Raw genomic sequence first — 56,805 nt, forward strand, 5'->3', positions numbered from 1 at the left:
GCCGACCCCGGACTTCCAGGTGTGTTTGGCGTAGGCGAAGGTGCGGTCGTACTCGACCAGGGCGGGGAGCTGGGCGGGAATGCGGGGCGGGTGATGAGTTCGGTGCGTCCTTGCCCCGCGGTGGCGTGGAAGAGGCCGCGGAGTTCTTCCGACAGGACGGGGTAGCCGTCCGCGTACTGGCCCTTGGTCGGGATGGTGCGGGTCCACAGGTCACGGCCGGTCTGAGACGGTGAGCCCATCAGGACGGCGTCGGGCCAGTGGCGGCGCAGGGCTTTCCACAGCAGGACGAACGCGTCACGGATGACGGCGGGCTCGGTGCCTTCGGTATCGAACCACTCCCCCGCCGACCGGATCTCGACGTGCTGCTCGCCGTGTTCGCGCTGGTAGCGGCCGACGGGGTTGCGGGGGTGGACGAAGTGGCCGGCCATCCGGTCCCGGCCGCGGCCGGTGTCCGTGCGCCAGCCGGGTGTCGGGGCGTTCAGCCAGGCTCCGACGGTGTCCTTGAGGAAGGGGTGCTGGTCGGCCTGCCGGTGCCAGGGGGCTCCTGCGGTGATGTAGATCCGCTCGACGCCGCCGGGCAGGACGTGGAAGACGGTGTTCAGGATTTCCGCGGCGCTGGCGGTCGGCAGGTCGATGCGGAACGTCTGGTCGCGGTGGACCAGCACACCGGTATGCGTGTCGAGGAAGACAGTGCTGCGGGCCTGCTGGGTGAAGTTCGGGTGGGTGGAGGCGAGGTTCGCGGTGTGGGCGAACCAACGGTCCCCATCAGGGCCTTCGGGGATGCCGGGCAGGGCGCGCTGTGCTCCCTGGGCCGCGAGAGGAGCGGCGGCGACCGGCGCCGGCACAGAGGCGGCTGCGGGCAGTTCGGGTTCCGCTACCGGTTCAGGGGCGGGGCGGGTCATGGCCGGGGCGACCGTGCCCGCCCGGGACGGGACCTGCTCCTGTGCAGGTTCGGGACCGCTGGGCGGTGCTGTCTCTCTGGCAGGCTCAGGGGGTGCGACGGCTGCGCCGGTCGGGGCTGCTGGTGCGGGGGTGGTGAGCTGGTCGGGGGCGAGGATGGGAGCGATCGCCACGATGTCGGCGAGGCTGAGTCCGGCTGCGGGCGCGATGCGCTCCGCCTTCGCCTTCTCGTATCCGGCCAGCGCGGTGATCTGCCGGGCGCGGTCCGTCTCGAGTTTGGCGAGGGTGGCCTGGGTCTTCTTGATGTCGTCGCGCAGGGCCCGCAGCTCGGCCAGCTGTGCGTTGTAGGTCTTTGGGTCCATCACGATCCCTTGGGCCTGCAGGTCAGTTGGCGGTACTGCTACGGGTTGAGACGTACGCGATCGCGCCGCTCGACTGCGAGGGCAAGCGGGTTCCTAGGAGGAGATCCGCGACGTCCCGGTCGGTCTGGCGTGGTGCGGTCAGATGCTTTATCGGGGTGGCCAGGTCGCTGACATATCCAGTGAGGACTGCATCGGGGAATGCGTGCCGCCCGCCTTCGCCTTTCTCCCACCTGTCCAGGCCGGTCAGGACCGCCACCACGTAGCCCGACACCGTCACCGGCAATACTCCCCCGGCCGCCACGCTCGCGGCATCACAGCGCCACCAGCCTCTCAAGCCCTTGAGGAGGTCGTCGGGGCCAAGGTCTGGCGCGTAGCCTGCCCGTTTCCGCTGGGTGTCATGGACTTGTTGTGCCGCGTCGACACGCAGCACCCCGAGCAGATCGGCGTCCAGGCGGTCCACGGGCGCAGGGGCGCGTTTGTGCAGGGCCTGGACGACCCAAAGCGGCGTCATCACGCGAACACCGCGCCGGGAAAGACCGGGCAGTACGCCTGCTCTGATGAGACGCCGGTATGTGGTAATCGCACAGCCGAGTTCTTCTGCGGCCTGTCCGGTGGTCAGCAGCATGGCCTGCCTCCTCGGATCCGGGCGTTGCCGCGCTTGGACGCTATCGGCAGACCCACTATCCATGCAAGTCTGATCAGATATCTGATTTTAGTTGGTGTAGCCCTTGGACGGGACCGCAAGTTCCTTGGCCCGGCTGGTCGTACAGTCCGTCGCTGAGCGGCTGGAAGTGCCCGCCCGGCCCGGACGCTGGACAGGGCCGGCCGACCGTGGCTTCCGGGACGGCACCCCATCACCTCCGGACGCCGGGGTGGCGGTCAGGAGCAGGCGGCCCCGGCGCGCTGAGGCTGCGAGTACGCGCCTGCTGCGTTTCGCCAATGCGCCATGGCTGGACCGTCGGCATCACCGACCATCAAGTGTGCAGGTGGGAGGGCTTCACTGGGGTGCCGGGTGCCGGACCACCTGTGGGGTGAGGGCAGGGGTGGCAGGGAGCCGGGACGCAGGTCGCCCGAAGTGAAGCCGCCTGGAGCATGGAGAGCCGGGACGGCAGGGTTGGGAACCCTGTGGTGGCTTGATCGAAGCTTTGCCGGACTGTGCCTCGTAAGGATCCACCAGTTTTTGTCCGTGCCCTCTGCTGCACCAATTCCTTATAGGACGGGCCGCATTCCGCGGCCCGCCGGCGGGAGGGGAACAGCATGTCGAAGGTGCCGGACGGGTTCCATCGCGTACGCGGGCACATCCGCCGCAACCCGAAGCCGCGAAGCGGATGAGCGGCTGGATGATCGCGGGTCTGCGGCAGACGAGCACACGGCGGCGCCGTGAGGCAGAGCGGGTGGCAGCGCTTCGGATCACCCTCGTCGAGTTCGACGCGATGGACGACCGGCACTGCGAGCATGCCCTGCGGGACCTGCTGGTCCGCGACGGTTGTACGGCCCGCAGGGTCGGAGGTGCCGGGGACCAGGCCGCCGATGTCATAGGGGACCACCTGCGGCTCGGCCGGATCGTGGTACAGGCCAAACACACCCGCGTCGGCGGGAAGGTGGGCTCCTCGGTCATGTACGCGGTCAAGGGCACCGCCGGTCCGGTACGCAAAGCATCGGCCGGGCCGCCGCTCTGGCCTTCGCCGCGCAGGGCGACCGGGTCCTCGCGGCCGACCGCGACGCGGAGGGCGTCGAGGAGACCGTAGGGAGGGTCACGGCCGCCGGGGGCATCGCCCTGGCGGCCGTCGGGGACCTGGCCGAGCAGCGGGTGGTGGACTGCGTGGTGGCCCGTGCGGTGGCGGAGTTCGGCGGGGTCGATGTCCTGGTCAACAACGCGGGAATCATGGACCGCATGTCGGCGGCGCACGAGACCGACGACGCCGAGTGGGAGCGGGTGTTGCGCGCCGACCTGACGGCTCCCTTCCTCCTCACCCGCGCTGTACTCCCCCCCATGCTGACCGCCGGCGCCGGCTGCCTGGTCTTCACCGGCTCCGAGGCCGGCCTGCGCGGCGGCGCCGCCGGGGCCGCGTACACCGCCGCCAGGCACGGGATCACCGGGCCGGTGAGGAACCTGGCGGTGATGTACCGCGGGCAGGGCATCCGGGCCAATGTGATCGCGCCCGGACCCACCGCGACGGGCATCGGTGTCGACAGCCGCCCCGAAGCGCACGGCCCCGCCGTCCTCAGGAGCCTCATCGGCGCGAGCATCGGCCGCATCGGCTCGGCGGACGAACAGGCCGCCGCCATCGTCTGGCTGGCGTCCGATGCGGCTTCCTTCGTCAACGGCGCCGTCCTGCCCGTGGACGACGGCTGGTCAGCCGTCTGACACGGCCGGGCCGAGGTACACGCGGCGCGTCACGGACGGGCCGCGTCGGAGACCGGGACCTCGGTGCGGGCGGTCAGGGCAGGAGCTCCACGTACCCGTCGGTTGCGTGGACACGGATCCGCTGCCCGTCCCGGATCAGCCGGGTCGCCCGCTCCACGCCCACGACGGCCGGCAGGCCGTACTCCCGGGCGATCACCGCGCCGTGGGTCATCAGACCGCCGACCTCCGTCACCAGGCCCGCGATCCCGACGAACAGCGGCGACCAGCTGGGGTCCGTGAAGGTCGTGACCAGGATGTCGCCCGCTTCGAGGTCGGCCTGCGCCATGTCGAGGATGACGCGGGCTCTTCCCTCGACGGTCCCCGCGGACACCGGCAGTCCGGTCAGCGCGCCGGCCGGCACGTCGTCGCGCCGGTACGCGCCGGTGACGGCCTCACCGTCCGACGTGAGGACCCGGGGCGGGGTGAGCGCGTGGTACGAACGGAACGCCTCCTTGCGCCGCTGGATGAGCCGCGCGTCCGCCCGGTGGGACCGCACGGCCTCGTGGAGTTCCCGGAACGTCAGGTAGAAGGCGTCCTCCTTCTGGTTGAGCACCTTGTCCCGCACGAGTCGCCCGGCCTCCGCCAGCAGGGCCCGTTTGTAGACGAAGTAGCGGCTGACGATGCCGTACTTCGGGTACTCCCGGTATCCGATGAAGGTCCTGACCCGGTCGATCATCCGCTGGGTCTCGTCGGCCTTCCGGTCCCCGTCCGGCAGGGCCCGCAGCCGTGACAGCACGTCCTGTTCCTTGTGCCGGGCCTTGCGCCGGCCCTGTTCGAAGCGCTGCTCGGCGGCGCCCGGCCCGAAGTTCCGCACGTGGTCGAGGATCACGGGAACGAGCGTGGTGGGGCGCTCGCGCCATCGCGGCCGGGTGATGTCGATCTCGCCGCCGCAGCGCATGCCGTACCGGTCGAGGTACGCCTCGATGGCCTCCCGTGCCGCGCCTCCGCCCTCAATCTTCGCCAGTTCGTCCAGGAAGGTGGCGTCCTCAAGGTGCTCGGCGTCCCGCAGGAAGGCCAGCACCTTGGGCAGCGGGCGGATCACGTCCGCGACGTCGAGCAGCGCCAGTCCCATCTCCGACGTGACGTTGCCGGGGGCCGACAGCGTCAGGGTGTCCGCGGCGTTCCTCTCGCCCAGCCACTCCCGCAGCCTGTCGTTGAGCCACCAGGTGGCGTCCGTCCCCGCCATGAGCGCCCGCATGCTCAGCGGATCGGCCAGAACCCGCTTGTGCTCCTCGAAGGCCTCCAGCAGGAAGTCGAACAGCGCCGGACCCTCCTTCGTCCGGATGTCACGTTCCAGGGCGGCGATGGACGTCCGGCTGCGCTCGATCAGCTCGGTGACGACGGATGGATCGGTCTCGATCGGAGCGGGCGCACCGGTGGACGGCGCACCGGCGGGGGCCGCCGCGTCCGGGAGCGGGGGGACGAAGCCGTCGCGCTCCAGGACGGTCTCCAGCGCGTCCCTGACCAGCGGATCGCCCTTCCCCATGGCGTCCAGGAGGCCGTCGCGGCTCGTGGGCGACGCCAGGCGCGGGGTGACGTCGACGAACAGCCGCCCGCCGGCCTCGTGCATCGGCACCAGGGCCGTCAGCTGCCACATGGAGTACCCGAGGGGCTTCATGGGGTCGGTCATCATCTGCTGGTGGCCGACGGAGACGTAGACGCGATTGGCCCCGTCGTCCCCGTCGGCGTTCTCCCCGCCGTCGCCCTTGTCGCCGTTCTCGATGGCGGGGAGGGGGAAGAGGGTGGTGATCGGCCTGCTCTGCACGAACCGGAAGCCGTCGTCGACCAAGCACCATTCGATGTCCTGCGGGCGGCCGAAGTGCGCTTCGATACTGCGGCCGAACCCCACCAGGCGGACGGCCTGCTCGTCCGTCAGCGCCGGCCGCTCCCGCTGTCGTGCGTCGACCGGCGCTTTACGCGTACCGCCGGTGGGCAGGGCGTGGATGGCGCGCTCCTTGGCGGCGATGGTCCTGGTGACGACTTCGCCGTCCCGGACCGTGAAGACGTCCGGGTTCACCAGGCCGCAGACCAGGGCCTCGCCGAGGCCGAAGCCGGCGTCCACGGTGGCGGCCTTCCGGTTTCCGGTGACGGGGTCGGCCGTGAACAGGATGCCGGACGCGTGCGGGAAGACCATCCGCTGCACGACCACGGCCATGTGGACCGTACGGTGGTCGATGCCGTTTTGCTGTCGGTAGACGACGGCCCGCTCGGTGAACATCGAGGCCCAGCACCGGCTGATGTGGTGGAGGACCGCGATCGGCCCCAGGACGTTGAGATACGTGTCCTGCTGGCCGGCGAAGGAGGCCGTCGGCAGGTCCTCCGCCGTCGCGCTGGACCGGACGGCGTACGCGGCTTGCCCGCCGAACCGGGCGATCGAGCCGGTGATCGCCGCCGCGATGTCACCCGGGACGGCGATCTCCCCGATCATGCGGCGGATCCGTGCGCTGAGCGTGCGGATCGCCTCCAGGTCCTCCGGGTTCAGCCGCGACAGCTCATCGAGCCGTTCGTCGATCGACGGGACTTGCGCCATGGCCCGCCGGAAGGCGTCCGTCGTCACGCAGAAGCCGTCCGGCACGCGGATGCCTTCGATCCGCGACAACCCGCCCAGGTGTGCGCCCTTGCCGCCGACGGCCGCGACACGCGTCTCGTCGACCTCGCCGAGGTCCAGCACGTACGGGTCCGTCATCGCGACACCTTTCGGAGCGGTCGTATTCCGTTGCACTGCGGCGGCCGGCCGGATCACCCGGGCCTCGCCCTCTGTCGAACCCCGTGCCGGGCACGTACTCATTCCTGGTTGTCTTCCCTCCGACGAATGGACCGGCGGATCCTCCCGGCCGGCCGGCGCACGTCGTGTCACCGTTCCCGCCGGTGGTGGCATCGACCCGAGGATTCTGCGCCGTCACCGGGGTCTTGCCGCAAGCCCCCCGGTGAGCTATACGTTGAGAGTGGCAAGGAGAGGTCTCTCTCCTTGCCTTCGCTGTTGGGCTCCCCGAGCGCCGGGCCATTCCTCCGCGTTCACGGTGTCCTCGCCATCTTCGAACACGCAGATCGGAAGCTCCGGCGTGGCGCTCGACCGGGATGGTCATGCCGATCCCGGCGGGCCTCTGCGGTCATGGTCACCCGCCGTGTCATCGGTCGAGGCCGAACCGCTCGCGGCGACACGGCCGGAAGGACACTGCAGAACCCGCAGTCACCTCCCGGTGCGGTACGTCTCGCGGCCCACGGCCCGCGACGGCGTCCGCGAGGAGCACAGCCAGGTCTCCGTTGTAGGTAATGTGCGGAAATGACAGAAGCGAGCGACTCGCGGACCAGTTGGACTGGTACTGGAGCAGGAACCTGCGGCCACGGCTGGAAGGCCTTACCGACGAGGAGTACTTCTGGGAGCCGGTGCGCGGTTGCTGGAGCATCCGCCCCCGCGGCACGTCGGCCGCACCGATGCCGGAAGGTCCGGGGGAATGGACGACGGACCTCGCGTCCCCTGCCCCGGTGCCTGCGCCGGTGACCACGATCGCCTGGCGGCTGGCGCACATCATCGTCTCCTGCCTGGGCTGTCGGGCCGGGTGGTACTTCGGCGGCCAGGACCTCGAGTCCCGGGCAGTCGTCTACGCGGGGACCGCTGACAAGGCGCTGAAACAACTCGATGAGATGTACGGGAGATGGGACGCGGGGGTCCGCGGACTCTCGGACGCTGACCTGGACAATCCGCCTACGGCGGGCCCCGAGCGGTTTCCCATGGAGAACAGGGTCCTGCACGTCAACAGGGAGCTGATCCATCACGGCGCCGAGGTTTCCCTGCTGCGCGACCTCTACCGTTGGCAGGACGGAGCCGTACCGCGCCGAAATATGACCGGCCATCCGGAAACGTGAGAGCTCGAGGTTCGAGAGGACCAGGACATCGCGCGCACAAGGCCGGTCGCGCGGGCGGCCGTGCAGCCGGTGACGATCACCGGGTGGCCGCTGTCTTCGGTGAGACTGAGGAAGCCGAGGCCGGCCAGGGCGGAGAAGCCGGCCGCGCGCAGGTGGGTGAGGACGTGATCGCGGCGGGCGGCGGGCGGCGGGCGGCGGTGATGTCGTGAGTGCGGCCGGGACGGGCCGCGGAGATCCCGGTCGGGCGGGCCCTTCTCGTCGGTGAGGGCGAGAGAATACAGGCCGTGACGGCGGTGTTTGCCGTAGTAGTTGGGCCGGTTCGCGGCACCGGTGCGACGGGCGGTGGGGATCAGGGTGCCGTCGATGAGGACGATCTCGCCACCCTTCGCGATCTCCTTGCATGCGGTCCGAACGAGGTGCGCGGGCGGCGAGCACGGGTACCAGCTCGTCGCGCCAGCGGCGCACGGTGGTGCCGCCGACGGTGGTGTGGCCGACGGTGGTGTGGCCGACGGTGGCGCCGCCGACGGTGGTGTGGCCAGACATGTCCGCGGTGCGCTGGTCGTGGCGGAGCACGGCAAGCACGATGATCACGATCCGGCCGGGCGGCAGGGCTCGCCGGCGCGATCCGATCCCCTTCAGGTGACGGCTCAGCAGATCGGTGCTGTACTCGTCGGTTCTTCGGGACACCGGCAGGCGACGCCGGTAGACAGGGAAGCCGGTGGTCCCGGCGGGCTCGTTGACCCTCTTCACACACACGCCGAGCCAACGGCAGCCGGGGGCACGCCGGTTACGGGCGCGGTTCTCGTACCTACGGTGCGATCTGGAAGCGTGCGCCAGGCAGTTCACGCAGCCGGCCCCCGCCCGGCGAGCTTGCTCAACCTGCCGCACAGCGGCTCCAGCCGGCTCTTCGCCTCGGCCTCGACGCCAAGCCCGACGCCCCGACGCCCTTGACCCGGATGAGGCCACCGGAGAGAGTTCCGCTCGGTCTTCGTGAGCCGCTGGCAGTCCGGCGGCAGGACCTCCTCGCCCGCGCCCGCCTCCCGGTGCGGGACCAGCAGCACACCGCGCCCGCCCACCGTCGCTGCCTGCGCCGACGGTCTCCCGGCCTCCAGTCGGGCGTGCATCCGTTCCCGCACGCTATCGCCACCACGAGTTCCTCGCGCTCGGCACGGACCGCGTCGAGCCGCTCGGCCAGGGGCTTCCGCTCCTCGTCGAGGCTCCGCCCCGCGCCGCAACACGTTCGGCCACCCCGTTGATCTCCGCCATCCCGCGAGCCCACGAACCCGTACGACCCCGCTGGAGACGAACAGGCACGGGCTCACCACCGGGCAGCACCCTGCACGGGATCTGCCCTGCCCGGCGGAACCGGGCCAGCAGGCGTGGCAAAACGGTGTGCGCGCAGCGGCGGGGGCGACGAGGTGCGAGTGCGGCGGGCGCGGTGGAGAGGGCCCCGGAAGGAACCCATCGGCGGGCCGGCGGACGGCCGGCAGGGAAAGCCGGCAGGGCGTCCCGGGGCCCCGGGTGAACGGCGGATCGCCCGCATACCCGCCGACGACGGGGCGGCAGCACGGAAACGGGCCCGCCCGGAGGGGAGGCGGCCGCGCAGGGAACACTTCGGCGAACTCCCTCGTTCGACCTCCGGCCCCTACCGTGAACCGTGAACCCGAGGAACCGCCTTGCCCGATACTTCCACTGCCGACACCGTGCACCCGCTCCCGTCGCCCTCCGCCCAGGCGGAGCGCCTGATCCAGCTCGGGGTGCACGAGATCGCGGAGATTCCCGCCGAGGACATCCGCGCGTTCGCCCGGACGGCCGGGCAGGGCCGTGACGTCCTGCTCGCCGTCCATCCGGAGCGCGCCCCCGCCTCCGCCCTCGCGCCACTGCTCCTGCGCGACGGCAAGCCCGGCTTCGTCGTCGTCGACATGCCCGACGTCGACCTGTTCGCCCCCGACACGGTCGAACTTCCCCACGCGCCTCTCTATTTCGTCGCCGGACCCGACCGCGGCGACCACATGGCCAACTGGAGCCCCGAAGAGGCGTTGCCCGCCCTCACCGAGGAGGGCCGCACCCCCCTGGTACTCACCGAGGGCATCCACTGGGTCCTGCAGCAGCCGGCAGTACTTGAGCGGAACCTCTGCTTCATGACCATCGGGTCCCGGCTGCGCAAGGCGAACGGCGTCCTGGACGCACGTACCCCGGCACTCTGGATCAGCAACGGCACCGGACGGGACGGCAAGGAGCGGCGTAACGCCCCCAAGGTCGGCTGGTGCTGGTGGGGCAACCGCCATACGTGGCTGGGATTCGCCTCCGCCACGGGCCGCGAGGGCCAGTAGCGCCCGCTCGCCCTGCTGTTGACCCATCTGCGATGCGTCGCGGTCGGTCAGGGACGGCCTGCTTCCCTGCTCGGATATCGGGCCGCAGGCAGGCCCCCTGAGCCACCCGGCGTCACGGCACGCCCTCACCGTGACGCCCCGGCTGCACCCCGCGGACGGGCTACGTCATCAACTCGATGTGCGGATGCTCGGGCTCCGCCGGGCAGACGAACAGGTGCTGTCGGTAGCCACTGCCTATCTGGACCCCGGTCGCGTTGTAGCCGCGGTGGCCGGGGTACGGTCCAGCACCTGGGTGGGGGTGCGGAGACCAGCTGTTCCCGGCGTCGTCCCCTTCCTCGAACGTGGCGACGGTCATCAGGACCTCCATGCCGGTGCCGCACTCGGAGCAGGGCTGCGAGCTGGGGTCGGTGGAGTTCCAAGCGGGCCAGCCGCCGACTTTCCAGCCGGGTGCGTTGGACAGCACACAGTCGTAGTACGTTTCCGGGTCCATGTCCTCCTCTGCTGCCTGCGGCACACTCCATTGCCTGAGCTGCTCCCGCAGTTCTCCGCTCAGCTCCAGATGGTCGGGGTACTCGGTGATCTGCTCCGGTTCGAGGACGCACGGTTGCGGTAGATAGCCGTCGAACTGCACTGCGGGCGGCTCGGGGGGCGTGTCGAGGACGTCGGCGACGGCGGCTGCCGCACGCCACAAGAGCAGGGTCCTGGGCATGACCGGATGATCGAAGGGGCACCACAGAACCTGCAGCAGGTCCTTGCCCTCCGGCGGGCTCAGATCGGGGACATCCCGTGCGTACAGCTGCGCCACGGGCAGCATCGCTATGGGGCCGTCGTACGCCTGGACCGCCGGCCTCACCGGATACGTCAGAGGGGGCCGGATCCGCTCGAGAGTCTCCCGTTCCTCCAAAGTCAGCTCCCGGCCGTGCGAGGCCGCGAGGATCCGCCGTTCCAGCCGCAGATCCGCCGGGGGCCGGGCCCGGTTGACGCCATCCACCACATGCGGTTCCTCGCAGTGCGGCCACGGCTCCTCAGCAGGCCACAGCAGCGGCCCGCCGACCGAGCTGTCGTGCCGCGTCGGCCCCCCGGGGCGGGGGTGCAGACGGGTCGCCGTGCGCGCCAGCGGCACCAGTTGAGGAAAGACCGCGGCAACGTCGACCGGACGCGGCGGAGTGACAGGAGTGACATTCATGGCCGCAATCTTGCCCATCACCTCTGACAACAGCCCTCGTAACCGCCCCACGAAGAGTCCCGGCACAAACGCCACCCCGGGGGAACGCCACCGCCGATCCGTTACCGGCAGGCCCCTCCCGATCCCCCCCGGCAAGCCGTGGACCGACCCCGTGAAGTTGAGCATCTCACCGAAGGAAAACACGCAGACAGCCCTGGTGCCCCCGGCGAAACGGCAAGCCGGGCTGTTCCCGAGAAGCGGGGACACCGGGGACACCGGGGACGCAGACACGACGCCGGGCACCGGCCTGCCCGTGGGCTGCGTAACGACGATGACCCGTCCATCGTCCAGGCGAGCGGCGAACGCCTCGTACGGACCGTCCGGCACCGCCTGCCGGTAGGGCACCACACCCGGCAGCCGGACATCCGTTCGCCCGGGACGACGACGAGACCACGGACACCGATCAGACCTGGGTCCCCCGCACACCACCCCACCCCGGGCCTGCCCCACCGGGCAGGCCACCGCAAGAACGAGCGGACAACGACTACACGGCTCCCGACGCCTGACCGCGGCGCGTGACAGACGGCACACAAACACATCCCCTCCGCGTCAACGAACCCCCGGCACCCCCGCGGCCCCGGCACCCCGGCACCCCGCGGCCCCGGTTCCCTCAGGCCGCGCTCCTACGACAGGAAACAACCACCAAAAAGGGCCACATCCGCTCGATTCGGCCGACCGCGCCACCGGCACGCCGGAGCCCCGGCAGCGGTCGAGGCGTTCAGGCCCACAGCACGCGCGGGACCAGCGCGGCGGCGGCCGGCAGGACGAGCACCACGGGCGGCGCGATCCCGCAGTCTCGTACCAGGTCATGACACCGGGCAGATCCGCGTGCTCACCCATCGTTCCGGGCCTCCCCGGGGCCGTCGTCTTCGTGCTCCCCCGCCTCCGGCCAGTCCGCGTCGCGGTCCCGTGGGCCGCATGCGGAGTCCGTGCGGTCACGTCCGTGGGCCCGCGCGAACGGGGATCGCGGGCTCGTTCCCGGCCCGCCGAAAAGATTTCGAGAGGTTTTCGGGTGACGATGTCGAGAACCCGTATCCGGCTCCGTCCCTGGAGTGAAAGCGGCCACAATAGGCCGCACAGCACCGAGGAGTAACACCATGGCCAAGTATCTTCTGCTCAAGCACTACCGCGGAGCCCCGGCCTCGGTCAACGACGTACCGATGGACCGGTGGACGCCCGAGGAGATCTCGGCGCACGTGCAGTACATGCAGGATTTCGCGGACCGGCTGGAGAAGACCGGGGAGTTCGTCGACGGCTCGGCGCTCGCCCCCGAGGGCGCGTGGGTCCGGTACGACGGCGAGGGCCGCCCGCCGGTGACCGACGGGCCGTTCGCCGAGACCAAGGACCTCATCGCCGGCTGGATGATCATCGACGTCGACGGCTACGACCGCGCCGTCGAACTGGCCGGGGAGCTGTCCGCCGCTCCGGGGGCGGGCGGGAAGCCCATCCACGAGTGGCTGGAGGTCCGCCCGTTCCTGTCCGCGCCGCCCACCGTCACGGAGTGACGCCACGATGAACGAGGCCCTCCTGCGGAGCCTCACACCGAGCGTCCTCGGAGTCCTCGTCCGTCGCGGAGCAGATTTCGCGGCGGCCGAGGACGCCGTGCAGGACGCGCTGGTCGAGGCGGTGCGCGTATGGCCGGACGAGCGACCGCGCGACCCGAAGGGCTGGCTGGTCACCGTGGCCTGGCGGCGGTTCCTCGACGCCACCCGGGCGGAGGCCGCCCGGCGCCGGCGGGAGGACCTCGTCGACGAGGAGCCCGCGCCCGGCCCCGTGCCGGCGGTGGACGACACGCTCCAGCTCTACTTCCTGTGCGCCCACCCGTCGCTGACGGCGTCGTCCGCCGTCGCGCTCACCCTGCGCGCCGTCGGCGGGCTCACGACCCGCCAGATCGCTCGGGCCTATCTGGTGCCCGAGGCGACGATGGCACAGCGCATCAGCCGGGCGAAGCGCACCGTCTCCGGCGTGCCGTTCGATCAGCCCGGCGACGTCGCCACCGTGCTGCGCATCCTCTATCTCGTCTTCAACGAGGGCTACTCCGGCGATGTCGACCTCGCCGCCGAGGCGATCCGGCTCACCCGGCAGCTCGCGGCAGCGATCGACCACCCGGAGGTGGCGGGGCTGCTCGCCCTCATGCTGCTCCACCATGCCCGCCGCGCCACCCGGACCGCGCCCGACGGGAGCCTGGTGCCGCTCGCCGAGCAGGACCGGGGCCGCTGGGACACCGGAGCCATCGCCGAGGGCGTCGAGATCCTGCAAGAGGCCCTCGCCCGCGACCGGCTGGGCGAGTTCCAGGCCCAGGCCGCCATCGCGGCGCTCCACGCCGACGCGCCGACCGCCGGGGAGACCGACTGGGTGCAGATCGTCGAGTGGTACGACGAACTGGCCGCCCTGACGGACAGCCCGGTCGTCCGGCTCAACCGTGCGGTGGCCGTCGGCGAAGCCGACGGACCGCGCGCCGGGCTGGCCGAACTCGCCGCGTTGAGCGACACGTTGCCCCGTCACACGGCGGTGGCGGCGTATCTCCACGAACGCGACGGCGATCTGCCGAAGGCGGCCCGGCTGTACGCGGAGGCCGCTCACCGGGCCCCCACGCTCGCCGAGCGCGACCACCTCACGCGCCAGGCCGCCCGGCTGAACGCCGGTCTTCGGCGCTGACGGATCGACCGCGCCCACCACGTCCGGAGGTGCGCGGCCGGTCCGTCGTACGCCTCAGGCGCGGCAACGCGACGCGGCTCCGGCGGACAGTCTCGCGCGCGCCCGGCGCACCGCCGTACTGGCGGAAACCACAAGACCGCGGTCTCCTCCCCGTGTCACGACGGGTCGCTGACCTCCCGCGACTGCGGCGGCAGCAGCGACCGCGGCGGCAGCGGCAGCAGCGGCGGCAGCGGCAGCGGCAGCGGCAGCGGCAGCGGCAGCGGCAGCGGCAGCGGCAGCGGCGAACCGTACGGTCGAGCGAGTAGATCACTCGATCGTGACTTCCGCCCCTTCGGCACCCGGTGCGTCGCGATGCTGTGGGGCGGGCGCGCGACCCGCGCCGTCGGCAGTTGTGGGGTGGGGAGAGGCATGACGCGAGAAACGGGACGTGACGGGGACCTGGACGAGCGGGTGGTCCTGCTCGTGGCGGGGGCGGCCGATCTGGCGGTGAGCGCGGTGGGTTCGGCCCTGGGAGCGGTGCGCGGGCTGCTGCGCCGCTCGGACGCCGCGGAACTGGCGGCGGACGCCGAGCACGAGCTGATGGCGCGCGGGCGCCTGGTGCTGGGCCGGTACGCCGCCCCGCCGCCGGCCCATCTGGAGCTGCTCGCCCGGCAAGCCGTCGCCCGGCGGGCCGCCGATGACGCCTGACCGCTGGGACGCGGCCGCGTTCAAGCTCCGGGTCGACGAGGTGCTGCACCCGTTCGTCGCCCGGGAGGCCGAGCTGTTCGCGGCGATCGACCCGGCACTGGTCCCGGTGGCCGAGCAGATGGAGGCGGTCGTCGCGGACGGCAAACGGCTGCGGGCGGCGTTCTGCTATTGGGGCTGGCGGGCGGCGGGGCAGCCGGACAGCGACGCTCTGGTGCGGGCCGCGGCCTCCCTGGAGCTGATCCACGCCGCCGCTGTCGTGCACGACGATCTCATCGACGACAGCGCTCTGCGGCACGGCCGCCCCACCGCGCACATCGCTCTGCGCGGCGCCGTGCGCCGTCGCCCGCGCTCCGTCGCCGCCGCCCGATCGCTGGCGATGCTGGTGGGCGATCTGCTGATGGGGATGGCCGGGCAGCTGTTCACCACCAGCGGTCTGCCCGCCGCTTATCTGGGCCGGGCCCGCCCGTTGTGGACCGTGCTGGGCCGGGAGCTGATCGCGGGCGAGTGCCTGGAGATCCTGCGCACCGGGGCGGAGCCGGACACCGCGGCCTCGCTCAAGGTGATCCGGTACAAGACCGCCAAGTACACCGTCGAGCAGCCCCTGTTGATCGGCGGTGCGCTGGCCGGGGCCAGCGGTCGGCTGCGCGAGGGCTACTCCGCCTACGGGCTGCCGCTGGGCGAGGCCTTCCAGCTGAGGGACGATCTGCTCGGGCTGTTCGGAGACCCGGGACGGACCGGCAAGGCCAACGCCGACGACGTGTGCGGCCACCGGCCCACGGCCCTGCTGGCGGAGACCTGGCGGGTCGCCGGTGACGACGACCGTGGCCGGCTCCGGGCTCTTCTGGGCCGGCGCGACCTGGACGAGGACGGGCTCAACGCGGTGCGCGACGTCATGCGCAGGCTGAAGACCCCCGGCCTCGTCGAAGACATGATCACGGCGCGCGTCGAGGAAGCCCTCGACGCCCTCCATGAGCTGGACATGCCGTCACACGCGGCCGACGTCCTGACGGCGCTGGCGAAATCGGCGACCGTCCGACTGTCCTGACTCCTCTCCCGCCCGCCGCACACACGCACACACGCACACACGCACACACGCACACACACGCACCGCACCGCACCGCACCGCACCGAGAGCAAGGAAGTCCGTCTTGACCTACACCGAGGCTTCGATGAACGCCCTGCGGCAGGGCGGTGACGAACTGGCCGACGCCACCGTCGCCGCGCTCTTCGAACGCGGAGAGGTGGGCACGTTCAACACACTGATGCGTTACGTCTCCACCGCCGGCGCTCCCCTGCCGGACGGGTTGCCCGATGTAGCCCGGGACTACCTTCAGGCCACGAGCGCCCCGCCGGCCTGGGTCGACTGGGAGGAGATGGAGAAGGCCCGGCTGTTCTTCATCGACAACAACGTGCATATTTCCACCGCACTGTCGTTCGCCTCCATGCCGGCCTGCTATGTGGTCCCGCACGTGGCGAAGCTCCTCTCCGCCACCCACGGGCTGAAGTACCCCTCCAAACGGATGGCGGAGACGGGCCAGTTCACCGTCTATCTGATGCGGCCCGACGCCTTCGAGGCCGGGGGCCGCTTCCTCCCCGCCGCCCAGAAGGTCCGCCTTCTGCACGCGTCGATCCGCCATCACCTCCTGCGCGAGAAGCGGTGGGACACCGACGCGCTCGGGACGCCGATCTGCCAGGAGGACATGATCGGCGGGCAGATGTTCTTCTCGCTGCTCGTGCTCGACAGCCTCCACCGCCTCGGCATCCACATGTCGGAGGAGGGCGCGGCGGCCTACTACTACGCCTGGCGCGTGGTCGGCGCGATGCTGGGCGTCAGCCAGGAGGCCGTCCCCCGGACCCTGGACGAGGCACGCCGGTTCCTCGACCTCTACATGGTCCGGCACATGGGGCCTTCCGAGGAAGGCGCGCTGCTGACCCGGCAGCTCATCGACCTCTACGAGGAGGTCGTACCCGGGACCCTCTTCGACCCGATCGTCTCCGCGCTCATCCGGCACCTGGTCGGCTCCACCTGCGCCGACTGGCTCCAGGTGCCGCGCACCTCGTGGGACACCGTCGTCAAGGCCGTACCCCACCTCCTCGGCGTCCTGGAGACCGTCGAGGACCGGTCCCCCCTCGGCGCCTGGGCCCTGGACCGTCTCGGTCACCTCACCACCGTCCTTGAGCTGTCCTCCCTCACCCGTGGACGCGTGATGCACTACGCCATCCCCGAACAGCTCAAGGAGGAGTACGGCGTCTCCCCCGGGCCGTCCCGCGCCCGCCGCTGGAGTCCGCCCGCCGTCACCGTCCCCGGCCACACCCCATCGTGACAATTAGGTAAGCCTCACCTAATATGCGATGTGTCGTCTTCGGGTCCCCACACGCCGAGAAGCCGGTGTCCCCCCTTCTTCGTTCGCCTCCCGGGAACGGCTCCGTCCAGACGTGCGCCGTGCCCCTCCCCCGAAGGAGACATGCAGCGCATGTCCATGCCCCGCCGCGGCCGCCTGGCCGCTCTCGCCGCCCTGACCGTCGTATCCGTGGGCGCCGGCGTCCTCGGCGTTCCCGCCTCCGCCGCCACTCCGGGCATCCACGCAGCCGAGCGGGCCGAGGCCGGCGGTACCACGTCCGCGGCCTCCCCGATCCTGGTGTCCGGCCGGTCCTCCTGGGGCTTCAAGGACTCCTGGGTCCGCTACGTCACCGGCTCGGGCGGCTCGGTGAACGTGGCCGGCGGCGCGACCACGGACGCGACCGGACGGGTCGGCTATCCCGTCAAGCACGGATCGGTGGACCTTGCCAAGCGTTCCGCCGATGTGCGCTTCGGCGGCTCGGTCACCTACGCGGTCCCGAGTCACGGGATAACCGCCATCACGCTCGCCAACCCTCGTGTCGTCCTCAAGGACGGCAAGGGCACGCTCCACATGGACGTGACGACCGACGTCGCCGCCGGCAAGGCCCCGGTGACCACGCCCGGCGTGCCGCTCGCCGCGCTCACCGCCTCCGCCGACGCGCTCGACGGTGCCGTCCTGGACTGGACGGGCATCACGGCCACGCTCACCGACGAGGGCGCGGCGATCTTCGCGTACCAGGGCCGGCCCATGTACGCGGTCGGCACGGCGCTGGACCCCGTCGCCATCAGCGGCGGCGTCAGCGTCCCCACGCTGACGGTCAGCCAGGTCAGCGAGCTGGGCGTCGAGAACGAGGTCACCGTCAGCGGCAAGGGCTACCAGCCCGGGCGCGGCGTGTATCTGGCCCAGTCCATCGCCCTGCCCGGCACCACCTACCCCAGCGTCTTCGGCAACGCGGCGTACGTCCGTCAGGTCGGCGCGGACGGCACCTTCAGCGTCACGCTGAAGCTCACCGAGACCTTCGCCCCCTCCGGGGCCCCCGTCGTCGACTGCCGCGCCACCGCCTGTTTCGTGACGAGCTTCAACTCGCACGACGGCAGCGACTCCACCTGGATGCCCTCCCGGGCCCAGGACGTCGCCCAGCCGCTCAAGTTCGGCGTCGAGGCCCCTGCCGCCACCGTGACCCGGCATCCCGCGTCGCGCATTGTCCGCTCCGGCGCGACCGGCACGTTCACCGCCGCCGCGACCGGCGCGGACTCGGTCCGCTGGGAGCGCAGCACCGACCGTGGCGCGACCTGGAGCACCGTCGCCGGAGCCGCCACGACGACCCTGTCGGTCAAGGCGTCGGCCGCGCTCAACGGCCACCGCTACCGTGCCGTCTTCGTCAACGCGTCTGGTGGGACGGCCACTTCGGCCGCCGCTCTCACGGTGTCCGCGGTGCCCGCCCGGATCGTCTCCTTCAACGCCTCTCCCGAGCCGGTCGGCAAGGGCGGCAAGCTGAAGGTGGTCGCCACGCTCCAGACCGCCGGCGCCACGGACAACGTCTGGCGGCCGCTGGCCAAGGCGCCCGTCGTGATCGAGTTCCGGGCGAAGGGCGGCAAGACCTGGAGCCGGGCCGCCACGGTCGGCACCACCGGCAAGGGCGTCGCCTCGGCATCGGTCACCGCAGCCAAGGACGGTACCTGGCGCGCCCGTTACGCGGGGACCGCCGACCGCGCCGCGGCCGTCAGCACCTCCGACAACGTGGACGTCAAGCTGCGGACCGCCGTCTCCGGCTTCAACGCCTCCCCCGAGCCGGTCCGCAAGGGGCGCACCATCACCGTCAAGGGAACCCTGCGCAGCCTGGACGGGACCTGGAAGAACGCCTCCGGCCAGTTGGTGATCATCCTGTTCAAGGCCGACGGCTCCGGCAAGTGGAGCAAGTCGGCGACCGTACGCACGAACGGCAAGGGCGTTTTCTCGAAGGGGTTCACCGCCAAGAAGGACGGCACCTGGAAGGCGCAGTTCAAGGCCACGGCGTCCCGTCTGGGAACGATCGGCTCCGGCGACCGGGTCGACGTGCGCTGACCCGGTTCCTGCCCGTGCCGGCCTCCGCGCCGCTGCCCCTCTCCCGTCGTCCGGGGAGAGGGGCAGCGGCAGTGACGGGAGTCTTGCCGGTGGTGGAGCGGGTCAGGGGGCGGTGCCCCAGGCGAGCGTGGAGCCGGTGAAGACGCCGATCCTCGGGGCGTCGGCGAAGGCGGTGTTGGTGGAGCGGCTGTAGTCGTCGCTCTCCTGGAACGCCGACCAGTCGCTCTTGTTGACCCGCAGTTGGATCTCCCCGGTCGTGGCGCCCGCCGCGAGGCTGCCGGCGCCGAAGCCGACCTCCAGGTAGTGACCGGCGCCGGTGGCCGGTGTGCTCACCGGTCGGACGCCGTGCGTCACGCTGCCGCAGCCCAGCACCGCGTAGTCGCAGGCGGTGGCGAAGGTGCTCGCGCCGCCTTCGGAGGTGAACCAGTAGCGGGCGGTGACCGTGGACAGGTCGATCGCGGCCGAACCGGTGTTGACCAGGCGGAGGGACATCCGGATCTGGTTGTCGGTCGGAGAGCCGTCGGTGTTGCGGTATTCGGCTTTGAGCGCGCCCGTTCCGGTGCCGCCGCCCGCCTCGGTGGTGACCTGTGCGGCCGGGGTCCCGGCCGAGAGGTTGCCTGCGGCGTCCTTGGCCCTGACCGAGTAGCTGTAGGCGGTCGAAGCGCTCACGCCGGTGTCCGTGTAGGCCGTCGTGGCCGTCGTCCCCACCCGGGTGCCGTCGCGGAGGACGTCGTATCCCGTGACGCCGGTGTCGTCCGTGGACGCCGTCCAGGCGAGAGTGACGCTGCTGCTGGACTTGGCCGTCACCCTCAGGTTCGTGGGCACGGTCGGCGCCTGTGTGTCGTCCTCGCCTCCGCTGCCGCCGTCCAGCGGCGGGTGGGCGTTGCGGAGCAGTTCCTGGAACTGTCCGGAGAACCAGTGCCCGGCCACCGGGGAGTCGGGCAGCGCGCCCGTGAGGTTGAAGCCGTTGCGGCCGTTGCCGGTGTACGTCGGGTCGCACATCCGGTCGAAGCCCTTGCCCTCGTCGTTGTCCCTGGGCTCGCTGCTGCCGTCGGACTCACCCGGGGGCTTGGCCCAGACGTAGGCGTCGATCCCCGGCTCGGGGGCGGTCGTGGGGCGCTCGCCGATGCCCGCGCCGCTCTGGTTGCACCAGTTGCCCGCGTGGATGCGGCGGTCGGTCCGGCCACCGTCGACATAGGCGTCAGCACTGGTCAGCGGTCCGGGTCCGGCGGGCCGGGAGGAGCCGCCCCAGCCGTTGCGGGCGGTGTCGATGAGCATGCCGATATCGGAGGCGAAGCCCTGCCGGACCAGTTCCGTACGCAGGGCCTTGGCGAACGAGAGCTCGTCCACGTAGTAGTTCCAGTCCACCCAGCGCGACTGGCGCACCGTGGTCCCGTTCACGGAGTCGGTCACCGCGAAGTGCGGCTCCTGGAGCGCCGAGTAGTTGGCCGTGTTCACGATGAAGCCGTGCACGTCGGAGACGGTGGCGCCCTCCGTCGTCGCGGCCTTCTTGAACTGCTGTGCCGCGGGGACGAAGTTGGAGTCCCAGCCGAGCCAGCCATGGTGGGCGGCGTCGACGTAGTTGTAGACGTTGGGCAGCGCGCCCAGGGTATGCAGGGCGTATCCGATGCCCTTCTCGTAGTTGCCGTTGGCCTTCATCGTGGCGCACTCGGGGGTGGAGCCGGCGGTCCCTCCGGCGTTGGTGACCAGGTTGGGCAGCGAGTCCGGTTCGATGAGCGTGACGATGCGCAGGCTCGCGTAGGCGGGGTCGCCGAGGATGCCGGCGATGGGGTCGATGTAGTCGTCCTTGTAGCGGCTCAGCTCGGTGGGGCCGAGTTCACCGTTGGAGGCGAGGGCGGCGCAGTCCCGGCCGGGGAGGTTGTAGATGACGACCTGGAAGAGGTCGGCTCCCTGGCTCACGGCCCTGTCGAGGTGCGCGCGCAGGCCTCGCGCGCCGGGTGTGCCGCCGATCGCGGCGATGCGGTCCATCCAGACGAAGGACGGCTCGTCCGCGATGACGTCGCCGCCGGGCTCGGCGGCGGCCTTGGCGGACCAGTCGGGGTTCACGTACGCGGTGGCGCCCGCATAGGGGTTGTCGACGCGGTCGGCGGCCGACGCCTGTCCGGGTACGGCCACCGCGAGTGCGGCGCCCATGACCAGTGCGGACAGTGCGGCGGCCGCTCTTCTGCGGAGTGCTTGCGGTGCGTGCGGGGTGGTGCCTCTGCTTCTCATTGCGGCTCCGTGCTCCTCTCGTACGTCCGTCGGGGGTGGCGACAGACGGGTTCAGGGGTCCGTGACGCTCAGGAGGTAGGGGATTCGAGTGCGGAAGCGTGCGTGTGGGAGCGCTCCCAAACTGGCGTGGCATTCAATGACTGTCAAGCGATGCAGCGCAATTCCGTTGCACGAAGGCGTAGTTGGAGGAAATTGGAGCGCTCCCATCAGCGACCGAACAGGCAGGTACGTGTAGATCCCCGGCCGTGTTCGCGTCGACGATTGGCCGACTACCGACTTGCGGAGTGCGCGAGCGCCGCCGCGGGAGAAGACGCCGCAACGCTGGTCTAGGCCAGACCACGTCCGTCCCCCTATCCTCGTCTGTAGCCGGTGACACACCCACTCCCCCACCCAGGTTGCCTGCCGGCTCGTGCCCCCCACTCAACTCCGCTCGAGCAGCCGGGTGATCTCCCCCCTTCGCCGCCTCCAGGAGGCCACGGTGAAATTTCGCACCAGAAGCTCGGCGATCATCGGCACGCTCTGCCTCGTCACGTCACTGGCGTTGGCCACGGCGTCGGCCGACGAGCCCGCCTCCCCGGTTCAGCCGGTGAACGCGTCCCTGACCGAAGTGGCCAGGGCCCAGAGCCCGTCCGCCGGGGCGGCCGGACCCGATGACACCCTGTGGATCGCCGAACGCGCGGGCACCGTAAGGGTGCTGGACGATCAAGGCCTCGGCGCACCCGTGCTCGACATCTCCGACGAGACCACCACGGACGGCGAACGCGGCCTGCTGGGCGTCGCGTTCGACAAGACGTTCGCGCACTTCTACATCTCGTTCACCAACCTCGAAGGCACCAGCACGGTGGACGAGTTCGCCGTGGAGGACGGCCGGCTCCAGCCGGAGAGCCGGCGCACCGTCCTCACCCAGACGCAGCCGTACGCGAACCACAACGGCGGGGACATCAAGTTCGGCCCCGACGGCTATCTGTACATCGCCTTCGGTGACGGCGGCGCGGGCGGCGACCCGCACGGCAACGGTCAGAAGCTCGACACGCTGCTCGGCAAGCTGCTGCGGATCGACCCGAGCGGAGGCGAACCGTACGCGATCCCGGCGGACAACCCGTTCGTGGACGACGCGAACGCGAAGGACGAGATCTGGTCCTACGGGCTGCGCAATCCGTGGCGGTTCTCCTTCGACGCGGGCACGGGCGACCTGCTGATCGGCGATGTCGGCCAGAGCGACTGGGAGGAGATCGACTGGGCCCCGGCGGACAGCGAGGGCGGCGAGAACTACGGCTGGTCCTCCATGGAGGGCACCCACCCCTTCCGGGGCGGCACGGAGCCGGCGAACCACGTCCCGCCGGTCCACGAGTACGACCGTACGGGCCTCGGCTGCTCGGTGACCGGAGGCTTCGTCTACCGCGGCGACGCGCTCCCGGACCTTCGGGGGAGCTATGTGTTCAGCGACTACTGCGACGGCACGCTGCGTACGCTCCAGCTGGAGAACGGCGAGGTGACCGGCGTGGGCGACCTCGGAGTCAGCGGCGGCGAGGTCATCTCGTTCGTCGAGGGCGGTGACGGCGAGCTGTACGTCCTCGGCAGCGCCGGCGCCGTCTCACGCGTCGACCCCGCGTGAGTCGCTGAGACGCACGGGCTGTCAGCTGCGCGGACCGGTGCCCGGGGCCCGCCGGTCGTCATGCCCGGCGGGCCCCCGCCCCATGGGCCGGCCGTACGTCAGGGGCTGGGGCCCGGCCGTACGGCAGGCACTCCGACGCGCCGCCCCGCACGCGTCACGGGAGGCTCGGCCCGGGCGGGGCCGGGCGATTCGTCCTCTCCGCGCCTTCTCCGCGCTGATGGCCACGGCGGGCGTCCCGGTCGAAGATGCCCAGCAGCTCGCACGGCCCTCCCTCGGCGCCGATCGCGTGCGGGAGCATCGTGGGGAACTCCGCCGCCTGGTTCGTCTCGATCCGCAGGCGCCGGTTGCCCAGGAGCAGGATCGCGGTGCCGGAGAGGACGACGAGCCACTCGCGGCCCGGATGCGCGCGCAGCCGGGAGGGGTTGTCGGGCGGCGGCTCGGTCAGGCGCTGACGGATGACGGTCATGCCGGGTTCCGCCTTGATGGGCCACCGCAGCTGACCGTGGGCCCCGTCGGCCGTCGGGTTGGAGACGATGTCGTCGGAGGCCGTCTCGACCAGCTGGTCGAGGGAGGTGTCCAGGGCGCGGGCGAGCGTGACCAGCTGGTCCAGGGCCAGCCGGCGCCGGCCGTTCTCGATGCGGCTGAGCGTGGACTGGCTGACCTTCGCGCGGGCGGCGAGCTCTTCCAGGGACCAGCCCTGGGCCACGCGCAGGGCGCGGATGCGTTTGCGTACCAGGCTGTCCAGCTCACCATCTTCTTGCGTCATAGGCATGAGCCTATGACGCAAGGAAGCAAGGCGAGCCCGGCATCCGTCACTCCTGGGGCCTCGTCCCCTCGCCCGAGGCGCCCACGTCGCGGACGTTCGCCTGTTGCTACGCGGTGAACCGCAACCAGCGGTTGTGCGCACATAGGCTTCAGGGTGTGGACATCGAAGCCGTGCGCACGTTCGTCACCGTCGCGGACACCGGACAGTTCCGGGAGGCCGCCGTGGACCTGCGCATCAGTCAGCAGGCCGTCTCCAAGCGCGTGGCGGGCCTGGAACGCGTGCTCGGGGTGACGTTGTTCGTCCGCGGCGCCCGCGGAGCGCGCCCCACTCCGGACGGGCAGGCCTTCCTGCCGCACGCCCGCGAGGTGCTGCGGGCCGTGGAGCGAGCCGTCGCCTCGGTACGCCCCGGGGACGGGGTGCTGCGTGTGGACGTGCTCCATCGGCGCATCGCCCCGGCGCTGGCCGTACGCGGCTTCTACCAGGCCCACCCCGGCACGGACCTCGACGTGGTGACGCTCGCGGACGCGAACGTGGCCGGGGCTGCCGAGGCGGTACGGGCCGGCGAGATCGACGCGACCTTCCGCGCCGTGCCCAGGGGCGCGCTGCCCGACGGGGTCAGCGCCGAACGCGTCCTGGACGATCCGTTACAGCTCCTCGTCGGACCGCGCCACCCGCTGGCCTCCGCCCGGTCGTTGGCCCCGGCGGACCTGGCCGGGCACCGGATCTGGATCCCGGGCATCAAGCGGGGCACCGAGTGGGCCGCCTACTACGACCGGCTCGCGGAGGACTTCGGGCTGCGTATCGACGCCGTCGGGCCCGACTTCGGGACCGAGGCGCTGATGGACTCGATCGCCGACTCCGACGCGCTGGCCACCCTCGTCGGCTCCCGGGACCGATACCTGTGGCCTGCCTCGCACGATCTGCGGCGGATCCCGGTCGTGGGTCCGACTCCGGTCTATCCGCACGTGTTCCTGTACCGGACGGGCAATCCGCACCCGGTTCTGGCGGCGCTGCGCAGGTACCTCGCGCACGTACGGCCGACGCCGCCTGCCGACGCGTGGACCCCGGGCTGGGTCCGCTGACGCCGTGCGGCGAACCGCCTCGGTCAGGGGCGTCGCGCGGGGACGGGCCGGAGCCCGGGCCAGCGGGCGAGCATCCGCCGGCGCATGTCCGCGCAGAGGGTGCTCAGTCCGCTCGGACCATCGCGGACGGCGGTCATGCCGCCGACGACACCGAGCCGGTGCACGAGGCGTTGACGGGCCGTCACGGTGCCCCACTTCCAGTCGCGGACCGGGATCCGGGCCAGGTGATCGGCGCCTTCGCGGTGGGCCCGCTGGACCAGGGCGTCGCCCCGGATCAGCCAGCCGGCGCAGAAGTCGGTGAGGTCGCCGTGGAGTTCGTCGCCGGCCTCGGCGCGCCACGCCGTGCGGTAGGCGGTCTCCGCCCGTTCCAGCAGCGGGGCGGGGGCCGCGGTGACGCACCAGCAGGTCGGGAAGCCGATGCGCAGGTAAGCGAGCTCCACCAGCCCGCTGCCCAGTGAGGCCTGTTCGAAGTCGATGAACCGGGTCCCGCCGGTGGTGTGCAGGTCGTTGCCGGGGCACGGGTCGCCGTGGAGCAGGGCGTGCCCGGGCGCCCGGGCGAGCCGGTGCACGAGGCCGTCGAGCTCGCCGGGCACGCCGGGAGGGACGGGAGCGTCGAGAGCGGCGGCCAGCCGGAGGAAGGAGGCGGCGTCGGCGGCGTCCGGGCCCTGCCAGCGGGGCAGCACTCCGGCGTGCTCGGGACGGGCGACGGCATGCAGCCGGGCCAGTGCCGCCGCGTAGTCCACGATCCAGTCGCCGGAGGGTCGTCGGTGGTCCAGATGTTCCAGGACCAGCACCCGGTCGTCGGGGGCGGTGCCCAGGAGTGCGGGCACCACGGCCGGGTCGGCTCCGGCGGCGAGACGCAACGCGGCCAGTTCACGGGCGTACCGCTCGTCGGCGTCGGGACCGTCGACGATCTGCTTCACCACCACCGGCGCCCCGGCCGTCTCCACCCGCCACACCCGTGAGCGCGGGCTGCTGCTCAGCCGCCGGGAACGTCCGGGCGCGCCCAGTCCGGTCCGTAACGCGTCCCCCCAGGGCAGTCGCCGTCTCATCCACTCATCCTCGCACGGGGGGCCCTGTCCTGACCGGGGTATGCCGGGCCTCCGACCCGGCCGTGGAGCGGCGGCGGGTCGAAACGCTCTGCTCCGTGCCGCCCGCGGGTTCAGGCGCTCCTCCGGGCCGCGTCGCGCCGTATGGTACGACGTCGGCCCGCGCCCGAGTCCGGCATCGGGCCCCGCGTCGCGGCGGGGGCACGGCCGGCACGTACGGTACGGCAGGTGAACGAACCGCTCGAAGCCGTGACCGGCCCCCCTGCGGAGAGACGCGTCCGGGCCACGACGACCCGCGTGTTCCTGGCGCTCGCCCCGCCCGACGACGCGAAGAACGAGCTGGCGCAGGCGCTGCGCCCGGCCTACGACGCCCATCCCCGCATGCGGTGGAACCGCGTCGAGGACTGGCACATCACCCTGGCGTTCCTCGGTGAGCTGCCGGTCTCCGCCGTCCCGCCGCTGATGCCTCCGCTCGCCGGGCTCGCGGCGCGGCGACGTCCCCTGCGGCTGGCGCTGCACGGCGGCGGGCACTTCGACGAGCGGGTGCTGTGGGCCGGGGTCACGGGGGACCTCGCAGGGCTGCACCACCTCGCCACCGACGTACGCGCCCTCGTCAGGGAGTGCGGTGTCTCCTTTCCTGAGCGGCCCCTGCGGCCCCATCTGACGCTGGCCCGGTCCCGCCGGGGTGACCACACGGCCACGGTGGAGGCCGCGGCGGGGCTCGCCGCGTTCACCGGCCGGAGTTGGGAGGCTGCCCGTCTCCACCTGGTCGGCAGCAACATCGGCCGGGGCCCGGGGCCGATCCACTACCGCGACATCGACGCCTGGGACTTCCACCACGGAGCGGACGTGACCTGAACCTCTGCCGTGCTCCTACGGCGGCCGCACGGTCAGGGTCCCGTGCCACACGAGTCACGCGGACCGGTCGCCGGTCCCGTGTCACGCGGACCGGTCGTGCGACAGCAGGAACTCGGTGGCCCGCGCGATGGCCTCGGCGGATGTGCCGTGGACGGGCTCCGACTCGTCCTCCTGCAAGTCCGCTCCCGTGGCGGTGTACCACCAGGCGTCGGCGCCCGGATCGTGGTGAATCACGGCGTCGCCGCCCGCGTAATGAAGCGGAATGGACTCGCTGGCGGACTTCTTGGGCACCGCGTGCGGCCACTTGACACGCGCCGACTGACGCCTGATACCACCCCAGGCCGCGCCGAGCTGCGCGTAGCTGGATCCACCGCGTCCGGCGACGGTGGCCGCGCTCTCGGCCAGCCGGTCGACGGACCGCTTGGCCTCGTAGAGCGACCGCACCATCGCCAGCTGCACATCGGGCGCGGCCATGAGGGCGGCGTCGAAGGGTTTGCCGGCCGCGCGGTAGGCGAGCGCGCGCGTCGAGATCCGTTCCGCCAGTGACCGGACGGCGTCGAGCACCTGCTCGTCCATGGCGAACGTGTCGTCGTCGCGGGGCTCGATCCAAGCGGGGTCCACCGGGGTCAGGACCGTGGCCCAGAAATTCTCATCGCTCTGATCAGGGGTCGGGATCGCCTTCACATCATCCATATGACAACTTTACCTGTCGTCGACCAAGTCGGCAATCGCATTTGTCGTCTTAACTTCCGACAGATACAACTGTCACCCAAGAGTCCATAACTATACCTTTCGTAAGGTACAGTTATGGAGTTCGGGGCGGCTCTCACAGTGAGGCTCATGAGGGATGACCATCAGCACGAAGCGGCGCTGGCTGCTCCTGGCCGTGGTGAGCGCGGGACTCCTGCTGATCACGCTGGACAACTCCATCCTTTACGCGGCCCTGCCGACGCTGGTGGAGGATCTCGGCGCGAGCAGCTCCGAGGGGCTCTGGATCATCAACGCCTATCCGGTCGTGATGGCCGGCCTGCTCCTGGGCAGCGGCACGCTCGGTGACCGGGTGGGACACCGGCGGATGTTCCTGGTCGGCCTCGTGGTCTTCGGTGCGGCCTCGCTCGTCGCGGCGTTCTCCACCAGCCCGGAGGCCCTGATCGCCGCGCGGGGCTTCCTCGCCGTCGGCGCGGCCGCGATGATGCCCGCCACCCTCGCCCTGATCCGCGTCACCTTCGACGACGAGCGCGAGCGCAACATGGCCATCGCGGTCTGGGGCACCATGGCGGTCGTGGGCAGCGCGCTGGGGCCGATCATCAGCGGGATCCTGCTGCAGCACTTCTGGTGGGGATCGGTCTTCATCATCAACATCCCGGTCGTCCTCGCGGCGATCGTGGCCACCCTGTTCGTCGCCCCGCCGAACGACCCGGACCCCTCCAAGCGCTGGGACCTCATCTCCTCGCTCCTGGCTCTCGTCGCCCTGGTCGGCCTCGTCATCGCGATCAAGGAGACGGCGAAGACCGACCCCGCTCCGGCCGTCGTCGCCGCCGCCGTCCTCGCGGCCGTGGTCGGCGGATGGACGTTCGCCCGACGTCAGCGCCGCCTGCCCTACCCGCTGCTGGACTTCGCGATCTTCCGCAACCGGGCCTTCCTCGCGGGGGTGCTGGCCGCCGGATTCGCCCTCTTCGCCATCGCCGGCATCCAGCTCGTCACCACCCAGCGCTTCCAGCTCGTAGAGGGCTTCACCCCGCTGCGGGCCGGATTCCTCGTCGCGGCCGTCGCCCTGGGCGCGTTCCCCACCGCGATGCTCGGGGGCGCGGTCCTCCACCGGGTGGGCCTGCTGCCCCTCATCGCCGGGGGTCTCGCACTGGGCGCCGTCGGCACCGTGCTGGTCCTCACGAACTTCGCCACCAGCATGGGCCTCCTCGTCACCGGGCTGATCATCACCGGCAGCGGACTCGGCGCGGCCATGTCCGTCGCCTCCAGCGCGATCATGGGCAATGTCCCAGCCCGCAGGGCGGGCATGGCCTCGTCCGTCGAGGAAGTCTCCTACGAGTTCGGCAGCCTGGTCGCGGTCGCCCTCCTCGGCAGCCTGCTGACCGCCGTGTACTCCGCGACCATCGACCTCCCCGCCGGGGTGTCCGAACGGGCGCGCGACAGCCTCGACAGCGCGCTCGCCCTGGCCGACGAAGGGGCGGGGGCCGACACCGCACTGGTCACCGCGGCGTCCGAGGCATTCGACGGCGCGTACCTCGCCGTGATGATCGTGGTCGCCGCCGTCCTGGCCGTCGGCGCCCTCGCGACCGGCGTGCTGCTGCGCCGCCACGGCCCCGGCTCGGCCCTGTCCGGCCCCGCACACCACTGAAGCGCCGCACCCCACGCGGCTCCGTACGCCCCCGGGCTCGGAACACCGCCGAGTCCGGGACACCACCGACCCGACGGCACGGGAGCCACCCATGCGCACCAGCAAACGGACCCAGATCCTCGAAGCCGCCACCCGTGTCGTACAACGTGAAGGCGTCAAGAGCGTCACCTTCGACTCCGTCGCCGCGGAGGCAGGGCTGACGAAGGGCGGCCTCCTGTACCACTTCGCCTCGCGCGACGACCTCGTCCGGGCGATCCACCAGCATCTGGCCGACCAGTGGGAAGCCGACCTGGTCGCGGCGGCCGGGAAGCCCGCGGCCGAGGCCACCCGGGAGGAACGGCTCGCCGCCTACGCCCGCGTCGCCATCCAGAGCGCCACGCGGGCCGAGCTCCTGCTGATGCTCGAAGGCTCGACGAACCCCGCACACGCGGCCGTGTGGGAAGCCGTGACGGAACGGTGGGCGCCGTCCCCCGCGTCGGCGGCCGACGATCCGGCCGCGCTCGACCGGTTCATCGCCCGCCTCGCGGCCGACGGCCTGTGGCTGTACGAATCACTGACCGCGGAGCCACTGGACCCCGGCATGCGGCGGGCGGTCGCCGACCGCATCGCCGACGCCCTGACCCACCGCGACGGCTGACCGCCGGGGCACGTCCGCCCTCGGCGGCTCAGTAGGCGTCGGCGGCCTCGCCCAGGGCGGTGGTAGGACGTCCTGCAGCCCCAGAACCTCGTCCAGGGACAGACCGGTGGCGTCCAGCACGCCGCGGGGGACGGGCAGCGCGCGTTCGCGCAGGCGCGCGCCCTCGTCGGTCAGGTCGATCAGAACGGACCGTTCGTCCTCGCGGCTGCGTTGGCGCCGGACCAGTCCGGCCGTCTCCAGCCTTCTTCAACAGCGGCGAGAGGGTTCCGGAGTCCAGCTGGAGGCGGTCCCCAATGACCTTGACCGGCTGGGGGCCGTGCTCCCACAGGACCAGCATCTCGGTGGTCATGCGCGTGGAACTTACGGACACCCTCGCGGGCGAGGCCGGGCGCAAGCTGGTCGAGGCCACCCACGCCTACTGCCCGTACTCCAAGGCCACTCGGGGAAACATCGACGTCGAGCTGGTCATCGAGTAGTCGCCCCGCCCCGAGCCACCCCCTCGCCTTCGCATCGGCACGTCACGCCTTCAAGCGGGCCAGCACCGCGCCCACCGCGCGGTGCACGGCCTCGCGCGCCCCGTCGGTCGGATCGAGGGTCTCGAAGCCGTGACGCCCCTCCGGTACGTCGATGACCTCGACGTTCGCTCCGCAGCGGGCGGCCTCGGCCAGGAACTCCTCGACGGTCGCGGCGATTTCGGCACTCTCGCGTTCTGCCCGGACCAGCACGACGGGAAGGCGACCGGCTCGGGAGACCGCCCGGACCGGGTGGAAACGGGTGTCACCCAGCCCCCAGCTCGGCAGCGGCGCGAGGATCGGGTAGTTCGCGGCCACGCAGCGCAGCCACGGCGGCGGGTCCGTCAGCCAGTCCGCCGTGATCGGGCCTCCGCCGGAGAAGAACCACACGACGATCCGGTCCGCGTCCACCCTCGGGTCGGCGCGCACCCGCTCCACCGCGTCGGCCACGTCCGCGGCAGCCACCTCGTAGTCGGTCACGGCGTGCAGGCGGTGGTCGAGCGTCACACCCACGACTCCCTGCCCCGCGACGATGCGTGCGTATCCCGTCAGGGTCGGCCAGTCCCGGGGCGTGGGCCGCGCCTCGGCGGGCACCGGGCCGCCGTGCACGAAGACCACGGCCGGGTGCGGGCCCGGGCCGTCCGGCAGGTACAGGTCGGTGTTCCCGGTGCGCTCGCGGGGCCTTTCGGGCACGTCGAGCAGGAACGGCCGCAGATGGGCGGGCGTACGGGAGGCGTCGGCAGCGGCCAGCCGGTGTCCCCCGCCGGACGCGGCCTCCATCAGAGTCTCGGCCAGCGCGGCGGGGCAGGACAGCATCGGCCAGTGCCCGGTGGGCAGTTCGAGGAAGGGCACCCGGGCCTCGGCCAGCGACCGGAGCGCCGGGTCGCCGACATCCACCAGGATCTGGAGCATCTCGACGCCCGGCCCGTTGCCGGTGCACAGCACCCCGGTCACGGGCACGTCGGCCACGGCTCCGGTGAGCCGCAACGGCTGGAGCAGCGTGCCCAGGGGCTGCGGCGCCGCGAGGGCGGCGAGTCCGTCGAGCGCCGCCCCGGAGAGACCGGCGACGCTCCCCCAGCGGGACCACGCGTCCCGGGCCGGGGGTGGCAGTTCACCGCCGGGCCCCCGTTCCCCTTTTCCGGCGGCGCGCTCCATCACCTCCTCGCGCAGGCGTTGGTCGGGCACGGCGGCCAGGGCGGGGACTCCGTCCCTCGGCATCCCGGCGTCCAGGTAGACGATTCGGGCGATCGCCCCGGCCCTCCGGTCGGCGGCGCCGAGCGCCGGGTGGATGCCGTAGTCGTGGCCGACGAGCACGATCTCCGGGTCGGCGGCCTCCGCCGCCACCGCGTCGATCACCGCGAGCACGTCCGCGACATGGGTCTCCAGGTCGACGGCCTCGCCGGGATCCGCGGGGCGTCCGCCGAGCGCGGTGAGCGCCACCGTTCGCACCTCGGCGCCTTCCGCGGCCAGCCGGGCGGCGGTGTCCCGCCACACGTGGGGTCCGGTGAACGCCCCGGCCACCAGGATGAATACAGTCATGGTCCCTCCTCGTCACGGTGTCTCCCGCGCCCCGGCCCGATCTCCCGGCAGCGCTCGCCGTTACCGTAGGAACTCCCCCTGGTGGAGGTTCAAGTGTTCTCGTCGTACGACGGTCTGTGCACCATCGGCGAACTGGCCGAGCAGACGGGCGTGAGCGTCAAGACCGTCCGCTTCTATTCGGACCGAGGGCTGCTTCCGGAGGCCTCCCGCAGCGCCGGCGGGCACCGCAGGTACGCCCCGGAGGCCGTGGAGCGGCTGCGCATGATCCGCTCCCTGCGCGGCCTCGACCTGCCGGTTCCCGAGGTGCGCCGCATCCTCGACGAGCAGGACGGGCAGGACGAGCGGGGCGACGGGGCCGGGGAGGGTGGCGCGTTGGAGGATGCCGTGGCCGGCCGGCTGCGCTCCCTGGGCTCCGAGCTCGCCGCTCTGCGCTGGCGGGAGGCCGCGCTCAGGCTGGTACAGGAGAGCCCGCCGGCCGAACGGCCCGACCGGCTGCGGCTGGTCGGTGCGGTCGCCGCCCCGCCGAGCACCGCCTCGCTGGCCCGGTTCTGGCGTGCGTGGCTGCCGCCCCGCATGCCCGCCCGGTCGGTCACCGCGTTCCTGGAGGCGGCGGTGCCGGACCTGCCCGACGACCCACGGCCGGACCAGGTCCTCGCCTTCGCACGGCTGCACGCCTACGTGACCCGTCCGTGCGGGGGCGGTGATGGCGGCGGCTCCTGCCAGCCCCGCGCGCACGGCGTCGCCGGGGCCCGTGCGTCGGCCGTGCTGTACGCGGGGCTCGCCGAGGCGTACGACCTGGCGGGCCGGGAGCTGCGCCGCGATGCGGAGCCCTGTCCCGGCGAGGCGCTGGACGGTTTCGTGGACGCGTACGCGAGCACGTACGGCGCCCCCGACACGACGGCCTTCCGCCGCGTACTGGCCGGCCGGCTCGCGGCCGATCCGCGCATCGACCGCTACTGGGACCTGACGGCCGAGGTGATCAGTGCTCCCGGCAGCCGCCCCGAGCCGACTCCGGGCTCCGCGCACGACTGGCTCCTGGCCTCCCTGGACGCGCAGTTGGGGGCGATGGACGGCGTGGACTCGTGGGAGGGGCGCGCTTCCGTCGCCCCCTCGCCCGGAACGGGCGTACGGGACGGGGCACGGGCCGTTTCACCCCGGTGAGCGGGGCCGTTCCTGGTCCGCGACCGCCCCGATCAGGCACTCCCGCAGGGCCAGGGCCGCCGGGAGCGGCGTGTCGGGCAGTGCCACATGCACGGTCCGGCGCATGGCGGGGTCGGTGAGGGGGCGCAGGACGAGTTCGCCCGGCACCGCCGGCGCCGCCAGCGAGGGGACCAGGGCCACGCCGAGCCCGGCGACCGCGTAGCCGAACTTGCCCGCCCACCCGGCGATCCGCATGACTTTCCCCGGGGTGAAGCCCGCTCGGGCGCAGGCGTCGGCGAGCATCGTGGGTCGGTCGCCGTACGCGCTCTGGATCCAGGTCTCGTCGCGGAGTTCGTACAGGTCGACGGCGTCGTCCCCGGCCAGGGGGTGTCGGCGCGGGAGGGCGACGAGCAGTTCGTCCTCGCACAGCACGGTGGTCGTGATCCCGTCGGCCGAGGGAAGGCCGTAGGGATAATCGCTCACGACGGCGAGGTCCAGCGTTCCGTCAGCCAGCTGCCGCATCAGCGTGCCGGTCGGGTTCTCGTCGGCCACCACGTCGATCCCCGGCCGGGCGTCCTTCAGGGCGCGCAGCGCGGTCGGCAGGAGTGCGATGTTGGCGGTGGCGAACGCGCCGGTGTGCAGGGGCCCGCCGCCTCCGGCGTGCAGCACGGTCAGTTCCCGCTCGGCCCGGGCCAGGCGGTCGAGAACGTCCACGGCGTGCCGGTGCAGCACCCGCCCCGCGGGGGTGAGCCGTACGCCTCGCGGGAGGCGTACGAGCAGCGGACCGCCCGCCCGGTGTTCCAGCGCGGCGATCCGCCGGGACACCGCGGACTGCGTGTAGTCCAGCCGGGCCGCCGCCCGGGTGAACGATCCGGTCTCGGCCACGGTGACGAGCAACCGGAGCGATTCGTTGTCCCACATGTCTTCCCCCTTGCCGCCGTGCTCGCCGCCCGGCCACCGGCATCCTCCCCGATCGCATTCCGGTGGCGCATGGGTCCCATGCGATTCGGTCGCTGGTGTCATGTCTCGGGCGGCCATAGCGTCGGGTGCGCGGCGGCGCCGAGAAACGGTGCGCGGCCGTCCGGGCCCACCACTCGATCGGTCGAGGACATGCGGGCCCCGGTGGCTTCACATCCCGAGAAGGCGGTTCATCGTGCGACAGACCCGGATCGCACCGGAGTTGGGGCAGCGGATCGGCACGTACCACGCCGTGGGGCTCGCGGGCGCGCTCGCCCAGTTCGCGGTGCGGACCGTCACCCTGCTGGCGGTCGTCCTGATCGCCCTGCTGGTGTGGATCAGGCCGAACTCCGCGCTGCTCAAGGGCGCCGTGGCCGCGATCCTGGTCCTCGTGCTGTTCGGCCTGCGGCTGGTGTGGCGCTTCGTCAGCGCGCGATGCGGCGGCAACCAGTGCCGGCTGCACCAGGGAGGCATCGCCGTCACCGGCCCGCTCGGCGGGGTACGGGACGCGGTGGTGTGGCGTGAGGTGACCGGTCTGCGCAGGACGAGCAGCGCCTCCCTCCTCATGGCCTCCCACCGCGTCGAGATCGAACGGCGGGGCGCGCCACCACTCACCTTCACGGCACTCGGGCTCGAACCCGCCCTGATCGGGGTCCTGTTGAGGCTCGCCGCACGCAACGGTCTGGAGTAGGCGACCGGCCCGGTCGCGGTGGGTCGGCCTGCCGTGTGCGGGCCGAAGCGCCCGGGATCGAGCGTGGCCAGCAGCGAAGTGACCACGAGATCGGTCGACGCTGCCATGTCCACGGATTCCGGTGACAGGAGCCACTGGACCTGCAGGCCGTCCATGACCGCGATGATGGCGTTGGCCGCGTTGTCGGTCAGCTCCGCCCGCCCGGCGGGCGGTTCGCAGGCCTCGCGCAGGGCGTCGGCGACGAAGTCGCGCAGCCCGTGGTAGCGGTCGCGGGAGTAGTCCTGGGCGGGGTGGTCGTCGGTGGCCGCCCTCGGCGTCGACGGCGCCGCCGGTTCCGCCCGGGCGGCCGACCCGGCCGCACAGGTGTGGGTCACCACTCCCGACGGCTCCAAGAAGCTCACCCCGGAAGGGAACGCCCCCTTCACCGGAGTTCCGCAGGCGGTCGACATCCGCGTCGACGCCGCCGACAGGGGCCAGAGGTTCACCGGTGCGGGGGCATCGGTGACGGGCGCATCGACCCATCTCCTCCAGAGCCTCCCCCAGGCTCAGCGCACCACGGTGCTGCGGTCGCTCTTCTCCACGGAGGGCGACGACATCGGGGCTCAACTACCTGCGCCAGCCCCTGGGAAGCACCGACTTCGACAGAGACGGCAACGCTTACACGTACGAGGACGCCCGAGGCGCCTTCTCCATCGACCGGGACCGGAGCCAGATCATCCCGGTCCTGAAGCAGGCCACGGCCATCAACCCGGCCATCCGCTTCATGGGCTCCCCGTGGTCGCCTCCCGCCTGGATGAAGACCGGCAACTCGCTCAACGGCGGCAGCCTGCGGCCCGAGCACTACGGCAAGTGCCTGAGTGTCGACAACTCCTCGACAGCCGACGGGGCCGGGCTCTCGCAGCAGCCCTGCTCCGGCTCCCCGGCCCAGGCGTTCACCCTGACCCGCTGACGCCCGCGACCGACCGCAGCGGCTCTCCGGGCGGGGGCCGCTGCGGTCCCGACACCGACACCGACACCGACAGGATCAGGCGCGCCGTACACCGCCCACGGCCGACGCGCCCCCCTATGCTTCGCCTTCTGCCAGTTCGCCCGCTTCAGGAGGTCCCGTGCCGGCCCGCGCCATGTACTGCTACACGTGCGATTCCGACGAGCAGCACCGTTCCCTCACCACCGACGAGAAGACCTGGCTCCGCGGCCGGACGGGCCGCCGGAGCGTCGACGAGTTCTTCATGTGCCAGGCGCCGAGCTGCCGCAATGTGCGCAGCGGTTTCAACAAGCACCCGTTCGACCCCGTGATCCGCGTCCCCCTGCCGGACTGATCCGGCCCCTGGCCGTCCCCTCAGGTCCGGCGGCGCGACCCTTGTCAGTATCCAGAATCCTGTTTACTGTTTGATGTGTGAACGACCTCGACGACCGACTCCTCACGCGCAACGGCCTCGCCGCCCGGCAGCTGGCCGTCCTGCTCCTGCATCACGAGCCGGACACCCGGCTGCCCCGCGTGCGCGACTTCGCCGAGGAGCTGGGCTGCGGCAACGGGACCGTCCAGGCGGCCCTCCAGCTACTGGAGGAGGCGGGGGCGATCTCCACGACCGCGCGCGGCCATCTGGGGACCTTCCTGGTCCGTTCGGACCGCACCGTCCTGTGGCGGCTGTCCGGCCTCGGCACCCTGCTCGCGGCCATGCCGCTCCCCTACTCCCGCAGGTACGAGGGGCTGGCGACCGGACTGCGCAGCGCCTTCGAGGAGGCGGGCGCGCCGTTCGCGATCACGTTCATGCGGGGCGCCGGAGCCCGCACCGCCGCCCTGCTGGAGGGCAAGGTCGACCTGGTGGTGCTGTCGCGCTTCGCCGCCGACCAGCTGATCGCCGAGCATCCGGTGGAGCTGGTGGCCGACCTCGGCCCCGCCACCTACGTCGGCGCACACGGCATGCTCGTACGGCACGGGGCCGATCTGGCCGCGCCGGGGCTCCGAGTGGCCATCGACCACGCCTCGGAGGATCTGCGCATGCTCGTGGAGCGGGTGTTCGCCGGCCGGGAGGACATCGAGTGGCGGGAGGCCTCCTACATGCAGCTGCACGACCTGTTCGCCCGGAACGAGGTGGACGCGACCGTCTGGAACCTCGACGAGGCGCAGGACCGGCTCGGGCTCGGCGTCGACGTGGTGCCGCTCGGCGACGAGGTCACCCGGGAGCTGGCCCTGCGCAACTCCACCGCCGCCGTGATCGGCCGGGCCGAGGGGGCCAAGGCTCTCGCCGCCGTCCGCGAGTCGCTCGACCTGTCGACGGTGACACGGCTGCAGAGTGAGGTACTGCGGGGGGAACGCGTCCCCTCGTACTGACCCGTCGGCCCGGCCGCCGCGAAGCGGATCATCCGGAGCGCCGTACACCTCGAAAATACAGAATCCTGGTTATTGTTGATTAAGGAGGACGATCATGGACGACCAGCTCGCACTGCGGATCCAGCTGTTCCGCGAAGGCGGTCAGGTCAAACCCGAGGTGGCCGACTTCGTCGCCGCCGAACTCGCCGCCCTGGAAGCCGAGGGCCATCTCGTCACCGAGGCGACGGCTGCCATGCTGACCAGCCATCTCATGATGGCCATCGGCCGACTGCTGAACGGGGAACCGATCGAGCAGTTCCTCACCGACGACCAGGTCGCCGCCGAGCTTGCGGACCATCCGGAAGCGGTCGCGCGCGCCCGGGCCGTCGCCGCACGGGCCGATCGGGAGCTCGGGGCCGCCCTCCCCGAGTCCGAGATCAACTTCCTCGGCATGCACCTGGCCGTACTGGCCCGGAGTTCCCCGCCCGCCCCCGCGTCCTGACCGGTCGCCGCGCCCCTCCCCCCGTACGCCCTCTCCCCGTACGCCCCTCAGCAACACGTAGAAAGCAGGACAGCCATGACGAAGATCCTCACCGGTGGAGTCGGCAAGGTCGAGGTCACCCAGGCCATCGGCAAGCTCGGCATCGATTCCCTCGATGTCGTTCCCTCCAGCGACATGGACGCCGCGATGAAGCTGCGGGTCGGCCAGGCCGACTACTACCTGGGCACCTGCCACACCGGCGCGGGCGCGTCGCTGGGCGTGCTCGTCGGCCTCCTGGGCAGCGCCTCCTGCCACACCTTCGGCCGGAGCGTCCCCACCGAGGAGGCGATCGCCGCCCTCCTCGCCGACGGCAAGAAGGCCTTCGGCTTCTCGATGGACCAGGTCGACGTCATCGCCCCGCTGATGGCCCGCGCCATCGCGGCCCGCGGCTGATCACAGCCTCCTTCATCATCACCCCGGGCACCAAGGAGTGACTCGTGAGCACCACCCTCGCCGCCGGCGCGGAACTCGACTTCTCGCTGGCCCAGCAACTGACCGTGATAGCCCTCTGCGCGCTCACGGCGTTCATCGCGCACATGGCGCTGGCCGTCTTCAACGACGGTGTGCGCCCTTTCCTGCTGGACTTCATCCAGGGGCGCACCACCCGCAGCGCGACGACGGCCGTCTCGTTCGGGCTCTCCGCCGGGTTCATCTTCGGGCTCGGCGCGCCGATGGCCCTGTCCACCGGCGTACTGAACCCGTGGCTGCTCTTCCTGCCCACGGACATCCTCGGGATACTGTCACCGAAGAAGTGGCTGGCCCCGGTCCTCGGCGGCGCGTGGGGCGCGGTGGTGGTCTTCGGACTGAACGGCGCCAACAACATCGCCCATGACCTCCCGGTCGACTTCCTGACCGCGATGCAGCAGATGTCGACGCCGATCCTGTTCCTGTTCACGCTCTTCCCGGTGCTCGCCATCACCAAGCAGTTCGGCCGCACGTGGGGCGGCATCGCGGGCGTCCTCGAACTGGCCCTCGTCGTCATGACGATGAAACTGTGGCCCAACATGTTCGCCGGTGCGCTGGCCATGGCGGTGGGCGTGCTGATGCTCATCGGCCTCGCCGTCTCCAAGGACCTGCGGCAGCGCCGGACCGACCGGGCGGCGGGCGTCGTGGAGGAGGTGGGCGGGGACGACCCGATGGCGTCCCTCTTCAGCGCCAGCGCGGCCCGGCTACGGAAACACCTCCCCCTGTTCATGGTGTTGGGCGCCGGCGTGTGCGTGCTCGCCCAGATGCATGTGTTCGGCGGCGGCGAGGCGACCAGCTTCCTGATCGCGAAGGGGCAGTACGCCGAGGCGGCGCAGGTCGACTTCTACCGGGTCTTCGGCTTCATCCCGCTGATCGCGACCACCGCCCTGGCCTCCGGCGCGTACGGCATCGCGGGCTTCACCCTGGTGTACCCGATCGGGTACCTCATGCCGAACCCCTTCCTGGCCGCCGTCGTCGGTGCGCTCGTGTTCGCCGTCGAGGTGCTGGCCCTCTCCTGGATCGGCAAGGTGCTCGGCAAGCTGCCGAGCGTCCGGGACTCCTCGGAGCATCTGCGCAGCGCCATCGGGGACACTCTTCAGCTCGCGATCCTGTTCGGTTCGCTGATGGCCGCCAACGCCATGGGGGGCGGGCTCGGCATCCTCGTCGTCGGCGGGCTCTACCTGCTGAACGAGTCGATGGGCCGGCCCGTGGTGAGGATGGCCGCGGCCCCGGCGGCGGTGATCGTCGGCGGTGTCCTCCTCAACGTCCTGTACTGGCTGGACCTGTTCACCCCGGTCAAGGGCTGAGGTCCGACCCCGGATCCGGCGTGCCGTACATGGAGCAGGAGGCCCCACGATGAACCACCCCGCACCGCACACCCTGCGCACCGTCACCGGAGAGTTCCGGGCCTCTTCGGTACGCGGCCCCGCCCTCGCCCACGAGCACCTCGTCCTCGATCTGGACCGGGTGGGCGACGGGGCGGCCGTCCTCGGACCGGAACGCCACGCGGCGGCCGTGGCCGCCGAACTCGCCGCACTGCGCGAGGCGTACGGACTCGCCCTGGTCGTCGAGCTGACCTGCCGCGGCATGGGGCGCGACGTGCGGACCCTGGCCCGGATCGCCCGGGAGACCGGTGTCGCCGTCGTCGCCGCGACCGGCTGGTACTACGAGCCGTTCCACACGCCGGAGATCGACGCCCTGGACGTGGCGGCGCTCACCGGCATCCTCGTCCGGGAGATCGAGGACGGCATCGACGGGAGCGGCGTCCGGCCCGGCGTCCTCGGGGAGATCGGCAGCCACGGCGACGTACCCACCGCCGCCGAGGGCAAGGTGCTGCGGGCCGGCGCACGGGCCGCGCTGGCCACCGGCCTCTCCCTCGCCACGCACGCCCAGCTCGGCCGGGGCGGCCTCGCCCAACTGGAGCTGCTCACCGGTGAGGGGCTGCCCGCCCACCGCGTGAGCATCGGGCACCAGGACCTGCTGGACGACCCCGGCGTCCACCGGGAGCTGGCGGCGCGCGGGGCGTACGTCGCGTTCGACACCGTGGGCAAGTCCGCGTACCAGAGCGACGGGACCCGGCTGCGGCTGCTGCTCGCGCTGCTGGAGGCGGGCCACGCCGACCGGGCCCTGCTCAGCTGCGACATCTCCCGCCACGGCTATCTGCGCGGCGAGGGCGGCCAGGGGTACGGGCACCTCTTCTCGCACTTCCTGCCCCGGCTGCGGGCGGCCGGGGCCGACGACGACCTGATCGACCTGCTGACCCGTCGCAATCCGGTGCGCTTCCTGACCGGCGCGACCGTGGAGGAGAACTGACATGAGCCCCGCACCCCCACCCGCCCTCCCCGTGACCTTTCCGCTGCCGACGGTGGCCCTGGAGGACGCCGCGGCCCGGCAGTTCCGGCTGCTGGAGGCCACCGCCGCGCACTTCGAGGGAGAGCAGCTGTTCTCCGCCGACGCGGGAGTCGTCCCCGGCCTCGGCCGGCCCCGCACCACCGCCCGCGTCGAGGCGGTCCTCGCCGACTTCTTCGGCGCCGAGGACGCCGCCCTCGTACAGGGCGCGGGCACCGGGGCGATCCGGGCCGCGCTCAACGCCGTCGTCCGGGCGGGCGACGATCTGCTCATCCACCGGGCCCCGGTCTACCGCACCACCGAGGTCACCTTCCGGGGCATCGGCGTACGCACCACGGAGGCCGACTTCAACGACCGGGCGGCGCTCGACACCGCTCTGGCGTCCGGGCGGTTCCGGTGGGCGTACGTCCAGCACACCCGGCAGCGGCTGGCCGACTCCTACGATCCGGCCGAGGTCATCGCCGCCTGCCGGGCGGCCGGGGTCCGCACGATCGTGGACGACAACTACGCCGTCATGCGCACCCCCGCCGCCGGTGTCGAGCTGGGCGCCGACGCCTCCTGCTTCTCGCTGTTCAAGCTCCACGGGCCCGAGGGCGTCGGCCTGGTCGTGGGCGCCCGCGACCTGGTCGAGGGCGTCCGCCGCGACAACTACTCTGGCGGCGGGCAGGTCCAGGGCCACCAGGCACTGGACGCGCTGCGCGCCCTCACCCACGTACCGCTCCTGTGGGCCGTGCAGTCCCGGGTGGGGACCGAGATCGCCGAACGGCTCGCGGCCGGTGAGGTGGCCGGGGTGGCGGAGGTGCGGGTCGCCAATGCCCAGGACCGCTGCCTGCTGATCCGCCTGGACCGGCCCATCGCCGCTGAACTGCCGTCCGTCGCCGCACGGTTCGGCGCCGCGCCCTACCCCGTCGGCTCCAACTCGCGCTACGAGATCGCGCCGCTCTTCTACCGGATGTCCAGCTCCGCCCTGGACGACGCCCCGGAGCTGGCCGACTGGACCGTGCGCGTCAACCCGATGCGGGCCGGCGCGGACCTCGTCATCGACATCCTGCGCCGCTCGCTCGCCGCGATGGCCGACCCGAAGGACCACTGACCGTGTTTCTCGACACCGTGCTCACCCGCAACCCCGAGCTCGTCGACGCCGCGGCCGCCCTGCACCGGCGTGGCGAGATCCCGCCCGACACGTATGTGATGGATCTCGACGCCGTCGAGTCCAACGCCGCAGCTCTGGCGGCCGAGGCCGAACACCTCGGCATCGGTCTGTGGTTCGTCGTCAAACAGATCGGCCGCAACCCCGAACTGATCCGGGCCGTCGCCCGGCACATCCCCCGCTCCGCCGCCATCGACCCGGCCGAGGCCCGGACCCTGCACGCGGCCGGGGCGAGGCCGGGCAACCTCGGCCACCTCGTCCAGATCCCCCGGCGGGCCCTGCCCGGCATGCTGGCGTGGCGGCCGGAGAACGTCACGGTCTTCGACCTGGCCAACGCCCGTGCCGTCTCGGAGGCGGCCCGTGAGCTGGGCTTCGTCCAGGACGTCCTCATCCGGCTCGAAGGCGCCGGGGGCGTCGTCTACCCGGGGCAGGAGGGCGGGGTTCCGGTGGAGCGGCTGGACGTCTTCGCCGAGGCGGCCGAGGCGCTGCCGGGCATCCGTATCGCCGGCGTCACCGCCTTCCCGTGCGTGCTGTGCGACCCCGCGACGGGCCTGCCCACCGCGACGGCCACCTTCGACCTGGCGCTCAAGGGCCGCGACCTGCTGGCGGCGCGCGGGCACCAGAACCTGAGGCTGAGCGCGCCCAGCGCCACCTCGATGGCGTCCCTCCCGTTGCTCGCCGAGCGCGGGGCGACGCACGGGGAGCCGGGCCACGCCCTCACCGGCACCACTCCGCTGCACGCCCTGGACCCGTCCCAGCCCGAGAAGCCCGCGTACGTGTACGTCAGCGAGGTCGCCCACACCCTCGACGACGGCCGCCCGGCCCTGTTCGGCGGCGGGTTCTACGCGCGCTCCCACATCCGCGGTGCCCTCCTGCCACGCACCGGCGCGCGGCTGGGCGTGCAGGACGCCCCCGCCGAGAACATCGACTACTACCGGCTGCTCGACGCGCCCCCGCCCGGCTCGGACGTCCGGCTGGGCGACACCGCGCTGCTCGCCTTCCGCACCCAGATCTTCGTCACCCGCTCGACCGTCGCCGTCGTCTCCGGGCTCGCTTCCGGCAGGCCCCGGCTGAACGGGCTCTACGACGCCCACGGCCGAGCCCTGTAAGGAGCTGTTCCATGGCCAGGACCGTCATCGTCGTCATCGACGGATTCGGCGTCGGCGCCATGCCCGACGCGGGCGCCCTGCGCCCCGGCGACCTCGCCGCCGACACCTGCGGGCACGTCCTCGACCACGCCCGCGCCGCGTTCGGGCGGCCGCTGCGGCTCCCGGTGCTCGGGGCGCTGGGCCTCGGTCTGGTCCACCCGCACCGGGACCTGGCTCGGAGCACCCGGCTGCCTGTGGCGGCGGGCCGGGCCGCCCTCGGTTACCCGGGAGCGGACACCTTCGCGGGCCACCAGACCATGATGGGCGCGGACTTCAGCCGGGTGACCGTGGCCCGGCTCGCCGACCACCTCGACGAGGTGACCGAGGCGCTCACGGCGGCCGGTCACCGGGTGGAGCGGCTGGACGGGAAGCCGCTGCTGCTGGTCGACGGGGCGGTGCTGGTCCACGACAACCTGGAGGCCGACCCCGGGATCAACTGGAACGCCTCGGGGCGCCTGGAGGATCTGCCGTTCGACGGTCCGGGCGGGATTCTCGCCGTCGCCCGTACGGTGCGGGCGGTCGCCCCGGTCGCCCGGGTCATCGCGGTGGGCGGGCACGCGGACGGTCCGCTCGGTTCCTACGTACGGGGCGGGGACGGGGGCACCGTAGGGCTGGACACCCCGGCCACCGGCTTCTACCGCAACGGCGGCCTGGAGGTGCAGCACCTGGGCGCGCCGCTCGACCACACCCGTCAGCTCCCCGCTCTCGCGGCGCGGGCCGGCATCCCGGTCACCCTGGTGGGGAAGGCCGCCGACATCCTGGTGTGCGAACAGGCGGACCGGCGGCCTGCCGTGGGCACCGCCGATGTCCTGGCGTACACCCTGGACGCGGTGCGGGCCGGGGGCGACGCCCTGGTGGTCGCGAACGTCCAGGAGACGGATCTGGCGGGGCACCAGCAGGACACCGGGCGGTACGGGCAGGTGCTGGAACAGGTGGACTCGGGGCTCGCCGGGCTCCTGGCACTGCTCACGGAACGCGGGGACCGGCTGATCGTCACCGGCGACCACGGCAACGACCCGTCGATCGGGCACGCGCACCACACCCGGGAGTACGTGCCGGTACTGATCCACCGCCCCGAGGGGGCGGGGGTGGAGCTGCTGCCGGACGCGCGGAGTCTCGCCGATGTGGGAGCGACGGCCGCCCGGTCGCTGGCTCTGTCCCCGGGGGAGCTGGCGGCGGGAACGCCGATCGGCACGGACGGGGAGGCGCGTGCGGCCGCACTCCGGAAGTAGTGGCCTGGCCGACACGAACAATCCCCGGGCCGTCATTGCGGTCCGGCGATTGTCGCGGGTATATTGAATTCTTCTGCGCTCATGCAGAAAGGCCCCGCTCGGGGGCCTTATGAGTGCGAATATATCTGGCGGGGAGCCGTTTTGTCAAACCGGGAAAGCGACGAATTGCGGGAAGAGCAGGAATTCATCGACCGGCTCCATGCCCGGGTCGACGCCCTGCGCGGGGTGGCCGCCGACGGCGTCGAGCACGCGCTGACGCCGGTCGGCACGGGCCAGCAGGCGCGGCTGGAACGCGACATCCTCGTCGCGGAGCGCTCGGGTCTGCTCGCCGCACTCAACGCGGTGGACGGCTCGCTGTGTTTCGGGCGCATCGACCGCTCCGACGGGCTCGCGCACCATATCGGCCGTATCGGGATCCGTGAGGACGACTTCGAGCACACCCCTGTTCTGATCGACTGGCGTGCGCCGGTGGCACGTCCTTTCTATCTCGCCACGGGGCACACGCCGATGGGTCTGCGCCGGCGCCGGCACATCACCACCGAGGGCCGCACGGTCACCGAGCTCCATGACGAGATTCTCGATCTGGGAGACCGCGACCGCACCGGCTTCGAGGATCCGAACGGCGACGCCGTACTGCTCGCGGCGCTCGACTCCGCGCGCACGGGACGCATGGGCGACATCGTGCGGACCATCCAGGCCGAGCAGGACGGCATCATCCGGGCCCCGCACCGGGGCATCCTCGTCGTCGAGGGCGGGCCCGGCACCGGCAAGACGGCCGTCGCGCTGCACCGGGCCGCCTTCCTGCTGTACGAGCACCGCGAGCTGCTCGCCAAGCGGGCCGTACTCATCGTGGGGCCCAACCCGGCGTTCCTGCGCTACATCGCGGAGGTGCTGCCCGCGCTGGGCGAGACCGGCGTGCTGCTGGCGACGCAGGCGGAGCTGTTCCCCGGGGTGCATGCCACCGGTACGGACTCCGCGCGCGCCGCGGCCGTCAAGGGCGGCGAGCCGATGGCCGAGGCGCTCGCCCTGGCCGTACGCGACCGGCAGCGGCTGCCCGAGCCCGGAGCGGCGATGATCATCCCGCACGAGGACGGCGGGGACCTGGTCCTGGACTGGGAGATCGCGTACGAGGCCCGGCAGGCGGCCAGGGACACCCGTCTGCCGCACAATCTCGCCCGCCCCCACTTCGTCTTCCGCGTCATCGACGCGCTCACCGCGCAGCTCGTCGAGCGCATCGGCGCGGACCCCTACGGCGGGCCGAACTTCCTCGGCCCCGACGACGTGGCCCAGCTCGGCCGGGACGTGGCGCTGAGCAAGGAGGTGCACGCGGCGGTGGACGAGCTGTGGCCGCCGCTGACCCCCGAGGGTTTCCTCGCCGACTATCTGGCCGACCCGGTGTACGTACCGGACGAGGACGCCGACGCGATCCGCCGCCCGTCCGTCGGCGCGGCGTGGACGCCCGCCGACGTACCGCTGCTCGACGAGGCGGCCGAGCTGCTCGGGATGGACGAGAGCGCGGAGAAGGCGGCAGCCGAGGCCGCCCGTCAGGAGCGGGTCGGCTACGCGCAGGGCGTGCTGGAACTGTCGCGCGGCTCGGAGAGCTACGAGTTCGAGGACGAGGAGTCCGAGGTCCTCGCCGCCCACGACATCATCGACGCCGAGCGGATGGCGGAGCGGCACGAGGAGGCCGACCACCGCACCGCCGCCGAGCGGGCCGCCGCCGACCGCACCTGGGCCTTCGGACACATCATCGTGGACGAGGCGCAGGAGCTGTCGCCGATGGCGTGGCGGTTGCTGATGCGCCGGGCGCCGAGCCGCTCGCTGACGCTGGTCGGCGACCCGGCCCAGACGTCCGAGGAGGCCGGCGTCGGGTCGTGGGAGAAGATCCTTGGGCCGTACGTCGGCGACCGCTTCGAGCACGTCACGCTGGAGGTCAACTACCGTACGCCCGCGGAGATCATGGAACTGGCGGCCGGGGTTCTACGGGAGCGGGACCCCTCGTTCACCGCGCCCGTCTCGGTGCGGTCGACCGGCGAGAAGCCGTGGACGCGGGATGCCGGAGAGGATCTGGCGGCCGAGGTGGCCCGGGCGGTCGTGGAGTTGACGCCCCGGGAGGGGCGCCTCGCGGTGATCGCGCCGCGTGCGCTGCACGAGGAGATCGCCGCCCCGCTGGACGGCGTCGCGGCGGGCGAGGCCCCCGACCTCACGCGCCCGGTGGTGCTGCTGGACCCGCGCCAGGCCAAGGGGCTGGAGTTCGACCATGTGCTGGTCGTGGAGCCCGCCCGGTTCGGCACGAGCGATCTGTACGTGGCGCTCACCCGTGCCACTCAGCGTCTGGGCATCGTCCATCGGGAGGAGCTGCCCCCCGCGTTGCGCTGACGGGGGCGGGCGGCCCGCCCTCGTGGCGCTCGGCGTCGGCGGGCCGCGGGCGTGGCCGGAACACGGTTGGCGAAGCCATAAGGTAACGCCATGTCTTCGCCATTGAGTTCGACAAAGACCGCGGCTGCTCTCCGCACGTCGGCACGGGTCTCCGCAGAGATGCTGCTGGTCCTCGTGGCGGCGGGGGTCGCGCTGTGGGTGCTGGGCCGGATGTGGTCGGTCGTATGGCCGCTGATAGTCGGCCTGTTCCTCACCACGCTGACCTGGCCGCTCGCCCGTTTCCTGCGCCGGCTCGGCTGGTGGCCCTCGCTCGCCGCTTCGGTGGTGACGGTGTTCTCCCTGCTCGTGGGGGCGGGCATCGTGGCGCTGATCGCGGTGCCGGTGGCGGGTGAGTCCGGGGAGCTGGCCGACGGGGTGGTCGCGGGCATCGACAAGGTCCGCGAGTGGGCGGCGGGTCCGCCGCTGAACATCGGCGACGACCAGATCACCGGCGCCCTGGACACCGCGACCGCTCAACTCCAGGACAGTGTCGGCAGCGTGGTCACCACCGCCGTCACCGGGGTGAGCACGGTGGTCAACGGGCTGGTCACGGCGGTTCTGGCGATCTTCCTGATGTTCTTCTTCCTCAAGGACGGCCCGCGCTTCCTGCCGTGGCTCACCCGTCAGCTTCCCGGCCGGCTCGCCACCGACGTCCCCGAGGTGGCCTCCCGCTGCTGGGACACCCTGGGCGCGTTCGTGCGGTCGCAGGCGTTCGTCGGTCTGCTGGACGCGGTCTTCATCGGGCTCGGCCTGTGGATCCTGGGGGTGCCGCTGGTGCTGCCACTGGCGGTGCTGACCTTCGTCTGCGCGTTCGTGCCGATCGTGGGGGCGCTGTTCGCCGGATTCGTGGCGGTGGTCATCGCGTTGGTCTCGAACGGACCGATGGACGCTCTGCTGGTGCTGGCGATCATCGTCGTGGTGCAGCAGTTGGAGGGCAATGTGTTCCAGCCCATGATCCAGAGCCGTGGGCTGGGGCTGCACGCGGCCACGATCCTGCTCGCCGTGACCCTGGGCGGCAGCCTGGCCGGCGTGGTGGGGTCCTTGCTCGCCGTGCCGGTGGCGGCGCTGATCGGTGTGGTCTGGAACTACCTTCGCGAGCAGCTCGTGGACGAGCCGCGTCAGCCGGAGGCGGCGGATCCGGCCGACGGGGCCGGCTCACCGGTCCCATCGGTGTAGGGTCCTGCCCCCCTCACCGCCCGAGGGCGCGCAGCAGCGCCGGCAGCGCCCCGCGCAACTCGCGCTCCCAGTAGGGCGGGGAGTGGGTGCCCCGGTAGAAGTGCGTGGTGACCGCCACCCCGTGGGCCCGCAGCCGGGAGGCCATCGCCCGGTTCTCCGCCCCCATGATGGCCTCGGACTGGGACAGGACGTCCTCGGGGAAGGGGGCGTCGGGGTCCTCCAGGCCGGGGACGTGCGGGTCCGGCTCCGTGCCGGGCGGGTCGAACGCGCCCGCCCGGCCGTCGCCGCTGGAGAGGTGGACCTCGACGCCGCGCAGTCGCTCCGGCCGGTAGTACGGGTCGTGGTCCTGCCAGATCCGCCACTGGGCCACCGGGTCGCCCCACAGCGCGGACCGGTCCAGGCCCAGATAGTCGAGCCCGGCCCGGACCGCCCGGGGGTGCTGGAGCGGATGGACGTAGCCGCTGAGGCCCGCCACCGCGCGGAACAGGCCGGGGTGGCGGGCCGCGTAGGTCAGCGCGCCGAAGCCGCCCTGCGACTCCCCCGCCGCGACCCGCCGGTCCCCCGCGCCGTAGAGACGCTCCAGCAGCGGGCGCACCTCGTCGAGGTGGAAGGTCTCCACGCGCGGCGCGCCGCCGGCGCCGCCGTTCCACCAGTCGCTGTAGAACCCGAAGAGCGGCATCGACGGCATGACCACGAGCACGTCGCGCAGGTGCGGGAGCCGCTCCACCGCGTAGTCCTCGGTCCAGGCCTCGGGGTCGCCGTGGCCGCCCGCCAGCAGATACAGGACCGGCCACCGCTCGCCGCGCCGGCGATCCTCCCAGCCGTCCGGGGTGAGCAGGCGGACCGTGCCGGCGCCCTCCAACGCCGCCGACCGAACGGTCAGTTCGAGGAGCCGGTCGCCGATCCGCCGCTCCCCCGTCACCTGTATCCCCGGGGGCCGGTCCCCGGGCGGGGCCGCTGCCGCCGTTCCGGGCAGGATCAGCAGCAGGGCGGCGGCGCCCCATGCGATCACCTTGCGTGGAATGCTCATCACCGCGACCTCCCGACATCGTCGGCCGGACTTCGCCCGACGCCTCGGACGGTACGGAGTGGGCCGGGTGCCCGGCATCCTCCGACGCTAGGCCGCCCGTACACCGGCGGGAGGCGGTCTCCCGCCCCGGGTCACTTCACGCAGGTCTCGTCCCTCTTCGGGAGCCGCCCCGTCGCGAGGTAGCGGTTGACCTCGGTGTCCACGCAGGCGTTCCCGTACTCCCCGTACAGAGCGTGACGGTTGGCGTTCTCCAGGGTGAGGAGCCTGGAGCCCGGAAGCCTGCTGTGCAGGGTGGTGGTGCTCCGGTAGGTGGTGCGTGGGTCGCCCGTGGCCGCGACCAGGAGTACGGGGGCGTCGTGGCTGATACGGGTGGGGGCTTCCCGTGGCGCGTCCCAGAAGGCGCAGGGGCCGATGTTCTCGGTGAGGGGGCCGAACAGGGGGTGTGCGCCACGGCTCCGTTGGATGTCGCGCCAGTAGCGCTCGGTCTCGCGCGGGGCCGGTACGTCACCGCAGATGATCGCCGTCTGGGAGCTGCCGAAGGAGGAGCCCGCGCCGGAGAACAGGAGACGCAGCGTCTCCGCGAACCCCGGGGGCAACGGAGTCTCACGGCCCTTCGACGCCCGGGACAGTGCCGCCACCTGCTGGGCGAGGAGGTCCCGCGAGCCGTCGACGTCGTCGGCCACGCCCATGAAGAGCAGCGTCGGTATGTGGGTGTCGTCGACCCGGAAGACGTCGGGGCCGGTGCCGAGCGTCAGCGGGGCGCGGGCCGCCTTCGCCATGACGTGGTCGATGGTGGAGAGCACCGCGGTACGGGAGCGGCCCAGGCCGTACGTCGTGTGGCGGGTGGCCGTCCAGGCGGCCCAGGCGGAGAGGGCCTGCTCGTTCTCGCGCACGGTGTTCTTCAGCAGGCGCGGGTTGTAGTCGTCCGGACCCACCGCTCCGTCCAGGACCATCCGGTCGTAGCGGCCGGGGAACATCTGGGTGTAGACCGTGCCCAGGTAGGTGCCGTACGAATAGCCCAGGTAGGAGATCTTGCGCTCGCCCAGTGCGCCCCGGATCACGTCCATGTCCCTGGCTGTGTTGCGGGTGCTGATGTGCGGGAGCACCGAGGCGTTCGTGGCGCGGCACTTGTCGGCCAGGCTCTTGCTCAGCGCCACCTGGCGGTCGAAGCCCGCCCGGCTCGCACCGGCCGAGAACCAGGTGAAGCTGACGGGCCAGCCGCAGTCCAGCGGGGTGCTCCGGCCGACGAAGCGGGGGTCGAAGCCGACGATGTCGTAGCGCGGGCCGACCTCCTTCATCGCCGTGCGGACGATCGGCGGGGAATCCACGGCCGGGCCGCCGGGGCCGCCGTTGTTGAGGAGGATCGCGCCGATGCGGCGGCGGGTGTCGGTGGCCTTCAGACGGGATATCGCGACCGTGATCGTCCGGCCCCCGGGGGCTGTGTAGTCCAGCGGGACCGTGACGTCGGCACACTGCACGCCCGCCCTGTCCAGGTCTCTGCCCGTCTCGTCCTGCGGGGAGCTCATACAGGTGCCCCAGTCCAGGGGTTGGTGGTAATAGCGGTCGAGCGCTCCGGCGGTCGTCGGCGGTGCGACCGTACGGGGTTCCGGCCCGGGCCGTGCGGTGGCCAGGGCCGGTGACGCCGTGATGCCCGCCGCGAGGGCCAGGGCCAGGCCCGCGGCGGCGGCCCTGGCGGTCGTCCGGGCGGCCGTGGTGGTGCGGGCGGCCGCCAGGGGTTGGATGGTCTTCTCTGCGTCCTGTGCGTAACTCACATCAATAGACGCTAGGAGAAGGACCGTTGGGGATCACTGGGGCTGGCACCCCAACTCGGCGGGGGGTCACCTCCCCCTTTCGTCGGGTTCCCGGGTCCAGGACCGCCGGTCCACTCCCGCAGGGGCAGGTTGCCGGGTGCGGGCGTCAGCGAGGCTTCGACGCGGGCGGGTTGCCGGGCGAGGCTCGTCATTTCGGCGCGGTACTGCGCGTAGGCCGCCTCGGGGAGGCGCAGCCGGGGGATGGCCCGGGGGGCGGCCGGGAAAGGAGCGCGGGCCGCCCGGTCCGGCCCGGTGGGCGGTCAGACCTGGGCGGGGCGGCGCGCCAGGGCGTAGCCGTACTGGTCGGGCCAGCGGGACCCGGCCGCCAGGGCCTCGGCCGCGTGATGGGCCCAGTGCGGATCACGGAGCATCTCACGGCCGATCATGACCGCGTCCGCCCGCCCCGCCGCGACGATCTCCTCGGCCTGGCCGGCGTCGAGGATCAGGCCCACGGCGGAGGTGGGGATGCCGGCCGTCCGCCGGACCTGTTCGGCGAAGGGGACCTGGTAGCCGGGGTGTGCGGAGATCGCGGCGTCGCGGACGATGCCGCCGGTGGAGACGTCGAGCAGATCGACGCCGTGTGCGGCCAGTTCGTGGGCGAGGCGGGCGGTGTCGTCACCGGTCCAGCCCTCGCGCGGGTCCTCGGGGTTCTCGGTCAGCCAGTCGGTGGCCGAGGTGCGGAAGAGGACCGGCAGATCGTCCGGCCACACCGCGCGGACGGCGTCGACCACCTGGAGGGGGAAGCGCAGCCGGTTCTCCCAGCTTCCGCCGTAGGCGTCGGTGCGTCGGTTGGCGGCCGGGGAGAGAAAGGAGTTGATCAGGTAGCCGTGTGCGCCGTGGATCTCGACCACCCGGAAGCCCGCGGCGAGGGCACGCTCGGCGGCCGCGGCGAAGTCACGCACCAGCTGCCGGATCTCCTCCTCGGTCAGTTCGTGCGGCACGGGCAGCCCCTCGAACGCGACGGCACTGGGGGCGACGGCCGTCCAGCCGCCCTCCTCCTCGGGCACGTAGCGGTCGGCGAGCCAGGGCCGGTCGGTCGAGGCCTTGCGTCCGGCGTGGGCGAGCTGGATCGCGGGCACCGATCCGTGTGAGGCGATCGCCGCGGCGATCCGGGCGAAGGCCTCCTGCTGGCGGTCGTTCCACAGGCCCAGGTCCCACGGGCTGATCCGGCCGTCCGGGCGCACGCCGGTGGCCTCCGCCATCACGAGCCCGGCGCCTCCGGCAGCGCGACCCGCGAGATGGGTGAGGTGGAAGTCCGTCGGAACGCCTGCTTCCGGCCCGTCGGCGGCCGCGGAGTACATGCACATCGGAGACATCCACACACGGTTGGGGATCTCCAGGGACCTCAGGGTCAGGGGCGTGAACAAGGCACTCACCGGTACGTCTCCTCATGTGGGGGCGTCGCCGGATGGCGACACCGAGGTAAGTACGATAGGCATCGTAGTACGGCGATTGTCAAACTACGATGTTTCTCGTACTTTGAGAGGGACCCCGAGGAGGCTGGCCACCCATGTCCACCACAGCACGCGGAGCCGCGTCCGGGCGACAGCTCGCCCATCCGCCCAGGGAAGAGATCCGTCTGGAGGCGGTCCTGCACGCCCTGGCCGACCCCATCAGGCTGCGCGTCGCCCGCGAGCTGGCGGACGGGCACAGCGACATGGCCTGTATCGCGTTCGACCTCCCGGTGAGCAAGTCCACCAGCACCCACCACTTCAAGGTGCTGCGCGAGGCGGGCGTCATCCGCCAGCACTACGAGGGGACCTCCCGCCTCAGCCAACTGCGCGAGGACGACCTGGAGGCGCTCTTCCCGGGGCTGCTCCCGGCCGTCCTGGAAGGGGCTCGCCGGTCGGCAGGCGCACCGGACCGGGCCGCCGGGGGATGAGTACGCGTCCGCCCCGAGCACCTCAGGCGCTCGGGGCGGACATTCGCGTGGGAGGGGCGGCCGGGCGGCCGACGCCTCAGATCGTCGCTGTGTCGATGACGAAGCGGTAGCGGACGTCGCTGGCGAGAACCCGCTCGTACGCCTCGTTGACCTGACCCGCGCCGATCACCTCGATCTCGGCGCCGAGCCCGTGCACGGCGCAGAAGTCCAGCATCTCCTGGGTCTCCTCGATCCCGCCGATCATCGAACCCGCGATCGACTTGTTGCCCAGGATCAGGGAGAACAGGTTCAGCGAGATCGGCTCCTCGGGGGCGCCCACGTTGACCAGGGTGCCGTCGGTCCGCAGTAGAGCGAGGTAGGCGCCGAAGTCCAGCGGGGCCGAGACCGTGGAGAGGATGACGTCGAAGGCGCCGGCCAGTTCCTCGAAGGTCCGCGGATCGCTGGTCGCGTAGTAGTGGTCGGCGCCCAGCTTGAGCCCGTCGTCCTTCTTCCGCAGCGACTGGGAGAGGACGGTGACCTCGGCTCCGAGCGCGTGCGCGATCTTGACGGCCATGTGGCCGAGACCGCCGAGGCCGACGACGGCGACCTTCTTGCCCGGGCCCGCGCCCCAGCGCTTGAGCGGGGAGTAGGTGGTGATGCCCGCGCACAGGAGCGGCGCGGCCTCGTCCAGGGCGATGCCCTCGGGGATGGAGAGGGCGAACGTCTCGGCCACGACGATGTGCGTCGAGTAGCCGCCGTACGTGGGCTCGCCGCCGCGGTCGAGGGCGTTGTACGTCTGGGTGTTACCCTCCGCGCAGTGCTGCTCGCGTCCCATCAGGCACGCGTCGCACGCTCCGCACGAGTCGACCATGCAGCCGACGCCGACGCGGTCGCCGACCTTGAACCGGGTGACCCCGGGGCCGGTCTCGGCGACGATCCCGGCGATCTCGTGGCCGGGCACCATCGGGAAGATGCCCTCTCCCCAGCCGTCGCGGGCCTGGTGGATGTCGGAGTGGCAGATCCCGGCGAACTTGATGTCGATCAGCACGTCGAACTCTCCCACCGGGCGGCGTTCGATCGTGGTGCGCTCCAGCGGGGCCTTGGCACGGGGAGCGGCGTAGGCGGCAACGGTGGTCATGCCGGAGGTTCTCCTCTGGGTGATGCGGTAGGAACGTCTCCCAGCATCGCGTCGCGACGGGTGTTTACCCAGGTCACCGCTTTGCCTACGCCCAGCGGTCCTACTACTGACGGGGACAGGCTCAGGCTCCTGCGACCAGGAATCACCGGAATAATGGAAGCCATGGACGATCGACCAGAGGCCGCCGCCCCCGAGCCGATGGACGGGCGCGCCGAGCTGAGTGAGTTCCTGCGCACGCGGAGGGCCAAGCTCCAGCCGGGGGACGTGGGTCTTCCGGAGTTCGGCCGGCGCCGCCGGGTGCCCGGTCTCCGGCGGGAGGAGCTGGCACAGCTGGCCGGGGTGTCGGTGGCGTACTACACGCGCCTGGAGCAGGGCAACGGGCGCAATGTGTCGGCCGAGGTGCTCGACGCGATCGCGCGTGCGCTGCGGCTCACGGACGCCGAGAGCGCGCATCTGACCCACCTGGCCAAGCCCGCGCAGCACAGGAAGAAGCGCCGCACGGCCAGGGTGCAGCGGGTGCGGAAGGGCCTGCTGTACCTGCTCGACAGCATGGACGGCATCCCCGCGTACGTGACCGGGGCGCGGTCCGACGTCCTCGCCTGGAATCCGATGGCGGCCGCGGTGTTCGGTGACTGGGGTGCGCTGCCGTCGGCTGAGCGGAACTGGGCGCGGCTGGTGTTCCTCTCCCCCGCCTACCGGGACCTGTTCGTGAACTGGGACTCCAAGGCCTCGGACATGGTCAGCTATCTGCGGCTGTACGCGGGCTGCCACCCCGACGATCCGGAGCTGTCGGCGCTGGTGGGCGAACTCTCGGTCAAGAGCGAGGAGTTCCGGCGGTTGTGGGCCACGCACAACGTGAAGGAGAAGGGCCACGGCATCAAGTTGCTGCGGCATCCGCTCGTCGGCGAGCTGACTCTGTCGTACGAGACGCTGAACCTCCCGGACGACGAGGAGCAGCATCTGGTGACCTACCACGCGGAGCCGGGCTCGGAGTCCTCCCAGGCCCTGCGCCTGCTGGCGAGCTGGGGAGCGGACGCGGGCCGGGCCGACGTCATCGGCGACGCGAGGCGGGGCCGCGCCGGCTGAGGGCTGTCCCGCGTGACACGGAGGTCAGGAGTCGCCGAATTCACCCACCGGCCTTCTTTGCGGAGTACGGATAAATACGGCAGCCACTCCGGGCCCTTTTCTGCGCCCGCGCTCACCGTGCGCCGTGAAAGCGGTCGAGAAAAGGGAATACATGCGCGGTCGCGCTTATCTTCCGCCCCCGAGGAACAATGGTTCTCCGTTCACCCGCGAAGCAGCCCTATTCCGGTGCGAAAGCCTCCGCGTGCTCGGCCGACCAGCTCCGGAACGGCCTCGCCGGACGGCCCGTCAGTTCCTGGATCGTGGGGACCACGGACGCCTTCGCGCCCGCCCGCTGCCGCTCCGCGCTCTGCAGGAAGGCCTCCGCGACGGGCGGCGGATACTTCGCCAGCAGGGCCGTACGCGCGGCGTCCACGCCCAGTTCCTCGAAGCGCAGAGGCCGCCCCAGCACCCGGGAGAGCTGGGCCGTCTGCTCGCGCGCGGTGATCGCCTCCGGGCCGGACACGGCGTACGCCCTGCCCTCGTGCCCGGTACCGGTGAGAACGGCGACGGCCACCGCGGCGACGTCGCGCGGGTCGACGCACGCTACGGGAGCGTCGCCGTACAGGGCGCGCACCACTCCCGCCGACCGGATGCCGGGGGCCCACGAAAGGGTGTTGGACATGAACGTCCTGGGGCGCACGAACGTCCACGGGACGCCCGAATCCCTGATCGCCTGTTCGTTCTCCCGCTGACGTCGGGTGATGAAGTCGTCGGCGCCCGGCTCCTCCACCGCCATCATGGACAGCTTGACAAGGTGGCGTACGCCCGCCGCGGCCGCCGCCGCGGCGACCCGCTCGTCGTCGGGCTCCGTCGGGCTGTTCGTCACCAGGAACACCGAGGCGACGTCCCGCAGGGCCCGGTCGAGAGCGGCGCGGTCCCCGTACTCCCCCCCGACGACCTCGACCCCTGCTCCCCGCACGGTGAGCCGCTCGGGGCGGCGCGCGAGAACGCGCACGGGGCCGGCCTCCGCGAGCTGTCCGGCGACCTCACGGCCCACTGCTCCGGTCGCACCCGTCACGAGAATCACTCGAACAACCTCTCAGCCGTCGACCCGGGGGCCGGACAGGACCGTGGAGAAGACCGTCTCGTCGTCCTGACGCCCTGTCACCTGGACCGTCACCGTATCCTCGTCCTCCCCCGGCAGGGCCACCGCCCCTATCCAGCACGGCCTGCCGAACTCGGAGTACCGGTGGAACCGGGTGCTCGCCTCCACCGGAACGATTCCGGCGGGCCCTGCCACCAGGCACGCCGCCTGGCGGGCCGCCTCCAGCAGCAACATGCCCGGGACATGGTCATTGGGGCGCTGGAAGAGGGTGGGATGCCGGGTGTCCACGCGCAGTTCCCAGACTCCGTTCTGCCCCGTCTCCGAGAGCACCACGTCCTCGGCGCGGGCACGGCCTGCGAGGACGGCCGGAACCGGCACGGTCTCCGGTATGGATATTCCTTCTGCCGGGGCGTCGCCGCGCATCCGCCTGTACGCCTGGGGCGTGCTGAACCGGGTCGCCCCCATCCCCGTCGCGGCGAGCTGACCGTCCCGGTGCACCGCCCAGCCGACCCGCCCCTGCGCCGGGAGCCCGCTCCGCCACTTCAGGTCGGAGCAGAACACCTCCACGTCGATCTCGGTGGGCGCGCCCCCCACCGCCAGATGTTCCTGATGGCAGACGTAGTCCAGTCCCGTCATCAGGAACTGGTAGCCGAGCGGGATCCCGTACCCGGCATGGAAGGCGAGCATGGCCGCCTGCCGCATCGCCTCCGCGACCAGCAGGGGATCGTGCCGGTCGTCGCCCACCGGAGCGAAGAAGGGGTGGTCGTGCGGAAGAACCGCCTCCACCGCGAACCGGTCGCGTCCCAGGCGTACCCAGTTCCGCGGGAAGGCGTCCTCCGGCCTGGTCCGGTGCACCATGTCGATCCCCACGGGATGCACCACCTCGGCCTCCACGTCCGTAGTCGGCACCGGATCGATCAAGACTGCTGCTTCGGGCATAACTCCCCCCAGGGGTCATGTAGTGGCGAGCCGTTCCTGCGATGCGCGTACTGGTAGGACAAGATACAGAATAGTCGGTTATTTTCTCCATGTCCGAACGAGGCTCCACACCCCGCGGGCCTCCGGGAAATGCATCTGCCGGGTCGCGACGATTACCGGAATTCCCCCGGCGCCGACCGCGCGAAAGGCCGTACCCGTTCCCTTTTCCCGCATGGCACCGATCCTGTCGAAAGATGGCGATCATGGGCATGGTACGCCGGGCGAGCGGCCTCGTCCCTGGACGCGTGGAGCGTCCAGGGACGCCGCTGGGCACGGGAGGCGCTCAGGCGCTCAGCGCCAGCTTCGCCCCGAGGCCGATCATCGTCACGGCGACCAGCCCGTCCAGCACCCGCCACGCGGAGGGCCGCGCGAGGACTCCGCTCAGCAGCCGGGCGCCGAACCCGAGCGCGGCGAACCAGCACACGCTGGCGAGGATCGCACCGAGGCCGAAGGTCCAGCGCAACGGCCCTCGGTCAGAGGCGACGGACCCGAGCAGGAACACGGTGTCCAGGTACACGTGCGGGTTCAGCCAGGTCATCGCCAGGCAGGTCAGCACCACACCCCGGCGCGAGGCAGCCGGAGCGTCCCCCGCGTGCAGGGCCGACGACCGCAGGACCCGGCGCGCGGCGAGCAGGCCGTAGCCGATCAGGAACACCCCGCCGAGCAGAGCCACCACCGTCAGCGCCGACGGCCAGGCCACGACGAGAGCGCCGACGCCGGCGACTCCCAGCGCGATGAGCACCGC

General features: G+C 71.9%; 48 protein-coding genes and 6 pseudogenes (1 of these 54 only partly in view). 34 read left to right on the plus strand and 20 right to left on the minus strand.

Features of this window, described 5'->3' with window-relative positions; genetic code table 11:
• A pseudogene (locus D581_RS1000000138510) lies at positions 1 to 1,262 on the minus strand (hypothetical protein); the annotation flags it as partial.
• A 22-nt stretch (positions 1,263 to 1,284) separates the two neighbouring features.
• Entirely contained in the window at positions 1,285 to 1,887 is a 603-nt protein-coding gene (locus D581_RS0106120) for a helix-turn-helix domain-containing protein (protein WP_026290259.1), read from the minus strand.
• 727 nt (positions 1,888 to 2,614) lie between these two features.
• On the opposite strand from D581_RS0106120, the pseudogene D581_RS01000000136905 reads away from it, so the two are divergent.
• Both D581_RS01000000136905 and D581_RS0106130 read left to right on the plus strand, forming a co-directional pair.
• Positions 2,615 to 2,920: pseudogene (locus tag D581_RS01000000136905) on the plus strand (restriction endonuclease); the annotation flags it as partial.
• Positions 2,920 to 3,630 carry an SDR family oxidoreductase gene (locus D581_RS0106130; protein ID WP_063738195.1) on the plus strand — a complete coding sequence of 237 codons (711 nt, stop codon included), beginning with the start codon at positions 2,920 to 2,922 and terminating at the stop codon, positions 3,628 to 3,630. The pseudogene D581_RS01000000136905 and the gene D581_RS0106130, both read left to right, overlap by 1 nt.
• A gap of 73 nt (positions 3,631 to 3,703) precedes the next feature.
• On the opposite strand, the gene rph is transcribed toward D581_RS0106130, so the two are convergent.
• Entirely contained in the window at positions 3,704 to 6,355 is a 2,652-nt protein-coding gene (gene rph / locus D581_RS0106135; RefSeq protein ID WP_018956345.1) for a rifamycin-inactivating phosphotransferase, read from the minus strand.
• 587 nt (positions 6,356 to 6,942) lie between these two features.
• On the opposite strand from rph, the gene D581_RS0106140 reads away from it, so the two are divergent.
• From D581_RS0106140 to D581_RS0106155, 3 genes are all read left to right on the plus strand, one after another.
• Complete coding sequence (locus D581_RS0106140; protein ID WP_018956346.1) at positions 6,943 to 7,536, plus strand: DinB family protein; 594 nt, start codon at positions 6,943 to 6,945, stop codon at positions 7,534 to 7,536.
• An 83-nt stretch (positions 7,537 to 7,619) separates the two neighbouring features.
• Complete coding sequence (locus D581_RS1000000141955) at positions 7,620 to 7,745, plus strand: hypothetical protein (protein ID WP_018956347.1); 126 nt, start codon at positions 7,620 to 7,622, stop codon at positions 7,743 to 7,745.
• Positions 7,746 to 9,212: 1,467 nt separating this feature from the next.
• A complete protein-coding gene (locus D581_RS0106155) occupies positions 9,213 to 9,869 on the plus strand; it encodes a DUF5701 family protein (protein WP_026290260.1) in 657 nt (218 codons plus the stop codon).
• A 160-nt stretch (positions 9,870 to 10,029) separates the two neighbouring features.
• On the opposite strand, the gene D581_RS0106160 is transcribed toward D581_RS0106155, so the two are convergent.
• Positions 10,030 to 11,055 (minus strand): hypothetical protein, encoded by a 1,026-nt coding sequence (locus D581_RS0106160; protein WP_026290261.1) that lies wholly within the window; start codon positions 11,053 to 11,055, stop codon positions 10,030 to 10,032.
• A gap of 1,136 nt (positions 11,056 to 12,191) precedes the next feature.
• On the opposite strand from D581_RS0106160, the gene D581_RS0106165 reads away from it, so the two are divergent.
• A complete protein-coding gene (locus D581_RS0106165) occupies positions 12,192 to 12,599 on the plus strand; it encodes a YciI family protein (RefSeq protein ID WP_018956351.1) in 408 nt (135 codons plus the stop codon).
• Between the two features lie 7 nt (positions 12,600 to 12,606).
• Positions 12,607 to 13,752, plus strand: a complete 1,146-nt coding sequence (locus D581_RS0106170; protein WP_018956352.1) for a DUF6596 domain-containing protein — start codon at positions 12,607 to 12,609, stop codon at positions 13,750 to 13,752.
• A 155-nt stretch (positions 13,753 to 13,907) separates the two neighbouring features.
• Here the strand turns inward: D581_RS0106170 and D581_RS1000000141230 are convergent, their stop codons facing one another.
• Positions 13,908 to 14,162: a hypothetical protein gene (locus D581_RS1000000141230; RefSeq protein WP_158688580.1), complete on the minus strand. Its 255-nt coding sequence runs from the start codon at positions 14,160 to 14,162 to the stop codon at positions 13,908 to 13,910.
• Here D581_RS1000000141230 and D581_RS0106180 point away from each other — a divergent pair.
• The 4 genes from D581_RS0106180 to D581_RS0106195 all read left to right on the plus strand — a co-directional run bounded on the left by D581_RS0106180 (position 14,161) and on the right by D581_RS0106195 (position 18,845).
• Positions 14,161 to 14,439 carry a hypothetical protein gene (locus D581_RS0106180; protein ID WP_018956354.1) on the plus strand — a complete coding sequence of 93 codons (279 nt, stop codon included), beginning with the start codon at positions 14,161 to 14,163 and terminating at the stop codon, positions 14,437 to 14,439. The genes D581_RS1000000141230 and D581_RS0106180 overlap by 2 nt on opposite strands.
• On the plus strand, positions 14,429 to 15,484 hold the full coding sequence (locus tag D581_RS0106185) for a polyprenyl synthetase family protein (RefSeq protein ID WP_018956355.1): 1,056 nt from the start codon (positions 14,429 to 14,431) through the stop codon (positions 15,482 to 15,484). Before D581_RS0106180 ends, D581_RS0106185 begins: the two co-directional genes overlap by 11 nt.
• 103 nt (positions 15,485 to 15,587) lie before the next feature.
• A complete protein-coding gene (locus D581_RS0106190) occupies positions 15,588 to 16,763 on the plus strand; it encodes an oxygenase MpaB family protein (protein ID WP_018956356.1) in 1,176 nt (391 codons plus the stop codon).
• Between the two features lie 150 nt (positions 16,764 to 16,913).
• On the plus strand, positions 16,914 to 18,845 hold the full coding sequence (locus tag D581_RS0106195) for an HtaA domain-containing protein (RefSeq protein ID WP_026290262.1): 1,932 nt from the start codon (positions 16,914 to 16,916) through the stop codon (positions 18,843 to 18,845).
• A 102-nt stretch (positions 18,846 to 18,947) separates the two neighbouring features.
• Here D581_RS0106195 and D581_RS0106200 read toward each other — a convergent pair whose 3' ends face one another.
• Entirely contained in the window at positions 18,948 to 21,077 is a 2,130-nt protein-coding gene (locus D581_RS0106200; RefSeq protein ID WP_032752571.1) for a glycoside hydrolase family 6 protein, read from the minus strand.
• A gap of 478 nt (positions 21,078 to 21,555) precedes the next feature.
• Here D581_RS0106200 and D581_RS0106205 point away from each other — a divergent pair, with 478 nt between their 5' ends.
• Positions 21,556 to 22,692 carry a PQQ-dependent sugar dehydrogenase gene (locus D581_RS0106205; protein ID WP_018956358.1) on the plus strand — a complete coding sequence of 379 codons (1,137 nt, stop codon included), beginning with the start codon at positions 21,556 to 21,558 and terminating at the stop codon, positions 22,690 to 22,692.
• A 154-nt stretch (positions 22,693 to 22,846) separates the two neighbouring features.
• On the opposite strand, the gene D581_RS0106210 is transcribed toward D581_RS0106205, so the two are convergent.
• A complete protein-coding gene (locus D581_RS0106210) occupies positions 22,847 to 23,458 on the minus strand; it encodes a helix-turn-helix domain-containing protein (protein WP_032752572.1) in 612 nt (203 codons plus the stop codon).
• Between the two features lie 155 nt (positions 23,459 to 23,613).
• Here D581_RS0106210 and D581_RS0106215 point away from each other — a divergent pair, with 155 nt between their 5' ends.
• On the plus strand, positions 23,614 to 24,540 hold the full coding sequence (locus D581_RS0106215; protein WP_018956360.1) for a LysR family transcriptional regulator: 927 nt from the start codon (positions 23,614 to 23,616) through the stop codon (positions 24,538 to 24,540).
• A 23-nt stretch (positions 24,541 to 24,563) separates the two neighbouring features.
• On the opposite strand, the gene D581_RS0106220 is transcribed toward D581_RS0106215, so the two are convergent.
• Positions 24,564 to 25,592 carry an aminoglycoside phosphotransferase gene (locus D581_RS0106220; RefSeq protein ID WP_026290263.1) on the minus strand — a complete coding sequence of 343 codons (1,029 nt, stop codon included), beginning with the start codon at positions 25,590 to 25,592 and terminating at the stop codon, positions 24,564 to 24,566.
• 225 nt (positions 25,593 to 25,817) lie between these two features.
• On the opposite strand from D581_RS0106220, the gene thpR reads away from it, so the two are divergent.
• On the plus strand, positions 25,818 to 26,447 hold the full coding sequence (gene thpR, locus D581_RS0106225) for an RNA 2',3'-cyclic phosphodiesterase (protein WP_018956362.1): 630 nt from the start codon (positions 25,818 to 25,820) through the stop codon (positions 26,445 to 26,447).
• 81 nt (positions 26,448 to 26,528) lie between these two features.
• On the opposite strand, the gene D581_RS0106230 is transcribed toward thpR, so the two are convergent.
• Complete coding sequence (locus D581_RS0106230; protein ID WP_018956363.1) at positions 26,529 to 27,140, minus strand: hypothetical protein; 612 nt, start codon at positions 27,138 to 27,140, stop codon at positions 26,529 to 26,531.
• A 154-nt stretch (positions 27,141 to 27,294) separates the two neighbouring features.
• Between D581_RS0106230 and D581_RS0106235 the strand changes: the two genes are divergently transcribed.
• A complete protein-coding gene (locus D581_RS0106235) occupies positions 27,295 to 28,803 on the plus strand; it encodes an MFS transporter (protein WP_018956364.1) in 1,509 nt (502 codons plus the stop codon).
• Positions 28,804 to 28,894: 91 nt separating this feature from the next.
• Positions 28,895 to 29,440 (plus strand): TetR family transcriptional regulator, encoded by a 546-nt coding sequence (locus D581_RS0106240; RefSeq protein WP_018956365.1) that lies wholly within the window; start codon positions 28,895 to 28,897, stop codon positions 29,438 to 29,440.
• Between the two features lie 63 nt (positions 29,441 to 29,503).
• On the opposite strand, the pseudogene D581_RS1000000141960 reads toward D581_RS0106240, so the two are convergent.
• Positions 29,504 to 29,777, minus strand: a pseudogene (locus tag D581_RS1000000141960) (MarR family transcriptional regulator); the annotation flags it as partial.
• Between D581_RS1000000141960 and D581_RS01000000136920 the strand changes: the two are divergent.
• Positions 29,776 to 29,916: pseudogene (locus tag D581_RS01000000136920) on the plus strand (Ohr subfamily peroxiredoxin); the annotation flags it as partial. The pseudogenes D581_RS1000000141960 and D581_RS01000000136920 overlap by 2 nt on opposite strands.
• 42 nt (positions 29,917 to 29,958) lie before the next feature.
• On the opposite strand, the gene D581_RS0106255 reads toward D581_RS01000000136920, so the two are convergent.
• Entirely contained in the window at positions 29,959 to 31,491 is a 1,533-nt protein-coding gene (locus D581_RS0106255) for an alpha/beta hydrolase (RefSeq protein WP_018956367.1), read from the minus strand.
• Positions 31,492 to 31,584: 93 nt separating this feature from the next.
• Here D581_RS0106255 and D581_RS0106260 point away from each other — a divergent pair, with 93 nt between their 5' ends.
• Entirely contained in the window at positions 31,585 to 32,652 is a 1,068-nt protein-coding gene (locus D581_RS0106260) for a MerR family transcriptional regulator (RefSeq protein ID WP_018956368.1), read from the plus strand.
• Here the strand turns inward: D581_RS0106260 and D581_RS0106265 are convergent.
• Positions 32,641 to 33,552 (minus strand): LysR family transcriptional regulator, encoded by a 912-nt coding sequence (locus D581_RS0106265; RefSeq protein WP_018956369.1) that lies wholly within the window; start codon positions 33,550 to 33,552, stop codon positions 32,641 to 32,643. The genes D581_RS0106260 and D581_RS0106265 overlap by 12 nt on opposite strands.
• Positions 33,553 to 33,784: 232 nt before the next feature.
• On the opposite strand from D581_RS0106265, the gene D581_RS01000000136925 reads away from it, so the two are divergent.
• Positions 33,785 to 34,279: a hypothetical protein gene (locus D581_RS01000000136925; RefSeq protein WP_486585810.1), complete on the plus strand. Its 495-nt coding sequence runs from the start codon at positions 33,785 to 33,787 to the stop codon at positions 34,277 to 34,279.
• Positions 34,280 to 34,305: 26 nt separating this feature from the next.
• Here D581_RS01000000136925 and D581_RS1000000139420 read toward each other — a convergent pair.
• Positions 34,306 to 34,587, minus strand: a pseudogene (locus D581_RS1000000139420) (TetR family transcriptional regulator C-terminal domain-containing protein); the annotation flags it as partial.
• On the opposite strand from D581_RS1000000139420, the pseudogene D581_RS1000000139425 reads away from it, so the two are divergent.
• The 13 genes and pseudogenes from D581_RS1000000139425 to D581_RS0106335 form a co-directional block, all read left to right on the plus strand.
• Positions 34,580 to 35,123: pseudogene (locus D581_RS1000000139425) on the plus strand (glycoside hydrolase); the annotation flags it as partial. The pseudogenes D581_RS1000000139420 and D581_RS1000000139425 sit on opposite strands and share 8 nt — an antisense overlap.
• A gap of 9 nt (positions 35,124 to 35,132) precedes the next feature.
• Entirely contained in the window at positions 35,133 to 35,228 is a 96-nt protein-coding gene (locus D581_RS1000000141965) for an RICIN domain-containing protein (RefSeq protein ID WP_486585818.1), read from the plus strand.
• Between the two features lie 157 nt (positions 35,229 to 35,385).
• Positions 35,386 to 35,598: a hypothetical protein gene (locus D581_RS0106285; RefSeq protein WP_018956374.1), complete on the plus strand. Its 213-nt coding sequence runs from the start codon at positions 35,386 to 35,388 to the stop codon at positions 35,596 to 35,598.
• Between the two features lie 77 nt (positions 35,599 to 35,675).
• Positions 35,676 to 36,614, plus strand: a complete 939-nt coding sequence (gene yhfZ / locus D581_RS0106290; RefSeq protein ID WP_018956375.1) for a GntR family transcriptional regulator YhfZ — start codon at positions 35,676 to 35,678, stop codon at positions 36,612 to 36,614.
• A 94-nt stretch (positions 36,615 to 36,708) separates the two neighbouring features.
• A complete protein-coding gene (locus D581_RS0106295; RefSeq protein WP_018956376.1) occupies positions 36,709 to 37,095 on the plus strand; it encodes a PRD domain-containing protein in 387 nt (128 codons plus the stop codon).
• A gap of 75 nt (positions 37,096 to 37,170) precedes the next feature.
• Positions 37,171 to 37,527 (plus strand): DUF2620 domain-containing protein, encoded by a 357-nt coding sequence (locus D581_RS0106300; protein ID WP_018956377.1) that lies wholly within the window; start codon positions 37,171 to 37,173, stop codon positions 37,525 to 37,527.
• A 44-nt stretch (positions 37,528 to 37,571) separates the two neighbouring features.
• The gene (locus tag D581_RS0106305) at positions 37,572 to 38,906 is read left to right on the plus strand and encodes a YhfT family protein (RefSeq protein WP_018956378.1); all 1,335 of its coding nucleotides are present in this window, start codon (positions 37,572 to 37,574) and stop codon (positions 38,904 to 38,906) included.
• Between the two features lie 49 nt (positions 38,907 to 38,955).
• Positions 38,956 to 39,912, plus strand: coding sequence for a phosphotriesterase family protein (locus tag D581_RS0106310; protein WP_018956379.1), 957 nt, complete (start codon positions 38,956 to 38,958; stop codon positions 39,910 to 39,912).
• A 1-nt stretch (position 39,913) separates the two neighbouring features.
• Positions 39,914 to 41,041 carry an aminotransferase class V-fold PLP-dependent enzyme gene (locus D581_RS0106315; protein WP_026290264.1) on the plus strand — a complete coding sequence of 376 codons (1,128 nt, stop codon included), beginning with the start codon at positions 39,914 to 39,916 and terminating at the stop codon, positions 41,039 to 41,041.
• Positions 41,042 to 41,043: 2 nt separating this feature from the next.
• Positions 41,044 to 42,207 carry a YhfX family PLP-dependent enzyme gene (locus tag D581_RS0106320; RefSeq protein WP_018956381.1) on the plus strand — a complete coding sequence of 388 codons (1,164 nt, stop codon included), beginning with the start codon at positions 41,044 to 41,046 and terminating at the stop codon, positions 42,205 to 42,207.
• Positions 42,208 to 42,218: 11 nt separating this feature from the next.
• Positions 42,219 to 43,478, plus strand: a complete 1,260-nt coding sequence (locus D581_RS0106325; protein WP_018956382.1) for a phosphopentomutase — start codon at positions 42,219 to 42,221, stop codon at positions 43,476 to 43,478.
• Between the two features lie 165 nt (positions 43,479 to 43,643).
• The gene (locus D581_RS0106330) at positions 43,644 to 45,857 is read left to right on the plus strand and encodes an AAA family ATPase (protein WP_018956383.1); all 2,214 of its coding nucleotides are present in this window, start codon (positions 43,644 to 43,646) and stop codon (positions 45,855 to 45,857) included.
• A gap of 90 nt (positions 45,858 to 45,947) precedes the next feature.
• Positions 45,948 to 47,072 carry an AI-2E family transporter gene (locus D581_RS0106335; RefSeq protein ID WP_026290265.1) on the plus strand — a complete coding sequence of 375 codons (1,125 nt, stop codon included), beginning with the start codon at positions 45,948 to 45,950 and terminating at the stop codon, positions 47,070 to 47,072.
• Positions 47,073 to 47,085: 13 nt separating this feature from the next.
• Here the strand turns inward: D581_RS0106335 and D581_RS0106340 are convergent, their stop codons facing one another.
• From D581_RS0106340 to D581_RS0106350, 3 genes are all read right to left on the minus strand, one after another.
• Complete coding sequence (locus tag D581_RS0106340; protein ID WP_018956385.1) at positions 47,086 to 48,102, minus strand: alpha/beta hydrolase; 1,017 nt, start codon at positions 48,100 to 48,102, stop codon at positions 47,086 to 47,088.
• 131 nt (positions 48,103 to 48,233) lie between these two features.
• Positions 48,234 to 49,874, minus strand: a complete 1,641-nt coding sequence (locus D581_RS0106345; protein WP_018956386.1) for an alpha/beta fold hydrolase — start codon at positions 49,872 to 49,874, stop codon at positions 48,234 to 48,236.
• A 299-nt stretch (positions 49,875 to 50,173) separates the two neighbouring features.
• Positions 50,174 to 51,289 (minus strand): NADH:flavin oxidoreductase/NADH oxidase, encoded by a 1,116-nt coding sequence (locus D581_RS0106350; protein ID WP_018956387.1) that lies wholly within the window; start codon positions 51,287 to 51,289, stop codon positions 50,174 to 50,176.
• Positions 51,290 to 51,423: 134 nt separating this feature from the next.
• On the opposite strand from D581_RS0106350, the gene D581_RS0106355 reads away from it, so the two are divergent.
• Positions 51,424 to 51,795, plus strand: coding sequence for an ArsR/SmtB family transcription factor (locus tag D581_RS0106355; protein WP_018956388.1), 372 nt, complete (start codon positions 51,424 to 51,426; stop codon positions 51,793 to 51,795).
• 76 nt (positions 51,796 to 51,871) lie between these two features.
• Here the strand turns inward: D581_RS0106355 and D581_RS0106360 are convergent, their stop codons facing one another.
• The gene (locus D581_RS0106360) at positions 51,872 to 52,912 is read right to left on the minus strand and encodes an NAD(P)-dependent alcohol dehydrogenase (RefSeq protein WP_018956389.1); all 1,041 of its coding nucleotides are present in this window, start codon (positions 52,910 to 52,912) and stop codon (positions 51,872 to 51,874) included.
• A gap of 162 nt (positions 52,913 to 53,074) precedes the next feature.
• On the opposite strand from D581_RS0106360, the gene D581_RS0106365 reads away from it, so the two are divergent.
• Positions 53,075 to 53,998 (plus strand): MmyB family transcriptional regulator, encoded by a 924-nt coding sequence (locus D581_RS0106365; RefSeq protein WP_032752582.1) that lies wholly within the window; start codon positions 53,075 to 53,077, stop codon positions 53,996 to 53,998.
• A gap of 217 nt (positions 53,999 to 54,215) precedes the next feature.
• On the opposite strand, the gene D581_RS0106370 is transcribed toward D581_RS0106365, so the two are convergent.
• From D581_RS0106370 to D581_RS0106380, 3 genes are all read right to left on the minus strand, one after another.
• Complete coding sequence (locus D581_RS0106370) at positions 54,216 to 55,064, minus strand: NmrA family NAD(P)-binding protein (protein WP_026290267.1); 849 nt, start codon at positions 55,062 to 55,064, stop codon at positions 54,216 to 54,218.
• A gap of 12 nt (positions 55,065 to 55,076) precedes the next feature.
• A complete protein-coding gene (gene afsA / locus D581_RS0106375) occupies positions 55,077 to 56,021 on the minus strand; it encodes a 2-oxo-3-(phosphooxy)propyl 3-oxoalkanoate synthase (RefSeq protein ID WP_018956392.1) in 945 nt (314 codons plus the stop codon).
• A gap of 322 nt (positions 56,022 to 56,343) precedes the next feature.
• On the minus strand, positions 56,344 to 56,805 hold the 3' portion of the coding sequence (locus tag D581_RS0106380) for a LysE/ArgO family amino acid transporter (protein ID WP_018956393.1). It continues 150 nt past the right edge of the window; the window shows 462 of its 612 coding nt (coding positions 151-612); its start codon lies beyond the right edge, outside the window — the gene reads right to left on this strand; it ends in the stop codon at positions 56,344 to 56,346.

This window comes from Streptomyces sp. CNB091 (genome assembly GCF_000377965.1).

Excerpts from the sequence above, each read along its gene's own strand:
- D581_RS0106265 (WP_018956369.1), bottom strand. The coding sequence starts at position 33,552 with ATGTGGGACAACGAATCGCTCCGGTTGCTCGTCACCGTGGCCGAGACC.
- D581_RS0106120 (WP_026290259.1), bottom strand. The coding sequence starts at position 1,887 with ATGCTGCTGACCACCGGACAGGCCGCAGAAGAACTCGGCTGTGCGATT.
- D581_RS0106355 (WP_018956388.1), top strand. The coding sequence starts at position 51,424 with ATGTCCACCACAGCACGCGGAGCCGCGTCCGGGCGACAGCTCGCCCAT.
- D581_RS0106185 (WP_018956355.1), top strand. The coding sequence starts at position 14,429 with ATGACGCCTGACCGCTGGGACGCGGCCGCGTTCAAGCTCCGGGTCGAC.
- D581_RS0106235 (WP_018956364.1), top strand. The coding sequence starts at position 27,295 with ATGACCATCAGCACGAAGCGGCGCTGGCTGCTCCTGGCCGTGGTGAGC.
- D581_RS0106140 (WP_018956346.1), top strand. The coding sequence starts at position 6,943 with ATGTGCGGAAATGACAGAAGCGAGCGACTCGCGGACCAGTTGGACTGG.
- D581_RS0106170 (WP_018956352.1), top strand. The coding sequence starts at position 12,607 with ATGAACGAGGCCCTCCTGCGGAGCCTCACACCGAGCGTCCTCGGAGTC.
- D581_RS0106340 (WP_018956385.1), bottom strand. The coding sequence starts at position 48,102 with ATGAGCATTCCACGCAAGGTGATCGCATGGGGCGCCGCCGCCCTGCTG.
- D581_RS0106220 (WP_026290263.1), bottom strand. The coding sequence starts at position 25,592 with ATGAGACGGCGACTGCCCTGGGGGGACGCGTTACGGACCGGACTGGGC.
- D581_RS0106335 (WP_026290265.1), top strand. The coding sequence starts at position 45,948 with ATGTCTTCGCCATTGAGTTCGACAAAGACCGCGGCTGCTCTCCGCACG.
- D581_RS0106300 (WP_018956377.1), top strand. The coding sequence starts at position 37,171 with ATGACGAAGATCCTCACCGGTGGAGTCGGCAAGGTCGAGGTCACCCAG.
- D581_RS0106255 (WP_018956367.1), bottom strand. The coding sequence starts at position 31,491 with ATGACTGTATTCATCCTGGTGGCCGGGGCGTTCACCGGACCCCACGTG.
- D581_RS0106240 (WP_018956365.1), top strand. The coding sequence starts at position 28,895 with ATGCGCACCAGCAAACGGACCCAGATCCTCGAAGCCGCCACCCGTGTC.
- D581_RS0106210 (WP_032752572.1), bottom strand. The coding sequence starts at position 23,458 with ATGACGCAAGAAGATGGTGAGCTGGACAGCCTGGTACGCAAACGCATC.
- afsA (WP_018956392.1), bottom strand. The coding sequence starts at position 56,021 with ATGCCCGAAGCAGCAGTCTTGATCGATCCGGTGCCGACTACGGACGTG.
- D581_RS0106200 (WP_032752571.1), bottom strand. The coding sequence starts at position 21,077 with ATGAGAAGCAGAGGCACCACCCCGCACGCACCGCAAGCACTCCGCAGA.
- D581_RS0106365 (WP_032752582.1), top strand. The coding sequence starts at position 53,075 with ATGGACGATCGACCAGAGGCCGCCGCCCCCGAGCCGATGGACGGGCGC.
- D581_RS0106160 (WP_026290261.1), bottom strand. The coding sequence starts at position 11,055 with ATGAATGTCACTCCTGTCACTCCGCCGCGTCCGGTCGACGTTGCCGCG.
- D581_RS0106360 (WP_018956389.1), bottom strand. The coding sequence starts at position 52,912 with ATGACCACCGTTGCCGCCTACGCCGCTCCCCGTGCCAAGGCCCCGCTG.
- D581_RS0106165 (WP_018956351.1), top strand. The coding sequence starts at position 12,192 with ATGGCCAAGTATCTTCTGCTCAAGCACTACCGCGGAGCCCCGGCCTCG.
- D581_RS1000000141230 (WP_158688580.1), bottom strand. The coding sequence starts at position 14,162 with ATGCCTCTCCCCACCCCACAACTGCCGACGGCGCGGGTCGCGCGCCCG.
- D581_RS0106325 (WP_018956382.1), top strand. The coding sequence starts at position 42,219 with ATGGCCAGGACCGTCATCGTCGTCATCGACGGATTCGGCGTCGGCGCC.
- D581_RS0106195 (WP_026290262.1), top strand. The coding sequence starts at position 16,914 with ATGTCCATGCCCCGCCGCGGCCGCCTGGCCGCTCTCGCCGCCCTGACC.
- rph (WP_018956345.1), bottom strand. The coding sequence starts at position 6,355 with ATGACGGACCCGTACGTGCTGGACCTCGGCGAGGTCGACGAGACGCGT.
- D581_RS0106310 (WP_018956379.1), top strand. The coding sequence starts at position 38,956 with ATGAACCACCCCGCACCGCACACCCTGCGCACCGTCACCGGAGAGTTC.
- D581_RS0106315 (WP_026290264.1), top strand. The coding sequence starts at position 39,914 with ATGAGCCCCGCACCCCCACCCGCCCTCCCCGTGACCTTTCCGCTGCCG.
- D581_RS0106295 (WP_018956376.1), top strand. The coding sequence starts at position 36,709 with ATGGACGACCAGCTCGCACTGCGGATCCAGCTGTTCCGCGAAGGCGGT.
- D581_RS0106230 (WP_018956363.1), bottom strand. The coding sequence starts at position 27,140 with ATGGATGATGTGAAGGCGATCCCGACCCCTGATCAGAGCGATGAGAAT.
- D581_RS0106180 (WP_018956354.1), top strand. The coding sequence starts at position 14,161 with ATGACGCGAGAAACGGGACGTGACGGGGACCTGGACGAGCGGGTGGTC.